This window comes from Natrinema sp. LJW11 (assembly GCF_056135975.1).
Window position 1 is genome coordinate 230,353 of sequence record NZ_JBWBDM010000005.1, and the last position, 57,671, is coordinate 288,023.

Below are 57,671 nucleotides of genomic sequence, written 5' to 3' on the forward strand. Positions count from 1 at the left end.
TCGTGTTTAGTTTGTAACATTGTGCCAGACGGCGAAGGCTTGGAGCCACGATTCGGCTGTTGACGGTTGTGCATGACTGAAACAGTTTGAGAGCGAAGAGGTACGTCGTTTTATCTCGCGAAAGACACGTTCGACAGCATTCCGATTTCCATGTTTTTCGTATCGAAATCGGAGCCCAGATCGACGGAGTACAGTGTGGAGATGTTTTGCTCCATCGACGAGAAACACGGCATCGTCGAGGTCATGTTTCTCAGAAAGTTCCTGCAGGAACCGTTCTGTCAAAGCGGTTGTAGTGGTCGAGTAGAGCCGTATGTGAAGAATTTTGTTCGTTTGTGGATCAACAGCAGTGGACAGCCAATAGCGGTGTTGGTCAAGTTGAATCACTGTCTCGTCAAGCGCGACGTGCTTCGGATTCTCATCAACTGCCGGCTGTAGATCATACTTGTGAACCCAGTCGTGAACTGCTTTCCGACTGCGTTCGACACCGAACTTCTCCAATTCTAGAACGGTATTTGAAAGCGATAATCCAGCAAGATGGAGTCGAATACCGAGCTCCATCAACTGACGCGGTGTCCGCTTTCGCTCCACGAAACTCAAATCGATCCAGTCGCTACAACCACAGAGACGGTCGATTTTTGGCATGGACACAACGAAATCGGTCCGCCTCGCTTTTCACGCGTAACGAAACAGCACCCCAGATACAGGATACACTGATTTCTACGCTCGCACGTGGGCTGACGATTAAGAAGCAATAATAGCGATTGGTTTGCTACTGGCTTGGTCGAAACCGTACTAGGATAATCATGATATGCGGACCCTCCTCTCAGAGGGGCGTCCGCTCAATCTGTGGCAGCGGATTCGCCTTGTTCACCTGTAACTCTTTGTGAAATCGAGACACAACGCCCGGTGAAGCGGGAGATTTTCGTCATGGACAAGGGAAGCCTCCCGCTTCAACTCCTTCGATTTACTGACCTTCCCCGACGCTGTCTAGTGATTCAGCATAGCCATAAGAACCGGTTACAGCGGTCGATAGCACTTGTCGACTGGATGCAGTTCCGGCGAATACGCTGGTGATATTATAAATAAGAGGTGATCAATAAAGTTACTATTAGAACTTTCTACTCAAATAGTGTTGCTAAGCGTAGTGGATTATTTTGGCGAGATTTTCGTGAGAAAATGAAAAATACCCTTGACAACGTGGAGGGAAAGAGCCCAATACATTGGGTTTTGGCGGCAATAGCGCATAAAAAAGGCGTTACACAGACCGAGCTAGCCGAGCAGGACGACGTTCAGCGACGCACGACCTATAGCTGGCTCACGCGACTCCACACCGACGAATCATTTGAGAAGGTTGTTACTTATGATCACAGATCTGGGAGAAAGCGGAAGCTCTCAGAAAAAGAGTAGCAAGAATTCGAAGAAGCTATCCACGACTCACCCAAAGAAGTCGGGGTTGACGTGCCGGCGTGGACGCTAGCGCTCGTCCAGCAGTATCTCAACGAGACCTACGATGTTGAGTACTCAATCCCGAGTTGCCGACGGTTGCTCAAAGAGGTGAGAATGAGTTAACAAAAACCATGTCGAACAGCCGCTGAAGCTGAGGCTGACGAACAAGAGATGTTCCACGAAGAACTCAAAAAAGCGGCGGGAGATGGACGCCACAGTAGTCTGTATCGATCAAACCAAGAAACCCATGCAAGTTGAGCCGCGTGCTGCGTGGTTTTCTCGCGGTACGCGGCCGATCGTCGAATTATCCGGGCAATGCGACTGGACGTGTCTCTTAGGCGCGATCACCGACGATGGCGATCGCTTATTCTCTCGATTCGAAGAGTCCGTGACCGCCGAACACGCGAAACATTTCATTCTCGCGTTATGCAACGAGTTCGAAGATAACTTGATCGTCGTGTTGGATGAAGCGCCGTATTTCCGGGCGTCGGCCGTCACGGACCTGGCGGCTGATGACGACCTCGCCTTCGTCACTTTACTAGTGTAGCCACCGGAACTCAATCCAGTCGAAGAGTACTGGAGACAGTTGCAATCAACACTTAGCAACCGATTCTTTGACTCACTTTCTGAGCTTACAACAGCAATCGATACCGCTCTTGATCAACTCTCCATTCCAAAAATGAGTGATTATTTCTAACTTCTACTATAGCAATAGTCTGTTCACGCAATGCGACATCGATGATCTGTGTGAGCCAGCTATAGATCATCCGTCGCTGAACGTCGTCCCACTCAGCTAGTTGAGTCTGCGTGACGCTGATTCATTCGCAATTGGATCTAAGAGCCGATTCATCGGCTAATTTCGGACTACACTTCGAGAATACCTTTCAATTCTTCGACGGAGATCTCGTTAGGATGATCCACTACAGTCATCACCACTATCCGTGCAGAAAGTTCTAACGGGATCTATCGGAGACGGATCCGTCGGTAGTTGATCGACTGAGACCGGCGTTTTGCCTCAGAGTATGGATGCACTCACAAGAGTGAAAAGCTGCAGAAGGTCGTCAGTCGCTAGTTTCGCTACTGGCTGCGGGTGGGTCGGAATCGCTAGGCTCATTTGTTGTCACGTCTGGATTTGGACCAGCGGAACGTGACGGGATATGCCCGTACTCATTGGAAAGACGATTGTACCTGTCTTTCGCTGTGACGTACGCACAATACATGAGTACTAGGAAGAAGATAGTGAACGGCAGGGAGAAAATTGCGGCGAACGTCTCCATGACATCGGAGCCGGGCAGTTCAAGCGTCATAATCCCGAGGAACGCCAGCATGACACCCCAGACGGCTCGGATACGAGCGTTCGGTTCCTCATTCCCGGTGTTAATCGCTGCTAGCATGTACACCGCAGAGTCCAGCGACGTGATGAGGTAGCCGATTAACACGGCCACGAATAGTATGGCGATTAGTGAACTTAGCGGTGTAATGTTGATGGCTTCGGCAAGCCCGTACGCGCTTCCAGATTCTAGCGCGCTACTGATGGGGCCAAAGTTGTCAGGGTGAAGAGCCCAACTACCGAGGATGGCATGTTGGAAGACGAGGAAGATTGCAGGTCCAAAGCCGGCACCGAGAATCATTTCACGTATCGTTCGCCCGCGCGAGACGCGGGCAACGAACGTGCCCACGAAGATTCCCCAGGCGGCAAACCAGGCCCACCAAAAGCTTGTGTACCCCTGTCCCCAGTCACTGCCGCCGACCGGGTCGGCATACGTCATCAGTCGAGGCAGATGGTTGAGCCAGACACCGACTGAGTCAACGAGCATATTCGAGGTGAACAGCGTCGGCCCAACAATCCACAGGATGCTCATCAGGATGACGATTAGGACGGTGGTGATACGGGCAGCGTTTCGGATCCCCTTCCGAAGCCCGAGGTACACGTCTCCCATGAAGATCAGGCCGACGAACACGAACAGCGCATAAATAAGCCATCCTTGACTAATTCCAAGCGATTCCTGAACAATCACCTGAATCTGTACGCCGATGAGGCCCAGCGAAGTTGCTAGCCCACCCAAGATTGCAACCATCGCACCGAGATCAGTTATCCAGTATACGACACCGTACGTTTCACGATCAAGGATCGGCGAGAGGATGGTACTCACCCGGAAGTCGTTCGATTGACCCAGAGAGATGATCCCCATCGCGATAGCGAACGGGAGGAACCACGCGAGTAATCCCGGAAGGACATCGTGTGTGTACATGAACGCGAGGCTCAGCACCTCCGGTGATCCGATATCGATCGGAACGGGATCCGGCGGATTGATCGTTGTCGCCACGGGCTGAGAGACACCTGAGAAGATGACAGAAGCAGCGAACCCAACCGTGAAAACCATCGAGAACCAGGAGAACAGCCCGAATTCCTTCTCTGCGTCTTGACCCCCGATTCGAAGGTTTCCATATCGTGATACTGCAAACGCCAGGACGGCGATTGTAAGGACGAGGCCCAGAAGCATGTACCACCACCCGAAGTAATGGAGCACGTTCCCGAACAGATCATCCATCGTTCCGGCGAACGCTTCGGGATACATGATCCCAAGGACGCCTAATGCGAGTGTGAATAGTATCGTCAGGGCGAAGAGCCCATCGTTGTATCTACTCGAGTCTCCTAGCCCGATTGTGCTTTTTAAACTCATGCCACACACCAACATTCGACAGGTGGGTAATAAGAGTTTATGATGTACAATCCTCTTCACCGATTATTTCATATACTATTATGAAAACACTATAACTAGTCTACGATTCCCTGTTGACTTACAGAAATCAGTTATCAGACCCACGTGAAGAGTGCCGCCTGTCAACTGGAGGCAAACCGAATTGTGAGTCAGTACAGTTCCGCTTGAGACGATCGACGCTGACTAACGAAAATAGTTCTTGAAAGATAGAATATATTTTGAAAACGTCTCGGGGACTGCTGGAACGCATGCTCGTTACAATAGCAGCGTTTGATCAGCAGGGGACGAACTCTCCATCTGTCGTCCATGCGGCCTACATTCCAACGACGATCGGCAGCAGTTTAGTGGGCACGCGAGTACGTGCAGATGGATGCGATACTACGAAGACATCGAACCCGGCCGATCCGAATCGTTCGGTAATATCTCCGTCACGAAAACCGAAATCGTCGACTTCGCCGAGCAGTTCGATCCCCAACCGATCCACGTGGACGAGCAGGTGGCGTCCGAGTCGATGTATGGCAGCATCATTGCAAGCGGGTTACACACCCTGTGTCTAGCGATCCGATGTTATAGTGACGAGTTCCTCTACGATGTGGCGCTGGTAGTCGGTCGTGGATTGAACGACGTCCGCTTTCTTGCTCCTGTGTTCCCTGGCGATCAGCTCTCCGTGCGCGTTGAAGTTCTCGACAAGTGGGACTCTACGTCGGATCCCGCCTGGGGTGAGGTCGAAATCGGACTCACGGTGACGAAGCAGGATGGAACCGATGTCCTCTCGCTGGTTGATCCGAGTATCGTTGAGCGTCGAGAACCGAGCAAGTCGGAGTGAGTGAACGAAAACGTTCAAAATTGTCGAACCTATCCGACTGGCACATCTGATCACAGTCGGAACGCACGACAGACGGTAGTAAGTGTATCGACGTGTGTCGTGTTACAGACGTATGATTGTAATTTTCCACGGGCACTAACAGTGAGGCCTGTTCAAGAACATCGAACGGTTTCCCAGCGATTGGATTCGATCGGCGACGCCTTTAAGGATGGGGCCGCTGTCTTCAGTTCGAACCACGTCAAGGCCGGGCCATTTCTTGGAGTAGCATGGGAGGGTTCGAATGCCCTATGTTACGATGGCCGTTCGATGTTGTTGAATTAGTTTTGACACCGACAACACGGCCAGAAACACGACACTTATGACCTAGCCACTCACTAGAAGTGGAATATGTGTCTGACAACAGAAGTTGTGGACGATGGCATTCGACGCATTACGCTTGACCGGCCCGCATCGCTTAATGCACTCAACATTGAGTTGCTGTCCTCGCTGGCGGAAACCATTGGCGCCTCTAATGACGAGTTTGATGTTCTCATTATCGAGGGCTCTGGCGACGCGTTCACAGCCGGTGCGGACTTGAACGAGGAGGAAGACGCTGGTGATCTGTTTCAGGATATCACGTATGCAGTGCGCGAATTCGATGGCATCGTGATCGGTAAACTTGACGGATGGGTCGTCGGTGGCGGGTTCGAGTGGACGCTTTCGTTCGATCTCTGTTATGCGACGCCGGAGACGACATTCAAGATGCCGGAATCCGAAATCGGCGTCACGATAACGAATGGAGCGTCGATTCTACTCCCGCTAGCGATAGGGAGCGGCAAAGCGAAAGAACTGATCTACACCAGCCGCGAGTTCGGCGCCGACGAAGCCGAAGAACTGGGGCTACTCGCCGGCGTGTACGACCGTGGACGACTTGAGGAGCGGGTCGTCGAGATAGCGCGGGACCTAATTGACTCGAAGTCCCAATCCGCGTTGCGACTCAACAAGCACGTGCTCAATCACGCCCTCGACATCGAGGACATCATGCAACACGAGGAGATTATCAACGAGTACGGCCACGCAATCGAAGAGGTCCGCTGGGAGTAGTGCAACGGCGGCGATTGAATTCGTTTCGACCGGCGGCCTAGTTCCACGGTCGATAACGTGTGTGAGTGGTCGGCGACTGCGTGTCGCACGGTGACAATACCAATACACATATTAGCTCCTGACCGAAATAATTAGCTGATGGCAGTACCTGAATCAGCAGCGGTCGTAGTCGTCGGTGGTGGCATCACCGGCATCAGTATCGCGAACAATCTTGCGAAACGTGGGCAAACAGATGTCGTCCTCCTCGAGAAGAAGCAGTTGGCGTCGGCGTCGACGGGTCGGTCGGCAGGTGTCATCGAGACGCAATTCATGACGGAATTCGACATCGAGATTCGGGCCCAAGCCGTCCAAGAGTTTGAACGACTGGCCAAAGAGACACGAGCGGAGTTCAACCAGGTTGGCTACGCTCGCCTACTAATGAACCCCGACGAAGAAGAGCAATACCGGGAGAGCATCCGCATCCAGCGCCGCCATGGGATCGACGACGCCCGGTATGTGGAAGGCGAGGAGCTTCAGGACTTGGTCCCGGACATGAACGTTAACGACATCTACGGCGCTATCTTTGGACCAAGTGACGGCTACGCCGACCCCTACACAATCACCCAGGTGTACGCCGAACGTGCCCGGGAACGAGGTGTCGAAATTCGAACTGGCGTTGAGGCGAAGACGGTACTCACGAAAGGTGGCGACATCGCGGCCGTCGAGACCAGCGAGGGCCAAATCAAGTGCGAGACCGTCGTTAACGCCGCGGGACCCTGGGCTCCACAGTTCGCCGAGGAAGTCGACCTCGAACTCCCGGCGGCTCCGTATCGGAGACAAGTGCTCGTGGCGGAGCCGCCGGCAGACTTCGAACTTGGTTACACCGTTCCGATGGTAATGGAGTATACACCGGCAGGCAGCAAACCAGGACTGTACTTTAGGGATGAAGGCGGCGAACAGCTCATGATGGGACTGCATCAGGAAGCGAGCGAGGACGAACCTATGGCTGATCCAGACGCGTACGAGAAGAACTATGATCAAGAATTCGCCCTTGACGTGTTCGATCTCCTGGATCACCGCGTCCCGTCATTCACTAAGTTCAAGGTGGCGAACGGCTGGGCAGGTGTTTATACAATCACTCCGGACACCGAACCGATCATTGATCATCATCCGGATATCCCCGACTACTACGTTGCCGCCGGGTTTAGCGGAAAAGGGTTCCAGATTGGTCCGATGGTCGGCGAACTCGTTGCCGAATTGATCCTTGACGGGACGACCGACATCGTTTCTTCCCTCGATCCGATCGCGCTTGATCGGTTCGACTGAGGCGCCAGCTGGTACCGGTCTAGTTGGGGAAGAGTGGAGTCGGTCGAATCAAAGAACAGATTTTCGTCGATTAGTTCAACGCGCTCAGTGTACGTTGAACGGTCCAGCCATCAATTCTCGTCGGTCGGCAGGGCATTGCGTTTGGTCTTGCCCGTCGCTGTCTGCGGTAGCGACTGAATAAACTCGAGTTGACGTGGGTACTGGTACTTTGCGAGGCGGTCTTTTACGTGAGATTGGATATCCGATCTTAAGTCATCCGACGGCTCGGCGGCATCCGTAAGGACAACGAACGCCTTTGGAACCTCGCCACGAACGTCGTCAGGGACGCCAACGACGCCGGCGTCTTGGACCGCTGGATGACTCATGACCGACTCCTCAACTTCCTCCGGACCTATTCGGTAGCCCGAACAGATGATCACGTCGTCCTTGCGGCTGTGGAAGGCCACGTAGCCGTCCTCATCCATCACGCCCAGGTCCTCGGTGTAGAGGCGGCCGTCGCGGACCTTCTTCTCCGTCTTCTCGGGTTTATTCCAGTATTTTTTGAAACAGACTGGTTGACTTGCCTCGACATCAACTGTAATCTCTCCAATCGTGCCTGGTTCGGTGATCAGATCACCGGACTCTGGGTCGACGAGATCTACGTCGACGCCGGGCGCCGGTCGTCCGATCTTGCCCTCCCGGAACTCCATGAGTGCGCGGGAACCAACCACGATCGGATCGGCCTCAGTTTGTCCGTACCAGTCGTTGAGCGCGGCGCCTTCAAAGGTATTGTCGACCCATTCGACAATATTTGAGCCGAGCGTCTCACCGCCGCTCGTGATCGCACGGACTGCGTCGACGTCGTAGCGGTCTGACGGTTCGTCGACTTGCATCATCATCCGAAGGGCAGTTGGTGGCGCGAAAAAGTTCGTTACGCCATAACTGTCGAGCAACTCGAAGGCCTTTTCGGCCTCGAAACTGCTGCCATTGTATCCGAGGATTGGACGGCCGTAGAACAGCGGCGGGATGACGACGAGGAACAGCGTCCCGATCCAAGCCCACTCGGTCGGCGACCAAAAGATATCCGACTCACGGATGTCGTTGTTCCCGACTGTCGTGACGATAGCCGGAAGGAACCCGAGTAGGATCTGGTGGGCGTGGACGACGCCCTTTGGATCGCCGGTCGTCCCGCTCGTATAGAGGATTAACGCCGGATCCTCAGCGGCCGTCTCGACGGTCTCGAAGTCGTTCGGTTGGTCCTCTATCGCTTCCCAAATGTCAACCTCGTCCCCCGCAGGCGTCGTCGCTCCCGTTGTAAGGATCGTTTCCAGTGCCTCGCAATCTGAAGCGGCCTCGCGCAACGAGCCAACGTTCTCCTCGTCGACCAGGCAGGCTTTTGCGTCAGCGTCGTCAAGGCGGTAGGTCAGCCCGTCCGGTCCGTACAGGGTACTGAGCGGAATCGAGACGGCACCGAGTTTCCAGACAGCCACGTGACCCATCACTGTTTCGGGGCGCTGTGGTAGGTTGATCCCCACGCGGTCCCCTCGTTCGACCCCCTGCTCGCGAAGGTAGTGGGCGAGACGATTCGTGATACGATCGAGTTGCCAGAACGTGTACGTCTCGGTGTTCCCCGCCTCGTCCTCGTAGAAGATGGCGACGCGGCCGGGGTCGTCGGACCACCGTTCACAGGCGTACGTCGCCATGTTGAATGTCTCGGGGATATCCCATTCGAAATTCTCTCGAAGGTCCTCGTAGCTATCCCACTTCTGACGGTAGAAGTGGTACGCGTCCAGCTCGCTTGACGAAACCATACAAGGTGTTTCGGAGAGGGTTACAAATAATTTTCGCGAGCGGAACTGTCGGCGACCGGAGCGCGCGGACGATTGTGTCTGAACCCGGAGATAGACACATCTATTACTGCGGTTGCATAAATGTTGGAAACATGAAGTTGACGTCAGTGGTCCGACTACGCGAGAATCCTGCGGTTGTCGGTAGTGTCGGCCCGCTGCTCGCGTCGGTAATGTGGGGCGGCATGTACGTCGTCTCCAAGTGGAGTTTCCCGGTGATCGCCCCGGTCACGCTCAGTTTTCTGCGCGTCTCGATCGGTGCGCTCGTTCTCGTCGCACTCGTGCGGGTCACCAAACCGTCGCGAACGATTCCGCGCCGCGACTGGGCAGGCTTCGGCGTACTCGGCCTGTTCGTGACGATCAACATCGTTGGCCAGTTCGTCGGGACGGAGGTCCTGAACGCTAGCCAGGGATCGGTCTTCACTATGGCGACGCCGATTTTCACGTTGTTTCTTGGCGTCTATTTTCTGAACGAGCCGATAACGGTGCGAAAACTCGGCGGCGTTGGTGTCGCGGTCGCCGGGGTCGCCTGCATCGTGATTGGACAGTACGGAACGTCGGCCATCGCTGTGTCGAACTATGTCGGGATCGCCCTGTTTTTCGTCTCTAGTCTGGGGTGGGCCGCGTTCACGGTCTTCGGCAAGCCCCTCGTGTCGCGGTACTCGCCACTCGAGGTGGCTGCATACGGGGCGCTCGCGTCCGTGCCGATGATCGCAGCATTTCTCCCGATCGACTGGCTGTTTTACGGGCGGCCATTCTCACTCGCGGACATCTCGGTCCCGGTTGTGCTGGCAGTTCTCTACCTCGGCATCGCGAGCACAGCTATCGCGTGGTACCTCTGGTACACCGGTGTGAAATACGCCTCAGCCGGAAATGTCTCGGTCTACCTCTTCGCGCAACCGGCAATCGGCGTCGGACTCGGCGCCGTAATCCTAGGCGAGGTCATCGGCCCGCTGTTCTTCCTCGGAGCCGTCGTTATGAGTGTCGGCATCTACGTGGTCAGCACTGAACCGAGTTGATGACTTCCGCGGACTACGACTGAATCGGTTGAACGCCCGTCGTCCGGATACCAAAAACGGTTCAATCGGGTATACTGTGCCGGAGTACCGATCCGGCCGCCGTCCGACCACGTCTGCGGATGCAAAAACCTAATAGTCCGCCCTGGCAACAGTATACATACGAGTTGCTGATCAACGTGTCCACACAGTACTACACAGACGATATCGAGCAGAATCACGCGCAGGCCCAAAAGGACGTCGCCGCCCTCGGTGAGTTCGACGCCTGGGTCGACGGCGAGTGGACGACTGCCGCCGACGGAGAGACGTTCGAAACGCGCGACCCGGTCGTCAACGCCCCCATCCTCTCGGTTCCCCGATGCAAAGCGGACGACGTGGACAACGCCGTCTACCGTGGGAAAGCGGCCTTCGAGTCCGACTGGAAGGGGACAGACGCCACAGATCGATCCGACCGACTTCTCGAGTGGGCCCGGACGCTGGCTGAAAACGTCGATGATCTGGCGCTGATCGAGAGTGTCGACGGCGGCAAGCCGATCACGCACGCCAAAGCCGAGATTGAGTACGCCATCGAGTTCCTGCGGTACTATGCGAAGGTGGCAGCGGCCGACGAGGGTACGACCCTCCCCACAGGGGCGGACAAGCACGTCTACACACGACACGAACCGTACGGCGTCGTCGGACTAATCGTCCCCTGGAACTTCCCCCTGATCATTGCGATGTGGAAGGTCGCACCGGCGCTCGCCGCAGGGAACTCGGTGGTCCTCAAACCCGCCGAGCAGACGCCGCTGTCGGCGCTCTACGCTGCATCACTCTCGAAGGAGGCGCTCCCTGACGGCGTACTCAACATCGTCACCGGCTTCGGGACGGAAGCCGGCGCGCCACTGACCGAACACCCCACGATCGGCAAGATTTCGTTCACCGGCGAGGACGCGACCGGCGAAGAGATCATGCGAGCCGCCTCCGAGAACATCACACCCGTTACGCTCGAGCTCGGCGGGAAGTCGCCGTACGTCGTGTTCCCCGACGCCGACCTCGACATCGCCGTGCGCGATATCGCCCACGGAATTTTCTACAACGCCGGCCAGTCGTGTGACGCCTGTTCGCGCGTAATCGTCCACGAGGACATCGCCGAGGAGTTCACTGACAGACTCGTCGAGCGCGCCCAGTCACTTTCGACTGGCGATACGCTCCAGGAGGGGACGAGAGTCGGCCCGGTCGTCTCAAGAGCACAGTACGAGAAGGTCACGAAGTACATCGACATCGGGAAAGAGGAAGGGGCGACGCTCGAGAGTGGCGGCGGCGTCGACGACGAGGACTTAGTGGACGGGTGGTACGTCGAACCGACAATCTTCACGGACGTCGACAACGACATGCGAATAGCTCAGGAGGAGATTTTCGGACCGGTGGAGACGATCATCACGTTCGACTCCTACGAGGAAGCGATCGACCTTGCGAACGATGTCGAGTTCGGCCTTGCGGCGGGCGTCGCGACGGCGGACACATCGGTCGCTCACCGGGCGGCAGCGGACATCGAGGCTGGCTCCGTCTGGATCAACGGCGGCTACGCGACGCCGATTCCCGGGGCGCCGTTCGGCGGCTTCAAGCGCTCGGGTATCGGCCGAGAACTGAGCAAGGACGCATTGCGCCATTACACCCAGGAGAAAGCAGTCTACCTCTCGACGGACGAACCGACCCTCTAGGCGAAGCCGGGCATTGCTTGGGGACGCACCGTCCGCCGAACCGCCATCGCTTCTCGGCAGAGCCACGATTCCGGCGGCCACGAACCCGGAGGTGACCGAAGCACCCCGACGCTCGATTCATCGTCCAAGTAAATATAAGCCAAATTTCTGTATCCGACGCTAACCATATTTCCGACATATAAGTTTGATTGTGTGGACTCTGTCGCCGCTACGATCCTCCAGTGACTCGACGCGCGCTGGCCAGCGACGTGGTCAATCGTAGTCCAGTTTCAGGCTAATCGTATTTCCCGCCGCGAGAACCGATTCTCGGATAAGGTTCTTCTTTTCGTTCTGCTCCAGGCGGTTCTTGGGGCCAGAGACGCTCACTGCCCCCACGATTTTCTCGTCGGACAGGATCGGGGCCGCGACGGCGTAGACCCCCGCTATCTCTTCGCCGTCGTTGATCGCGTACCCCTGTTTACGAATCTCCTCGAGCTCTTCGAACAGACGGCGTTCGTCGGTGATCGTGTTCTCTGTCTTCGACGTTAAGCCATATGTGTCTATAATCTTTGATACTTTCTCATCAGACATATATGCGAGCTGTGCTTTTCCGCCAGCAACGTAATGCATATCCTCTCGTTTGCCGACCCGACCGCGGGCGTGGATCGCCTTATCGCTTGTGTGAATGTCCAGGTACACGCACTGACCCTGTTCTTCAGTGAACAACCAGACTGTCTCTCCCGTCTTCTCCGCCAGCGACTCGAGTTCGAGACGCGATGCCCCTACGATGGGAAGGCGTTCTCTGGTTTGGATGCCAATATCGAGGAACTTCAGGCCGGCGTAGTAGATGGACTCTTCCTTCAGGAGGAACCCCTGGTCGAGCAGGGACTGGAGGTGAATATGGACGGTGCTTTTAGCCATGTCCAGGTCGGCTGCAACCTCCGAAACCCGCGCGCCGTCCCGTTCTACAATAACCTCCAGTATGTTAAACATTTTCGTTATTGATTTTAAATTTCTGCTCACGTCGTCGTCGGGAGGCATGATACCGTGTAGCCAAAGGAGTCGTAAATACCTTTGTTACCAGCCGTCGCGGCCGAACGACAGAACTAATGTGATAGTCGTATGTCCGCCACATCGGGACTGATTTGTCTACTAATCAACTATTCATGGTATCTGTTATCTGCCAAATTTGTATAGTAGCTTCAGCTGTTGACTGAACGAAGAGGTGGTCGATCTCGTTCGTAGGTCATTGACACCTCAATTCTCGTCGTCTTGAACAGCACGATTTCCTCGTTGTTGACCAGCCGACAGTCAATCGATCCATGACAAGGAATGTCTTGCTCCGGTCATGCATCCTTCGGTCAGCACGTGATTGTTCACGATCTGCTGGTTGAAGATGTCGAGGCGGGACCTGATACAGGTGACCTTTGCCCATCGCCCCGTTCAACTCCACGATCGCGTCCTGCCAGTCGCCGACCGTCGCCAAGCCCGAGAGGCCGCAGTAGGGCACGAGCGTATCGTCGTCGCCCGGATCCACGGGGCCGATGTGTTTGACACGGTAGTTACCCTCTTTTGGGCCAGTTCGGGAAACTCGATATCACCAATATCGGCACCTATCGTCGTTTCGATAGCGAGTGCTGTGTTCGTCCGTTACGGTTTCAGCGAGGGTCCTTTGGTATGTCGAGCTCTGTTGCGATCAGATCCTCACTTCTGTCCATATCCCACCCGTGATACACGGTAGTCAACAGCGCCTCCGGGGATCCACCGCCGTGTAATGACGAGAGTTCCTGCCACCCTGCGAAGTCGCTTGCGGTTAGATCTCGAATGTAGTGTACGAGCTTGAGCCGGTTCTCCCCATCGGTGGCGGCGCGGAAAAATTTTCGGACATCGTCGCCAGTCACCGGGTTATCGAGTTCGGCAGCTGATGGAGCAGTCGCAATGATTCCGCCGGCAATGTCCTGTACGTGTTCTTCCATACGATGATATCCTGTTGCAAAATCGTATTTCCCGAAATCACAGAATTCTGGGTTCGGGATGGCGATGTTGTTCGAAACTTCACAGTCCACTGCTGCAGCGCGTGCAAATGCCCGAATTCTGAGGACATAGCCCATCATATCGGCCAGCTTGTTCTGGATGTGTGTGGCATCGTCGATGCCGTTGTACTTTGCAGCGAGATTCGCGGCACCAATCATATGCTCGCCCATCGATGCTTTGTGGCCCAGTGCAGAATATCGACAGTATGTCGAAAACGTGCTGACGAGATCAGCGGAATAATCGTACTCTCCCTTCAGGAAGACACGCTCGTTGGGGACGAAGACATCGTCGAAGATCGTGAGACTCTCGACCTCGTTATGTCGAGATGATACTGGTGTGTCTCTCACGTCGGTATCGCTCTGTGGTTGTAGCCGACAGATCATCCGAACGCCGTCCGTCTCCGGTCGAACTGCACCGGCGAATGCATACTCCGAATCGTCTGGACCGAGTGCTCTCGTGGGTAATACGAGTATCTCGTCGCTAATTGGGGCTGGGTTGTGCATCTTTGCACCGCGGATCGTTACCCCATCCTCGTTTTCATCGATGATTCGGAGGTAGAGATCTGGATCCAGCTGTTCATGTGGTTTCTTCGACCGATCCCCTTTCGGGTCGGTGATCGCGCACGCCATCGAGAGATTACCATCACGACAGTTCTCATAGAACTCCCACGCTCGTTCAGCGTAATTCGTACCATACTCCGCATCAATGTCCGGGCACACCGCCAAAAGTGAGAAGAGAACGTCCGTCCCGAGCGCCTGAAGCATATTGTAGACACCCGTATGCTCGTCTGTACACTGTTCGATAAGCGTGTGCCTAGTACACAACTCGTTCTTACCACGAGGGATTTGGAAGTAGGTGGAATAGCGCTCACCGTCTTTTTCGTACGTATAAATATCCGACTGCTCGTGCTGTAATTTCCAAATTCCTGCGGTGTGTTCGACCGATGACTGCGTGACGGGATGCGTCGTCACGTCATCGATCTGTTCACCTCGAGCATAGACCTCTCGATCGTCTCGAAGACTATGTACATACTCCTCCGTGGTTCGTGTCGCCATTGTACACGATACCAACGGCGGAGCATTAAATGTAACATATTATATTTTATAAATTGCGGCAGAAGGTACTGTCTAGTTGGCACCGTCTAGTTAGCGCAGTTTGAGGAATGAGCAGGTCGTAGAGGAAGTTGGAACTATGCTCGCAGACCTGCTCAGCAAGAGCTACGCGGTGGAATTTGATGAATGCAGGGAGCGTGAGCGGACGGCGACACCCGTCAGGGCGTTCGCCGTCCGCCTCCACGCAACCGGATGTTCGCTTCGATAGACACAAGCGATTGTTGATTCATTCGGCGTTAAACGCTCTCATCAAGCGATCTGGAACTGGGTACATCGGCTGGCTGACAGCGTGCCAGACCCGCGACGGTTTCTCCGTCGGCGGGTCGCGGTTGATGAAACCGCTGTCAAAATCAACGGTGATCGGTCTTGAGTGTACGCTGCAATAGACCTCGACACGAAACTCATTCTCCACGTCGAACTTTTTGGACGACGAGGCACCGATCCAGCAGCTGTGTTTCTGCATGGACTCACCGAGAAACATGATCTCTCCGACACTAATTATCTCGTCGATGGTGCTGGTTATCTGACTGTCGTCTCTCGGTTTGGGTTGAGCGCTCACCTCGACTATTTTGATCCAAACCACATCGAAAAGTGGTTTCACACTCTCAAAATGCGGATCGACCTCTTCCATAACTCGTGGGTTGGCGGTTGGGCCAGCGCCAGAGAATGGCTTGAACAGTTTGTCCACTACTATACCACACAGCGACCGCACCAGTCACTCAATAAACAACCCCCAGCGGAGGTGCTAAACTAGACAGTGCCTCGGGATCGAGTGGGTCGACGGCGGACCCTGTCCGAAGGCGTACTTCGCGCTGAGGGCACGCCCCGATGTACGCCTTCGTGTCTTCCTCGCACTCCCTTCTTAGGCGACGTCGTCGTTTCCGAGAGCGATCCGTGTAACGTAGTCCTGAGAGCCGTCGTTATCGATCATTGTTGTGGAATGTGAGCGGAGTCACCCCTTCCTAATAAGAATCTGTCCGGTGCTCTGCACGAGAACGGTGTAACCGTAGTAGGAGAAGGTGAGACACCCGGCCTTCCCGGCGCTTCCGTCGACGGATTTGAACGCCGTATCGAGTGCCTCGGGATTGATACTGTCGCTCAGCGGTGGGAGATCCTCCGGACGCTCATTTTCGTCCTCCGCAATCGCCTGCACGATACGATCACTCGCCCGCTCCATCCCGGTCCAATCGTGGTGTAAGTGATGCGTCGGTCGGTCGGCCGCCGAGTCTACGGCACTACTCATGGGTCAGTCATTGACAAGCATTCAGATGGTATTTGATGAGTAATATTCCCCCTATTTAAATACCCCGTACATGACGGAGTCCGTTACGGATACCGTGATATACGGGTGATTCGTGAGTCGCTCGAATTCCGTCGAACGTCAAGGATACGTAATATTATACGGCCGCCTGTTGATTATCGTGTGAGTAAGTATCAGTTATATAAGTAATATTAGAATTTTATTAAGTTAGTAATTCGAGCTATCTAACCCACTACGGAGCGGTTTCACTTTCCTCTCTACCAAAGGAACATCACCACAGTTATTTCATATTTAGGTCCGTCTATAGAGAATTAACAAAACGTGAATAGTATCGAGCCGTCAGTCGGTATCTTCGTCCATCAACGCCGCAGAAATCAAGTTTCTCATCCCGCGTCGAAGCCGACCACTCATCGCAGTCGAGGAGACGCCGACCTCGTCTGCAACGCCGCTGAGGGCCATGTCTCGCGGTTCGTTGAAGTACCCGCACCTGTATGCTGTTTGCAGCGCTTCGATCTGTTCGTCCGTCAGTCCGAACGAAATGTCCTCTTTTGCTCCCGTACTCCCGTGTACTTCGATGAGTTCGAACTTCATCCCGCACCCCTCGGCGTACTGCCAGATCGCATTGAGCGCCTCTCGATCCGGGAGCTGTAACTGGACGAACCAACCGCGACGTCTGGTTTCCGTACGTAACATGAATCCGTTCACTTCCGTGAGGATCGGACTCAGTAATATGGTCTCGTTCGGATGTTCGATATAGTATATGAACATATCGTCGTTCGCGTCGACGAGTTCGTAACCGTCAACTGTCGGATCTGAATCGAGGTGACGCTCCAACTCGTCGCGGTCGTCGTACTTGATGAGGAACGGAAAAACGTCCGAATTCGGATCGGTGTTCGCCTGCGTTATCACTTCGATCTCGATACCATCTACGCTCCGTAACGTCGGGGTCAGAGCGAGTTCGTCGTGTTCGGCGTAGGCTTTTACGGTGATAGGCATCTCTTCGACAGTGGCTCCGTCTTGGTTACCGAGCGGTCTCGATCGGTGGTTCGATATCGCCTCGCCGATCGTGTGTCTTCCGTCTGCACTGTACTCTTCGTTGCTCCGGGAAGCATCATAAGAGTATGCTCGAGTCAGTCGGGGCACGGGTAGCGGTGGCGACACACCGAGAAGAACATAAATGGTGTACCACACACGCTACGTATACGATGGCGAACGAAACCGGGGGCTGTAAGATCGATCGGATCGTCCGAGAGCGAGAACTCGACGACCTCGATCAGCGACTCCTCGAGCGTCGGGGCGCGGGAGCCAGTCTCCGCGACCTCGAAACGTATCTCAACCGGCAGGTACTCGAGGCGGCGGTGAACGAGGCGGACCTGGAGACGCTGGAGGGTGAAGTCGAGAATCTCTACCGGCTGCTTACCGACGATGACGTGAGTAGTGGAACGCGAGTCGAAGCGCGGTCTCGACTCGAACGGAGCGGGATCGATCCGGACGCAGTCACGGACGACTTCGTCAGTTATCAGACCGTTCGGACGCATTTCAACGACTGCCTCGATATCGATACCGAGCGATCGACGCAAATCGATCGGACCAGCGCAAAGAACGTCGTCTTCAAATTACTGTCTCGAACCGAGTCGATCACCGTGCGAACGATCGATCGACTCCGCTCGAGCGGTCACCTGACGATCGGCGATCCGGAGGTCACGCTGAGTTTGCGCGTGGCATGTACGGAATGCGGTGAGGAGTACACGTTCGCCCGCCTCGTGGATCGGGGACGCTGTTCGTGCCGAGCGGACGGTCGAACCGCTGCTCGAGACGATGAGACCGACGCGTGATCGACGGGCGGCGTCACGAATACGGGGCAGGTTTCGAAATCGGCAGTCGGCCGACGAGACCGGACTCTCGTATTTATGCACCTCCGCTATCGTGAAAGTATTATTCGGCCAAACGATTATATAGGATACGGCCATCATCAACCGTTACGCCGCTTAATTGATCCGCCGCACCGCTACCATGCACCGGTCGTTCTCCCATCCATGTTTGTAAACAGCCCTGAGTCAGAACCCGAAAGCGAGTTCGAGGAATTACACGTTGCCGTCCGGAACGTCGGTGGAATCACCGACGGCGAACTGACGCTCTCACCCGGAGTGACGCTGCTCTCGGGGGAGAACGCATCGAACAAGTCGTCGTTCCTTCGCGGACTGGCCGGCGTACTCGGCGGACCCACACCGCCGATAAAGAGCGACGCCGATCGCGGCCGGGTGACGCTTCGAACAGGCGGGAACGAGTACTTCTTGGAGTTGTCGAACGAAAACGGCGATCCGATCGTCACCGACGCGGAGCGGTTCTCCGATCGGACCGACCGCTGTGAACTGTTCGCAGCACTCGGAGAAACGAATCCGATCAGGCAGTGTCTTCTCGCGGACGGGGACCTGTACGAGTTACTGATGCGGCCGGTCGATACCGCGGAAATCGAGACCGAGATGGAGCGGCTGAAAGCGCGAAAGGATCGGCTCGACGAGCGACTCGCGGCGCTCGATCGATCCGAGGACCGACTCCCGACGCTGCGGACGCGAGCGACGACCTTGCGCGAGGACCGGGAGGAGATCGAGACGACGCTCCGCGACAAGCGCGCGGAGATCGGGGAGCGGGAAGCGGAGACCGACGGCAACGACGTCCTCGACGATCTCAAGGAGAAGCGATCGGAGCGCGAGTCCGTTCGCAATCGAATGGAAACGCAACGAGAGGCGATCCGCTCGCTGGAGGACGAGCTCGAGGCCGTCCGCGAGCAGCGCAACGAACTCGGAACGGCGGAGTCGGAACGGGACGTCGACGCGATCGAGAGCGAAATCGAGGGCTTCCACCATCAGAAACAGCAACTGACGAGTACGATCAACGCGCTGAGCCCCATCGTCGAGATGAACGACCAGCTGCTGGACGATGAGCGAGAGGTCCCCGAGGAGATGAAATCGGACGAGATCGTCGCCGAACTCGATCCCGCGTCGCGGGCGATCACCTGTTGGACGTGTGGCTCCACCGTCGAACGGGAAGAGATCGCCGAGCAAGTCCGGGTAGTCCGGGAGATCATCCGAGAAAAGCGCCAGCAGCGCGAAACGATCACTGAGCGGATACGCTCGCTCGAGGAGGAAAAGCGCCAGCTCGAACGCCAGCGCGACGAACACGAGCGGCTCGCCGAGAAAACGCAATCAACCGAAGCCGAGATCGACCAGCGAGAAGAAACGCTGAGCGAGCTACGGGACGAGAAAGCGGCGCTCGACGACGAAATCAAATCGCTTCAAGCGGACGCCGAAGCGCTCGACGAACGAGACGACGAGCTGCTCGAACTCCACGGCGAGGTGAGTGCTCTCGAATACGAACGCGGGCAGCTCGAGAACGAGTTGACCGAGCTCGAACGAGAGATCGAGGAGATCGAGGCGGAACTCGAAACCCGCAACGACCTCGAAGCGGAGCGCGAGTCGGTCGCGACGCGGCTGCGAGAGCAGCGAGAGCGGATCGAGACGCTCGAGCGGGACCTCGTCACGACGTTCAACGAATCGATGCAGCAGGTCCTCGACGTGTTGGACTACGAGAACGTCGAGCGCGTCTGGCTCGAACGGCGCGTCGGAGACGGCGACGCACCGTCGGCGACCGGCTTCGAGCTGCACGTCGTTCGCTCGAGCGAGAACGGCGCCGCCTACGAGGACACGGTCGACAGCCTGAGTAAGAGCGAGCGAGAGGTGATCGGTCTCGTCGTCGCCTTCGCAGGCTATCTCGTCCACGACGTCGCGAGCGAACTGCCGTTCATCGTCATCGACGCCGTCGAAATGCTCGACGCGGATCGGATTCGTGGACTGCTGGATTACTTCGAGGATCACACCGAGTACGTCGTCGCCGCCGTCCTTCCCGAGGAAGCGAGGGAACTCGAGGAAACGTATCCGACGGTATCGACCGCTTCGTTCGCCGCCCGTTCGTAACCGTGGTCGCTTCGTTTTCGGTTCCGCTTCTGCAAGGGTCAGTATCGGGTGTCCGCCGTGCGCACCGTCCGAACCGCAGCGGCGTTTTCCGGGACGTCGTGAACTCTTATGATGTCGGCGCCGCGTTCGGCCGCCATAGTCGTCACAGCGAGCGTCGGCGGTAATCGCTTCCCGGGTTCACAGTCGACGCGGTCGAACATCGACTTCTGAGAATGGCCGATCATGACCGGACACCCCAGCGCGCGCAACTCGTCGATCCTGGCGGCCAGTTCGAAGCTCTCGGCAGGGTCCTTTCCGAAGCCCAGCCCGGGGTCGACGATGATCTGCTCCCGATCGAGTCCCGCGCGTTCCGCGAGCAACACCGTCTCCGTGAGTTCGTGGAGGACGTCTTCAACGACGTCATCGTAGGTGGCGGTCCGATCGGGATCCACGGGCGTCTCGAGGCTGTGCATGACGACGAGCGAGGCGTCGTGGTCGGCCGCGACGAAGCGCATCTCCGGGTCCTCGAGTCCGGAGACGTCGTTGACGATGTCGGCGCCCGCCTCGAGGGCGGCGTCGGCGACCGCCGCTTTCCGCGTGTCGACCGAGATCGGAACATCCAGGTCCAGATCCGCGACGCGTTCGATGACTGGAATGACGCGGTCGATCTCCTCGGCGACCGAAACCGGCTCTGCGCCGGGACGGGTGCTCTCGCCGCCGACGTCGATGAGATCCGCGCCGTTGGCGGCCATCTCGCGGGCTCGGCGGACCGCGTCAGGCACGCGATCGTACTCGCCCCCGTCGTGGAAACTGTCCGGCGTCACGTTCAGGATACCCATAACCGCGGGGGTGCGATCCCACGGATACCGATCGTGATCGGCTCGGTCGTCGATCGCCTTCCGGAGCTGGGCGGCGACGTGGGCGAGGCCGTGGTCGGCGTCGGGCAATTCAGCAAGCAGGTCCCGAAATTGAGATGTCGTCCCGGAGAGGACCTTCGCGACGCGCCGATCGGCCGTCTCGGTGTCCGAACGGACGCACGTTCCGCCGATCGCCTTGAACGCCTGTTCGACGCGCTCGGCCTGTGGACCGCGCAGATAGGTCTTGATCGTTCGATGGACGGTCTCGTCGGCGACGGACTCGGCGGTCTCCGCGTCGACGGCCGCGCTCGTGAGCACGTTCCGCGCCTGCTCCGCGGTGTCCGTCCGCTTCGGGATCTGGAGCCGCGTCCACCGGTCGCGCGCTTCGGCGACCGCGTACAACGAACCGGTGACGAGGACGCAATCGTCTTCGTCGGCCGCCGATAGCGCCCGTTCGGTCGCCTCGAGAACGGACCCGGCGCGATCGATCGTCGCCGTGCGGTCGTCGAACGCGGCCGCCAGGGTTGCCGTGTTCTCGGCTCGGGGCACGTCCGGCTCACAGAGATAGAGCGCGTCGGGGGACGGCAAGGCCGTCGCCATGCCCCGGTGGTCCTTCTCCCGCATCGCGCCGAAGACGAGGTGAAGATCGTCGAACGAGTATCGGTCGACGAGCGAGGCGAGTGTCTCGCAGGCGCCCGGATTGTGCGCGCCGTCGAGGATCGCGAGCGGCGTCGTCGACATGACTTCGAACCGGCCCGGCCAGTGGGCGTCGCGGAGACCGCGTGCGATCGACTCCGGATCGACGCCAGCGACCTGATCGGCCAGCGTCGCCGCGACGCCGGCATTGGTCGCCTGATGGGGACCTACGAGGGGCAGTCTCGTCTCGAGCGACCACTTCGGTCCCGCGATAGAAATCTCGCTCTCGATCGGCGATGCCAGCCCGTGCTCGCGGGCGACCACGTCCGCGTCGTCGCTTCCGACGGTAATCACGTCCGTCTCCGAGCGGATCGCCTCGAGGGCCGCTCCCGACGCGCCGGTCACCAGCGGCGCACCGGTCGGCGCGACCTGTGCTTTGTCGCGGGCGATCTCCTCGATCGTGTCGCCGAGGAGGTCGGTGTGCTCCAGCGAGACGCTGGTCACGGCGCTCGCGACGGGATCGACGGCGCTCGTCGCGTCGTATCGACCGCCGATGCCGACCTCGAGGACGGCGACATCCACGTTCTCGGCGGCGAAGTGGTGGAGCGCGAGCGCCGTGAGAACCTCGAAGTAGGTCGGCGTATCGTCCACCTCGCGGAGCCGTTCGACGCAGTCGTCGATTTCGGCGACGAACTCGCGGACCCGCCGTTTCGGAATTTTCCGGCCGTTGACCTGGACTCGCTCGCGCGGATCGTTTAGATCAGGCGACGTATAGAGGCCGACGTCGAGTCCGGCGTCGCGAAGAATCCGTTCGAGCATACATGCAGTGCTTCCCTTCCCGTTCGACCCGGCGATCTGGACGCAGTCGAGGTTCTCCTGAGGCCGATCGAGATGCGTGAGCAACGCGGCGGTCGTTTCCGTTCCGAGCTTGGGTCGACGCCGCTGTAGCGACTCGAGGTAGTCGACCGACTCGTGATACTCCATACCACAGGTGCCACCGGCGACTTCATTAATGTGTCGCCGCACCGGACCCTCCGTACGGTTTATGACGGCACGTGCCAACAGTCGGTACGATGGCTTCCGAATCGAGAGACAATCGCGCACCGGACGAGCCGTACGTGACGGAGTTCGAGTCGACGGTACGGTCCGTCGACGGGACCGACGTTCGGCTCGAGGAGACGTACTTCTACGCCGAAGGCGGCGGCCAACCGGCCGATCGCGGGACGCTGGGCGAAATCGACGTCGTCGACGTGCAGACGCGCGACGGCGAGACCGTTCACACGCTGGCGACAGCGCCCGACTTCGCGGCCGATGACGACGTGACCGGCTCGATCGACGAGGAGTTCCGGACATACTGTATGCGGGCGCACACCGCCAGTCACGTACTGTACGGCGCCGCTCGCGAACTGTTCGACGACCACGGCTACGGCGGGTTCGACATCGACGCGGAGAAGGGCCGCATCGACTTCGAAATCGACCGCGACCCGGACGAGGTGAACGCGCTCACCCTCCAGCGGATGGTCAACGAGGTCGTCTGGGAGTCGAGAGATATCTCCTGGCGGGAGATGGACCCAGCGCAGGCACGGGATCGCGACGAGATCGTCTTCAACGAGACCGGCGCGGCCGAGACGAGCGAGACCGTCCGCGTCGTCGAGATCGACGGCTGGGACGTCGCCGCCTGCGGCGGAACGCACGTCGAAAACACCGTCGAGATCGGGCCCGTGGAGATCCTCGAGGTGTCGAATCCGGGATCGGGTCTCGTGCGCGTCGAGTACGCGGTCGGCCCGGCCGCCGTTCGCGCACGGATCGACGAGACGCGGGCCGCGACCCGAGCCGCCCGAACGCTGGAGACGAGCGTCGAGGAACTCCCGGAGCGAGCGGCCAGCGTCGTCGAAGAGAACGCAGCTCTCGAGGCGGAGCTCGACTCCCTGCGCGATCGACTCCTCGAGAGCCGCCTCGAGTCGCTGGGCAACGACACCGTCTCGAAGGGCGGCGAGGAGTGGGTCGTCGGCGAGCTCGATATCGACGGCATCGGCCCCAACGACGTGTCGGAGCGCGTGCGAGCGCTCGCGGGCGATATCGGCGACGTGATCGCGCTGACCGGCGTGAACGGAAGCGCGTTCGTGGTCGTCGGCACGACCGGCGAGACGGACGCCAGCGAACTCGTCGACGACGTCACGGCGACGTTCGGCGGCGGTGGCGGCGGCGGACCGACGTTCGCACAGGGTGGCGGTCTCGAAGACGAGCCGATCGCCGTCGTCGACTACCTCCGAACGGAGGCCTGATCTTCCTCGACCCGATCGGAAACGGTCGCCGCCCCATCCGAACGCAGCTTTTCAGAGCGTCGGATTTCTGACTGGAAGAGCCGGTCGGCAAACACGTCGTATCCTCCCGATATCAGGAGAGCCAAGGTTCATTAACGGCGATCGGGAACGGGAGAGTGGATGTCACTAGCACAGTATGCGTCGCTCGCTGCGGCGACGGACCGGGTAGACCGATCAGTACGCGCCACCGGGATCGACCGAGCGCAGCCGACGACCGCGACCGAGGACGGGTCTCGGAGGTGGGAGCGATGACCCGTGAGCGGACCGAGATCACGATCGTCGGCGACGATGACTCGGAGATCATCGCCGACGTGACGTCGCTGCTGTTCGAACGTGACGTAGACATCGTCGACCTGGATCAGGCCGTCCGGGACGGGACGTTCCGGATGACCATGCAAGTCGACGCGTCCGAGATGGCAGTCTCACAGGAACAACTTCGCGAGGACCTCGACGCGCTCGGTGACGAGTTCGACGTCGATGTCCAGGTACTGTTCCCGTCGAATTGCGAGGACCGCTCCATCGCCGTCCTCGTCACCAAGGAGAGCCACTGTCTGGAGGCCCTGCTCCAGCGCTGGGAGAACGACGAACTCGGCGCGGACATCGGGGTCGTCATCGGGAACCACGACACGCTCCGCCCGCTCGCGGCGGAATACGACGTTCCCTTCCACGACATCGGTAACGAGAACGGAACGCCGGACGAGGGCGAACTCATCGACCTCCTCGAGGAGTACGAGATCGACCTCATCGCGCTGGCCCGCTACATTCGGATCCTCTCGCCAGAGGTCGTCTTCCGCTACGAGGACCGCATCATCAACGTCCATCCCTCGCTCCTGCCGGCGTTCCCCGGCGCGGCCGCCTACCGGCAGGCTCTCGAGGAGGGAGTCCGGATCGCCGGCGTCACCGCCCACTACGTGACGACGGACCTCGATCAGGGACCGGTCATCACGCAACGGGCGTTCAACGTCCCCGCTGACGCGACCGAAGCGGACCTCAAGGAGCGCGGCCAGCCGCTCGAGGCCGACGCTCTCGTGGAGGCGATCCAGTTGCACCTCGAGGACGAGATCACGACCGAGGGCGGACAGACGAGACTCGTCGATCCGAACGCGACCGACGCGCAACTCGGAGCCGCGACGGAACTGGACCAAGCGAATCCCAGCGAGCCGGTCGACAGCCGCGAGGAACTCACCGCCGATGGCGATGACACGACGGCCGTTGCGGACGACTGATGGGGTCCGTCCTGCGATAGCGTTCTCTTCGGTTCCATCGAACTCGCGTGAGCTGCGTGATCGGATGCACTGTCTCCGAGACGAACCACCGTCGGATACCGTTTCGACAGTGATGACCTGAGCCTCGAGACGCGCTCGACGGCAAGCCGATAACACTGATATCGTTGTGAAGTGCGATCACGATGCGACGCGCAATTCGCGGAGTAGTTCGTTCCGCCGAGAAATCGCACTGGCGTCTGTGAGGATCGCCAGTCAGTAGACGGGGCAGCCTCGGCGAACGATCCCGATACCGGCTACCGCCTCGAGCGGTCGTGTTCCCCGCTCTCGCTGCGCTGATCGTGATCGACGGAACAAAACGGTGGGACAGACGGATCGATTTCGGACCGGTGCTCGCCGTGATCGCCTATTCGGCGGCCGCGATCGCTTCGATTTCGATCGCCGCACCCTTGGGGACGCGGCCGACTTCGACCGCACTCCGAGCGGGCGGCTCCTCGCTGAAGAACTCGCTGTAGACCTCGTTGAACTCCTCGAAGTCGTCGATGTCGTCGAGGAAGACGGTCGTCTTGAGGACGTCGTCCATCGACAGGCCCTCCGCCTCGAGGATCGCCGCGACGTTTTCCAGACACTGTCTCGTCTGGTCGCCGACTGATTCGTCGTCCAGCAGGTCGCCGTCCGCCGTCAGCGGGAGCTGGCCAGCGGTGATGAGGACGTCGTCGGTTCTGGTCGCCTGACTGTACGCGCCAACGGCTGCCGGTGCGTCGTCGGTGCTAACGGTTCGCATCACACTGGGGTACCAGTTCGCGTCTCTTAAATGTCGGTTCCGTTCCACGTCCGGTTAGCGGGGTTACAGTTCGTGGGTGTGTTGCACACAAGCAAATTGCTTACTCGCATCCGTTTCATTTGGCGTACGGCGTTCGAACAGTCACTCGACCGGATAGCGCCGAGCGTGTTCGAGTCCGTCTCGCTCGAACGCGAGCGGCAGGAATCGACCTCGAGATGATCGCTTCGGAGAACCACGTCTCGGAAGCCGTCCTCGAGGCGCAGGGAAACGTGTGACGAACAAGTACGCGAAGGGGTACCCCGGCAGCCGATACTACGGCGGGTGCCAGCACGTCGATACGGGGGACGAACTCGCTATCGAGCACGTGAAAACGCACTTCGAGATGGGCCACGCCAACGTCCAACCGCACAGCGGGACGCAGTCGAATACGAGGGGCTACTTCGCGGTCCTCGAGCCGGGAGACACGATCCTCTCGCTGTCGCTGTCACACGGCGGGCACCTCTCGCACGATCACAACGTGAACAGCACAGGCCCGCGAACTCGAGCCTGATATGATCGTCAGCGGCCCGTCGGCCTACTCGCGCGAGTTCGAATACGATCATCTCGGCGGATCGCCGACGAGGTCGACGCGTACCACCTCACGGACATCGCTCACGCGACCGGCCTCATCGCGGGTCGACGACCGCTGCGAGGAGTTACCGATCTACGGTAGTGCCGACGTTCGCGGCTGTGTGACCGGCTTTCAGTGGCCATCACGCTACAGTTTCAGTTCCGTTCGAACCCTTCTATAACCGCGGTTCGCACTGTTCCATGAGTGTTCCCGAGCGGTCGGTTCGATCTCCGTATCCGGTACTGCCGACTTCGAGAGTACGGCGTTAGCGGATCGGTTGCGGTACAGGGCGGAGGAAGAACTAGTTCGACCGTTCCGCTGGTTCGGCTCGGACGGCCACTGACGCCTCGAGCGGACGCTCCGAACCAACTCGGAGCCGACTGCAAGGGTGACAGTGACCGTGACCGCGGGAACGGTCAGTCGTCGGACGGATCAGCGGCCTCCTGCTCGGTCCGCTTGAGTTCTGGGTTCGGAAGCGAGACGTCGTCCTCTTCGCGGAGGAACAGCGGCCGGCGATCGCCGAAGGAGACGATCATCGCGACGACGGCAAGGATGGCGATAACCGAGAACGGGCCCCCGGTGATGATCGCGGCCTGCTGGAGCGCGTCGACGCCGCCGGTGACCATCAGCAGCGACGCGAGCGCGCCGATGAGGAACCCCCAGATGACGCGGTTGATCGTCGACGGGCTCTCGGCGCCGCCGGTCGTCAGCATGCCCAGCGCCAGCGTCGAGGAGTCGGCGGACGTGACGAGGAACGTCGTCACGAGGACGAGGAACAGCACCGTCAGTAGGCCCCCGAGCGGCAGCGCCTCGAACAGCGGGTAGCCGGACCCTGCCTCGCCGAGTTCGCCGATGACGGAGAGAATGTCGGCTCGACCGTTCTCCTGAAGGAAGATGGCGGTTCCGCCCATCGTCGCGAACCACGGGATCGTGACGCCAGTCGAGGCGATCACGCCCGTGACAGCGACCTGTCTGACCGTCCGGCCGCGGGAGATGCGGGCGATGAACAGGCCGACGAACGGCGTCCAGGAGAACCACCACGCCCAGTAGAAGACGGTCCAGCCGCCGACCCACTCGGCGACGCCGCCGCTGATGCTGGTCTCGGCGCCGGTGTAGAAGCTCATCGTGACGAACTGGTTCGCGTACGCGCCGAGCGCCTCGGTCCCGACCGACATGATGTACGCCGTCGGGCCGAGGATGAACGTCGCGACGGTCACCACGCCGAACAGGATCATGTTGAAGTACGAGAGCCGACGGATGCCCTTCTTGACGCCGAGTGCGACCGAGATCGTGAACGCGACGGTCAGGCCGGTGATCACGACCACCGTTCCGACGTCGCCGACGCTCGCGCCGGTCATCCACTCGACGCCGACGAGGAACTGGCTCCCGACCAGCCCCAGCGTCGTCGCGACGCCGCCGATCGTGGCGAACACCGCGAGGATGTCGATGGCCTTCGCGATCGGACTATCGAGGTTGTCGAACCCGATCCACGGACCGATCACCGTCGAAATGCGCAGCGGCGCATCGTACGTGTACGCGAAGTACGCGATCGGCAGCGCCATGACGACGTACGCGGTCCACGCGGACAGTCCCCAGTGGAAGAACGTGTACTGGATCGCGCCGACGGCCGCTCCCGATGACTGGGCCTCCGCGCCGATGAACGGCGAGACGGCGTCGTAATGGAAGATCGCCTCGGCCGGTCCCCAGAATACGATTCCGGCGGCGATCCCCGCGGAGTACAGCATCGCGAAGTACGCGGGGAACGAAAACTCCGGTTTCTCGTCCGCGGCGCCGAGCTTGATGTTCCCCCAGGGGCCGAATATCAGGAACCCGACGAACGCGACGAGCAGGAACATCGCGACGAGGTACCACCAGCCCGCCACGGTCCACAGGACGTCGTTCACCCTGGTCATGTACCCCGTCGTGGCATCCGGACTGACGAGGAACGCGAGCACAGCGGCTACCGCGGCGACGAAGCCGACCGCGAACACCGGCGTATCGAGCTCGTCGACGAACCGTCCGAACGGCCCCTTCTGATCTGATTGTGCCATTCTCGATCACCCCGTTACGTGTTCGGTCACCCGTGCGGGCGTCTCCAGTCCGGTACCGGGCGGATCGCTTCTCGGTTCCGGGCTCTCGGTACGTCTCGGATTCGACTGCTCCCTAATTCCGGTCATCGGTTGTCACTGTCTCGCATGAGTTGTCTGTATCGTTCGTTATAAGCCTGGGCTTCTGTCCGCTACCGAACATGTTGTGCGCGACTAATTGCCTCTCCGGGCGGAATCGCGCACTATATATTTGATCGTTTATCATTTGCGGTTGACGTCCTCGACGACGTACCCTTCCGCTTCGATCGCATCGATGATCGTCGCGGCGTGCTCGGCACCGCTGGTCTCGATCTGAAACACCAGGTACGCTTCGCCGACGGTGAGGTCCTCGACCGCGCGGTCGTGCCGAACCGTCTGAATGTTCGCCCCGTGGTCGGCGATGACTCCCGAGATGTCGTCCATCTTTCCGGGCGTGTCGTCGATCCGGACGCGAAGCCGCAGGATCTGTCCCCGCTCCGTGAGAGCGTGGATGAGGATCGTCTGCAGCATCGTCATGTCCAGGTTCCCGCCGCCGAGGACGGGCATGACGGTCTCACCGCTGACGTCCAACTGGTCGCTCAGGACGGCCGCGACCGACGCGGCGGCCGCACCCTCGACGACCTGTTTCGCGCGCTCGAGCAACAGCAGGATCGCGTTGGCGATCTCCGCGTCGGAGACGGTGACGACCTCGTCGACGTGCTCCTCGATGAGTCGCAGCGTCAGGTCGGAGATCCCGCCGGTCGCGATCCCGTCGGCGATGGTATCGACTTCGTCGAGCGTGACCGGGATTCCCTTATTGAGGCTCTCGTGGACGGTCGCGGCCCCCTCGGCCTGGACGCCGACGACGCGCGTCTCGGGAGAGAGATGGTTGAGAGCGGTGGCGACGCCGCTGATGAGCCCCCCGCCCCCGATGGGGACGACGACGGTGTCGACGTCGGGGCAGTCCTCGTGGACCTCGATACCGAGCGTCCCCTGTCCGGCGACGATGTGCGGATCGTCGTACGCGTGGACGAACTCGACGTCGTTGTCGGCGGCGTACTCCTGGGCGTACGTCATCGCCTCCTGGAAGTCCTGCCCGACCAGTTCGACCGTCGCGCCGTAGCTCCGCGTCGCGTCGATCTTCGCCTGCGGGGCGTGGGTCGGCATCACGATCGTCGAGTCCGCGCCGCACTTCGTCGCCGCAAGGGCGACGCCCTGCGCGTGGTTGCCCGCGCTCGCGGCGACGAACTCGTCGGCTCCGTCGTCGACCGCCCGGCTGATCTTGTTGTACGCCCCGCGGGTCTTGAACGAGCCGGTCCACTGGAGGTGCTCCATCTTCAGGTACACCTCCGCGTCGACCATTTCACCGAGCGACGTGCTCCGCTCGACCGGCGTCCGCTTGACGACCGTCTCGTCGTCGAGGCGGTCGCGCGCTCGTTCGATGTCCGCATACTGAACTAACGGTTCTCGCTCCTGAAATTCACTCATGATTGAATCTGTGGGTGTTGGTCGTCGAACGTTACCGGATGATCTTGTCGCGGCCGGGATCGAACAGCGGCTCGTCGCGGACCGTCGCGTCGTAGGTCTCCCCTTCGCACTCGATCTGGACCGACGTCCCGGCGTCGGCGTACTCGCTGGGCAGGTAGGTGTAGGCGATCGATTCGCCGATGCTGTAGCCGTAGTCGCCGGCCTGAACGTAGCCGACGGCCTCGCCGCCGGCGAGCACCGGGCGGCCGCCGAGCATCGCGTCCGTCGAATCGTCCAGCGTCAGACAGGCGACCTCGGTGTTGATTCCCGCCTCTTTGGCCTCGACGAGCGCCTCCTTCCCGATGAACTCGGTGTCGAGGTCGACGGCGAAGGGAAGGCCGGCCTCGAGCGGGTTGACGTCCGTGTCGATGTCGGTCCCCCACAGGCGGAACCCTTTCTCGAGGCGCATCGACTCGAGGGCGCCGCCGCCCATGGGCCTGACGTCTAAGTCCTGCCCGGCCTCCCAGAGGGAGGTCCAGAGCTTCCGGCCGTACTCGGAGGGTGCCCACAGCTCCCAGCCGAGTTCGCCGACGTACGAGACCCGCAGCGCGATCACGGGGACGTCACCGACGTAGAGCCGCTTGCAACTGAAGTACGGGAACTCGTCGTTAGAGACGTCGGTATCGGTGACTCGCTGGAGCAGCAGTCGAGACTTCGGCCCCCACAGTCCGACGGTGCACTTCGCGGATTCCTCGACCGTCACGGAGACGGTGTCGGGCGCGTGATCCTCGATCCAGGAGCCGTGGATACCCGGCGAGTTGCCGCCGCCCGTCGTCACCATGTACTCGTCCTCGCCGAGTCGGGCGACGGTGATGTCGGCGAGAATGGTTCCGCCCTCGTTCAGCATCGTCGAGTAGCGGACCCGACCGGTATCGATGTCCATGTCGTTGCTACAGATCCGCTGGAGAAAGTCGCCGGCGTCCTCGCCCTCAACCATGATCGAACTGAACGTCGTCATATCGAACATCGAGACGTTCTCGCGGGTGTGGAGGTGCTCGGCACCCTCGATCGGGGAGCGGTTGATCCCCTGCCAGCCGTCCCGTTCGGGGATCTGCTCGTCGTACTTCTCGACGAGGTCCGCGTTAGACTCGTACCACTGGGGCGTCTCCCAACCGCCGCTCTGGTAGAACTCGGCCTCGAGGTCCCGCTGGTGGTCGTAGAACGGACTGACGCGCAGTCCGCGGCGGTCGTCGGGTTGCCACCGCGGTTCGACGATGCTGTACACCTGCTCGTAGCGCTTTCCGCCGCGGTCCGTGAAGTAGTCCTTGCTCCCGGCGTGGGGCTCGAACCGATTGACGTGGATGCCGCTCGTGTCGACGGGTCCGGACGGGAGCCGCGGGACGCCGTTCTCCATCCACTCGGCGAGGATCTTCCCGTAGCCGCCGGAGTGGGTCCACCAGATCGCCAACCCGGTCCAGAGCCCGTCGACCGCCGCCGTTTCGCCGAGCACCGGCATCCCGTCGGGCGTGTAGACGAAGATCCCGTTCTCCGTGACGCGGAAATCTTTCCCCTCGGTCGCGGGCAGCAGTTCGTCGAACGCCTGCTGGGGCGACTTCTCGCGGTTCGGGTGCGTCGCCTTCGTCCAGTGCTTCTCGGTGAAGCTGTGGACCGACGCCTGGCTCTCCTCGTCGTTTTTCCCCATCTCGTCCGGGTCGACGACCAGCGGCTCGTGGTTGTACGAACCCAGCCCGTAGCCGTCGCCGTGAGTTCGGAAGTACAGCGAGTTGTCCTGGTCCCGACCGACCGGCCGATCCGGCGGCTGGCTCATGAACTCCGTGATCTGGCTATCGCCGGGGACCTCAAGGCCGACGGTGGCGTCGCCGATCACGTCGCCGGAACCGTCGTCGAGTTCCGCGAGCGGGTCCGTCACGACGTACTGGTGCTCGACGGGAGCGATCGGCAGGTCGAGGCCCGCCATCTGACCGGTCTGGTACGCCCAGTTGTTCGTCGCGAGGACGCACCGATCGCACTCGATACGGCCGTTGTCGGTGACGACCGCCCGGATCTCGCCACCGCTGGTCTCGATGTCCGTCACCTCGGTATCGCCGAAGAACCGCGCCGACGACGTCTCGATGTACCACTGTAACGCGTCGGTTCCGGCGACCTGACCGTCGGTCGGCGAGTAGTACCCGCCGAGGATCTCGTCCTCGTCGACGAGCGGGAGACGCTCCGTGACTTCCTCGGGCACGAGGAGTTCCGGCTCCGGCAGCCCGTACGAGGAGGCCCACTCGACGCGTCGCTGGAGGAAGTCCATCCGTTCCTCGGAGCGGGCGAGTTCGATACCGCCGACCTCGGTGTAGACGCCCGCGTCCTTCAGCAGTCGGCTCGTGTAGTGGGCCGTCTTGGTCTGGATCTTCGACGGCGACGTCTGGAACATGATTCCCGGCGCGTGCGTCGACGAACCGCCGGTCACCGGAAGCGGTCCCTGATCGACGACGACCACGTCGTCTGCGCCGAGTTCCGTCAGGTGGTAGGCGATACTACACCCGACGGCCCCGGCGCCGATGATCACCGTCTTCGCTCTCGATGGCAAGCTCTCTGTACTCATGTGATACTCACACATGCCACAGTCCCGCTCATAAATATACCGTTGCCTTAAGTGAAACGGGCGAGCGAGGCCGTTTCACGGGGCAAATCGCGAATTCCACAACAAAAAAGGTAGTTGATACGTTTTTGCGAACGCGGCATCGTCACCGGTTCGACCGGGCCACCGCGTCTCCGACGCCGGTCACGGGAGCGAAACGTCGACGTCAGCTTGCAGACTCGCCGCCTTGATCGTATTGTAGAGGAGCATCGTGATCGTGAGCGGCCCGACGCCGCCGGGGACCGGCGTGATCGCGTCGGCCGTTTCCTTCGCGCTCTCGAACTCGACGTCGCCGACGAGTTCGTACCCCTTCTCCGTATCCGCGTCGACGCGGTTGACGCCGACGTCGATTACGGTCGTTCCCGGCGAGAGCATCGAGCCATCGATCAGTTCCGGAACGCCGGCGGCCGCGACGACGACGTCCGCGTCTCGCGTCTTCGCCGCGAGATCGTCCGTGCGCGAGTGACAGACCGTCACCGTCGCGTCCCCGGTATCGGACTTCTGGACGAGGAGATTCGCCATCGGTTTCCCGACGATGTTCGATCGGCCGACGACGACGACGTCCGCACCCTCGGTCTCGACGCCCTCCGCCTCGAGCAGTTTCTGGATGCCGTGGGGCGTACACGGCTTGAACCGGGGCGTCCCGGTGACCAATCGACCGACGTTCTCCGGATGAAACCCGTCGACGTCCTTTCGCGGATCGACCCGCTCGAGGACGGCTTGCCGGTCGACGTGGTCCGGGAGCGGTAACTGCACGAGGATACCGTGGACCGCCGGATCGCCGTTCAGTTTGTCGATCCGATCGAACAGCGCGTCGGCGGGCGCGTCCGGATCGAGTTCGTGGTGGATGCTCTCGATCCCGAGGTCGTTGCAGGCCCGTCGCTTCATCGAGACGTACGTCTCGCTCGCGCCGTCGTCGCTCATCAGGACCGTCGCCAGTCCCGGCGTCACGCCGGCGTCCGCGAGCGTCTCGAGGCACGGTTCCAGGTCTGCAGTGATACGATCCGCGATCTCGTTCCCGTCGATGATGCGTGTCATAGCTGATTTCGTTTCGATCGCTACGGGCCGCGTCCGCTCGAGGAGACGGGGCACTCGGCCCAAGCCTCGCTCGGGTGTCGGTGCCATCGCTCGTCGAAACGGACCACATCGACCCGCAGTGATGCCGACTGAATGGATTTCAGGGAGGATAATTAATCCACGTGTTGATTGCTACTCCGTTCCAAATCGGATCGTCTGAGCGGGTGTCCGCCGCTCGAATCGATCGTTACGATCGGTCTCACGGTCGGATTCGGCGAACTGATTTGTACACCAGTAGTATTTGCGGTGGAACCTTATCCGTCTCTCCGCGTTCTCTCCGAACGGCACCTGACGGTGGTGCCGAAACCGGGACAGTGGAGTCCGCAACCGTGACCAGCGGCACCGTCCCATCCCCCCAGGTCCTCATCCTTACCAGATCTCGTCTTCCCTCGTACCTCGGCCACTGGACGGTGACAGCGTGACCTCGAACTGTCAGCAGTAGCTGATAATGAGTGACGCTCACGCAGATCCGATCGCCAACAGCGGATCGGCGTGCTAACGGATGGAGTTTCGCGACCGACGCCGAGGAACCGCGATCAGTCGGGAAATAACAGTGATATCAGTGTGAAGAAATAGGCGCTCGAGACGACGGTATCGTGGCGACACCAACGACGAACGACCGTCTCGTCGGGAATCGGGGATCGGCCGCACCATCGCGGGATCCGGTCACCGGTGGGCGGGACGGTCGAGATCGCGGTCAGCGACGGTCGTCAGTAACGCGATCAGCGCGTCGGCCGCCGCGTCGAGCAACTCTTCGCCCAGTTCTGCGCCCGCCTCGCGCGGATCGCCGACGACGCCGTTCTCGGTGAACTCGGCCGAGTCGAACGCGAGATTGACCCGGCCCTGCCAGTCGCCCCAGCGGTCGCTCCCGTTCTCGGCGGCCTCCTCGAGGCGGTCCTCGCGGACGGCGTCGGGATTCGCGTGCCGTACCAGCGCCGTCTCGAGGGGCCCGCCGTGGCCCATGCGGGAACTGTGTTCGCCGACCTCGTCGAACCACGTGAACGGCACGGCGTAAGCGTCGTCGGATCGCACGATCCTCCCGGCGACCTCCCGGAGGGCGCTCGTATTCCCGCCGTGTCCGTTGACGAGAACGATTCGATCGAACCCGTGGTGGGCGAGGCTTCCAACGATATCCCGGACGTACGCCTTGAACGTCGACTCCGAGGTCCAGAGGGTGCCGGTGAACTGCCGGTGTTCCTCGGCGATGCCGACGGGAACCGCGGGTGCGACCGCGACCGACCCCTCGTACCGCTCCGCGGCCGCGTCCGCGACCGCCTCGGCGTTGAGCGTATCGGTTCCCAGCGGTGCGTGCGGACCGTGTTGCTCCGTGCTCCCGACCGGGAGCAGTGCGAGGTCCGTTTCGACCGCGTCTATCTCCGTCCACGTCGATCGCTCGAGATGCATACGGCCGAACGCTGCACGCGTAGTCGCATAAAACACACTTCCTCGAGAGACGTGCAAACTTACAAGTTCGAACGAGGGGTTGAACGAGTATGGAGTACGAGACCGTCACCCACACGACTGCCGAGCGCCGTCTCGCTCGCTTGCCGTCCGGGACGGACGTCGCAGTGACCGTCCATCGGTACGACGGCGGAGCCGGACCGACCGCCTACGTCCAGGCCGCACAGCACGGCATCGAACTCAACGGAACGGCCGCGATGCGTCGGCTGCACCGTCACCTGCTGACCGCGGACCTCGCCGGGACGGTGATCGCCGTGCCGGTCGTCAATTCGCTCGCGTTCGATCACGGATCGTACGTCACGCCACAGGCGGTCGACGCGGTCAACCCCAACTGTAATCGCGTCTGGCCGGGCGACGATGCGGGAACCCTCCAGGAGCGGATCGTCGCCCAACTGTGGGAGCTGATCGAGTCGACCGACGTCGTGATCGATCTGCACACCGGGACCCCGGACATGCTCGAGCACGTCAGATTCCAGCCCGGAAACCGGAAGTCACGGACCCTCGCGGCGACGTTCGGGGCCGACTATCTTCTGACCGACGTGCCGTCCAACGGTGAACCGGACGACGGCACAGGGGACGGCGACGCAGCGAACGACGACGCGGTCGACGACGAGCCGTATCAGGGCAAGCTCAGAACGGCCGCCGCGAAGGCCGGAATTCCGGCGATCGTCCCGGAGCTCTCGAACAGCCGCCAGATCGATCACGACGCGGCACGCCGCGGGGTCCGCGGGGTCCGGAACGTCCTCGGGGAACTGGGGATGCTCCGCGAGGAACCGGCGCCGACGCCGTCGCAGACGATCCTCCGAGACGACGAGGGACGGATCGGCACCGACGCTTCGGGGCTCTTCGAACCGAATCCGGCGGTCACCGTCGGTGATCGCGTGTCCGCGGGTACCGAACTGGGGACGGTGTACTGTCCCTCGACGTTCGAGGAACGCCAGCGCGTGACGACGACCGACGACGGCGTGATCTACTCGCTCACCCGCGAGTCCGTCGTGACCGCCGGCGAGAAGGTCGCCTGTATCGCGGAGCGAGCGTGATCGGCCGTCGATCGGTCCGGTTCAGCCGCGAGCGATCGAGGTACAGAAGTTCTCGACGATGCGTTTCCCCGACTCGGTGAGGATGCTCTCCGGGTGAAACTGGACGCCGACGTGGGGCAACTCGGCGTGGCGAACGCCCATGACGATCCCCCGACCGTCCTCGGTGTGGGCGGTTTCGATCAGTTCCGCCGGCAGGTCGTCGCGATCGACCGCTAGCGAGTGATAGCGACCAACCTCGAAGGGATTCGGCACGCCGTCGTACAGCCCCGTTCCGTCGTGGTTCACCGTGGACGTCTTGCCGTGGACGACGTCGGGCGCGCGTCCGACGGACACCCCGTGAGCGGCACAGAGGGCCTGATGACCGAGACAGACGCCGAGTGTCGGGTACTCGGTCTCGGCGAAGATATCGACGGAGACGCCGGCCTCGGCGGGCGTTCCGGGACCCGGGGAGACGACGATCCCGTCGGGATCGAGGTCGCGGATGACTTCGAGGTTGATCTCGTCGTTGCGTCGGACGATCACGTCGTCGAACTCGCCGACGTCCCGCGGCGTCGCCGCGGGGCCTGTCGGAGCGATCACTTCGGCGACGTACTGAACGAGGTTGTACGCGAACGAATCGTAGTTGTCGATCACCAGCAACCTTTTGCTGCGGTCACTCGCTAACGCTCGTTCCCTGGCAAAACGTTGATGAAAACCCTGCCTCCCACCTTCCAGTCGGTCGTTAGGCCGCTCGCTCGTATCCACTCGCTCCCGGGTACCACGTCCGTCACTCATACTGTTCACCTCCGCTTTCAGCCTCGAGTGCCATCCCGGCCCGCTCGCCGAGCGCCTCGTCGACGGCCGCGATCAGCGCCCGCGCCTTATCGAGCGTCTCGTCGTACTCCCGATCGGGGACGGAATCGTGGACGACGCCGGCGCCGACGCGCAGGTGGTACTCGTCGGCGTAGCGGACCAGCGTCCGGATGACGATGTTCAGCGTCGCCCGATCGTCGAAGCCGAAGATGCCGATACTCCCGGTGTAGGGGCCGCGACGGGTCGTCTCGAGGTCGTCGATGATCTCCATCGTCCGCGGCTTCGGCGCGCCCGTGATCGTCCCTCCCGGAAACACCGCCGCGACGGCGTCGGCGATGCTCGCATCGTCTCGCAGGGTGCCCTCGACGAGGGAGACGAGGTGCATCACTTCCGAGTACCGGTCCACGCGGCGGTAGTCCGTTACCGACACGGAACCGTACTCGCTGACCTTCCCGAGGTCGTTGCGCTCCAGGTCGACGAGCATCGCGTGTTCGGCGCGCTCCTTCTCGTCGTCGCGGAGATCGGCCTCCAACCGCTCGTCTTCGGCCGGCGTCCGCCCGCGGGGCCTGGTTCCAGCGATCGGTTCGGTGACGAGCGAGTCGTCGCGGACCTCGAGCAGCAGTTCCGGACTCGCGCTGACGAGGTCGACGCCCGGAAACTCGAGCAGTCCCGAGTAGGGAGCCGGATTCACGCGTCGGACCGCGTCGAAAACGTCGACCGGATGGGCGGCCGCCGGGGCGGTGAGTCGGTGGGAGACGTTCGCCTGAAACGTGTCGCCGTCGCGAATGTACCGCTTGGCTCGCCCAACGCGGTCGGCGAACGCTGCCCGTCCGCACTCGCTTTCGAACGCGGCCCGAGTCGCGTTGACCGGCGGATTTCGGTCTGCTTCGCTGCCCCCGATTGCCGCCTGCGCCAGGGATCGAGCCCTCGCTCGACCGGTCTCGTAGGCGTCGGCGGGATCGCCGTCGACCACGGGACAGGCGGTCACTCGGAGTTCCGTTTCGCCGTTGCCGTCGCGCGGTTCGCTCCACGCGGCGACCCGATCGAAGACGCCCAGTTGAAGCCGCGGCAACCCGCGTTCGTCGGTCGTCGTCGACGGCAACGACTCGAGTTCCCTGGCGACGTCGTAGGAGAGCCAGCCGAACGCACCGCAGGGATACGGCACCGAGCAGTCTCCGCGTACCAACTGCTCGCGCTCGAGGAGCGCGTCGATCGTTCGGATCGTTGGACTCTCGTCGTCCCGATCGACCGCGTTCGCAGTTACTCGAATTCGTTCGACGGGATCGACACCGAAGTAGCCCCAGCCAGACTGACCGCCGGTCGTCTCGAAGTAGAAGCCGTCAGCCTCGCCGGTCCGGGCCCTGCAGTACGCGTCGAACGGATCGCCGACGGAGACGCGTACCTCGACCGGGACGCGAGCGCCGTCCGGTGCGCTCTCGGCGGTCTCTGCGAACGATTCGCTGTCGGTTATAACCGTAATCGTGTTCATGACGGATACCCGCTACCGGGGCCGGTCGCCCGCCGTCCCGGAAGCATTCGTCTCAGGAGCGCAAGGGGAGAGGATAAAAACATTGTGGCGCGAGTGGCCACACCACCATATAACGGGTGCCACGATGATTGGAGCGTATCAGCGTTCTCGGGCAGGCTCTCCGGATGACATATGAAGGGGTGAACTATTCCTCATGTACCCTTATCCCAAATGGACGTGTGATCACGAGTATCATGGGAGTCAGTGCCTCGATTGAGAAGCTCTCTCGGACGATCGAACGGTACGAGGCGGACGGGGGCGAAATCCATCGCGTCGACGCGACGGTTCGAGGTGACGGTGACGAACCGAGCATCGCGATCGACGTCGTCGTTCCGCTGTGTTCGGCCGCAGGAGTGCCGGCCAGCGAGACCGAAGCGACACCGCAAGCGGCGGCGGTCGGGGAGAACGGCGGTCTCTGCCTCGAGTTTCCGCCATCGGCCGTGCCGGAGATCGACGAGTTCGCGCCCGCAGACGCGTCGTGCGTCACGGAGGAAGCGACCGTCACCTCGGAGGGAACCGTCGTCGTCACGTTCGCCCTCAGTCTCGGGGCGAACGCGGAGCCGAGCAGTGAGACGGCAAACGGGCACACCGAGTCCGACGAGAGCGAAAGCGAATCGACCGACCCCATCGAGTGCGATTACCCGGATCGGGAGGCACCGGTCGATTCGCTCGAGGGGACGGTAGCGATCGGCGAGTCGAAGTCGGCGACCGAAAGCGAGGACGAACCCGCGCCCGATTCCCGCGATCGATCCGCCTCGGATCCGGCTCCGAACGCGGTGACGTGTGACGTCACGATCGACGACGAGACCGAGCGCGCAATCGCGGCCGCGCGGAACGAAGACCTGCCGCCGTACGACGACATCGAGTACCTCGCGTGTCTGTACGACTCGTTCGATACGTTCACCGCGATGGCGGAGGTGCTCGAGATGGGCGTCGCGTCCGAGACCGTTCGGCGATACATGATCGACGCCGGCATCCACGAGCCGACGTCCTACGAGACGTCCGCGTCGGACGAGGACGACGCGACGACCGACGGCGAACTCGATCGACCGGCGACGGTCGACGATTCGGCCGCGTCCGTCCCGGAGAAACAGCTCGTCGCCGACGGGATCGGTCTTCCCGAAGACGTCGAAATCGACGAACTGATGGACGCGATCGAGTCGTCCATGACGTTACACGACGTCACCCGGAAGCTCAGCCTCGAGCGCGGTCGAACTCGCGAACTGCTCGAGCAGCTGAACCTGCTCGACCTCGTCATGAAACGCGTCTACGACTCGGACGAACCCGCGCGACACCCCTCGCGAAACGAGATCGCCGATCGGATCCGCGAGAGCGTCACCGACGGCCAGTAACGCGAGCCGCTGCTGGACGACTCCCGAAGCGCTAACAGCGCGCATCACCCCCTTTCCCACTGCTCCCTCCCTTAGACGCCCAGTACGGCCATGGCTCACCGAGATGGACGTGCTGCCCGTGACCGGAACGCGCTACAGGACGCTGGCCGACTCGTCTCGACGTGCCGCAATCGCCGTCCTCGACCGCGACGCGATCGAACGGATAGAACTCTCGTTCCGGCACGTTCGGCTGCCGATGCTCGAGGACGCGGGAATCGTCGGCGACGTCCCCGAAACGGATCGAACCGCGTTATCGGAAAACGAACGGAGAAATGGGCCCGCTCCCCAGGCCGGTTGTCCACTTATATTCATGTTCAATATCACTGGTCAACCGTTTTTAAGTCCCATTGTGTTATCGGTATCGTATGACACAGTGGAACGACTCACAGACGAAAGCAGTGAGCGAGGACATCACTGACGATGCAAACGCGCTGCCGGCCCGGTACTTCACCGACGACGATGTCTTCGAGATGGAGAAAGAGAAGGTATTCGGCCAGTACTGGGTGTACGCCGGCCACGCCAACTGCATCAGCGATCCCGGTCAGTTCTTCACGCGAACTATCGGCGATCGCCAACTGATCGTCGTCCGCGGTCACGACGGCGATATCAAGGCGTTCGACAACGTCTGCGCCCACCGCGGCTCGAAGATGGTCGAGGATACGCCGATGACCGACCCCAGCGAGGGGAACCGAATCCGGTGCCCGTACCACCTCTGGACGTACGACCTGGACGGAAATCTCCAGAGTACGCCCAAGAGCTTCGATGAAGCCGGTCTGAACCCCGATCTCGAGGACGACGAAGTTCAGGAGTTCGATTGCGAGTCCAACGGACTCAACGACGTCCACGTCGATACCATCGGGCCGCTAATCTTCCTGAACCTCAGCGAGGATCCGATGCCGCTGGCCGAGCAGGCCGGCGTCATGAAGGATCGGCTCGAGGCCCTTCCGCTGGAAGAGTACGAACACGCAACTCGGATCGTCTCGGAGGTCGAGTGCAACTGGAAGGTGTTCTCGAGCAACTACTCGGAGTGCGACCACTGTCAGGCCAACCACCAGGACTGGATCAAGGGGATCTCGCTCAACGAGTCCGAACTCGAGGTCAACGACTACCACTGGGTGCTTCACTACACGCACGCCGAAGACGTTGAGGACGAGATGCGGATCCACGACGAACACGAAGCCCAGTTCCACTACCTCTGGCCCAACTTCACGGTCAACATGTACGGCACCGCCGACGGTTACGGCACCTACATCATCGATCCGATCGACACCGACCGGTTCCAGCTCATCGCGGACTACTACTTCCGCGACAGCGAACTCTCCGACGAGGAACGCGAGTTCGTCCGCACCAGCCGTCAGCTCCAGGAGGAGGACTTCGAACTGGTCGAGCGCCAGTGGCAAGGCCTCAAAACCGGGGCGCTCGCGCAGGCTCAACTCGGCCCGAACGAACACACCGTCCACCGCTTCCACCAGCTCGCGCAGGAAGCCTACGACTCGTGATCGTATCGCCTCTGCGTAACCGATCGACACTGAAACACGACAATCAGAATCAGAACCCATGAGTACCCAAGATCAGGCACCGTACGTCGCGTCCTGTCCGGAGTGCGACGTCGATCTGCGAACCGAGACGCCGAACGAGATCGTCGAGTTTTACCGCCGTCACTACCGCGTGACGGGCCACGACGTGGAGTTCGAACGCGCACAGATTGATCTCGCCGAGGACGTCGCGAGCGACGATCTCAAGGACGTCATCTGGCAGCTACAAGAGCAGTACGAGAACGGCGTCCCGATCGGCGTCGTCGCGGGGGTGATGTCCGACCGCGGACTCTCGATCGGGGAGACGCTAGACGAGATCCACGAAGTGCGGATGACCGGCGGCCTGTACGAACCGCAGGACGATCACCTCGGCGCGTTCTGACCGACCGTTTTCGTTCGTCGCCCGGCTCGCTGACTCGCGTTCGATTCGAAACGCCGGACGGCTCCCCCTCACCGCCGTCGCTCGGTCGTGACGATTACTCCTCGCGATCGGTCTCGTCCGTCTCGGGCCACTTCTCGTCGGGATCGATCGGTTCCACCGCGCGAACGAGTTCGTCTTCGGTGTAGTCGCGGTCCTCGAGTTGCATGCTCCGGATCCGCCACTGGCGGCTCAGTTCCGGTTCGCCCTCGGGCCCGACTCGCCCGCCGTGAGTTCTGAAGAACGCTCCGTCGCGGCCGAGTCGCTTCCCCTCGTAGGTGTGCTGGTCGAAGACGGCGTCGTACGTCCCGCCGGGCTCGAGTTCGTCGACGGGATGATCGTAGCGGGGCTCGCGGCCCTCCTCGCGTGCGGCAGCGCGTTCTTCGGAGAGTTCGCCGAAGTAATCGTCGGCGTGTGCGGCCTCGCGAGACGACGGCGCTCGAGCGGCCGCCAGGGCCGCGTGGACCGCACAGAGCCGCCCGCGCCAGGACTCTTCCGACCAGCGTTCGCGGGCCAGTTCCTCGTAGCGGGCCACCGTGAGCGCGACCTCGTGTCCGGCGCGCAAGTCCTCGACGACGTAGAGGTTGATCCGATCCCAGAAGTTCCAGGCGTAGCCCGAACGGACCAGTTCCCAGGCGGCCCACGCCGCGACCTCCTCGTCGGATCGCCGAACCGCCTTCTGAAGGAGACTCGAGATGACGTACCGGTTCGCCCCGGACTTGGTCTCGTTCTCACCGAGTTCGTTGCCGAAGTCGTCGCGCGCGGGTCTGGAGTCGGAATCGTCGTCCGTCGCGTCCGTCTCGTCGGTCCGGAGCTCGCCCTCGGTGCCGAACGTGGCTTGTTTCCGGTCGTCCATACTCGATTCTCTCGCCCCTCGACGGAAATAGCTGACTGCTCCGACCGACGAGCGGGCGACGTACGCCGGCCGTCTGTCTCCGACGTCCGGCCATCCCGCTCTTCCGCGTTACAGGTGGCTTTGATTTGCTTATAACTGGTAGTATAGACCTACGCGAGATCATCAAATAGAGCCAAACTATCGAGTAATTAAGACGATACTGAGACATGCGAACGCGATTCCAGTAAATCTCGTTATCGTAACATCGTCTCCGAGAACGACGATACCGAGGATGGCGGCTACAACGAAGTACATTGCACCGAGAGTAGAGACCACTGTCGTTGACGCTTGGGAGAATCCGATATACATCGAAATGAGGCCGATTCCAGCGAACAATCCAGCCGCGCTAGCAAGTAGTCCCCCTCTCGCGGTAACGGCGATCGATGCATCTGAAACGACGATAGATCCGAGTGCGAGAAGACCTGCTATGAGATACGTAATCGCAGCGGCAGTCCTCGGATCAATGGACTCCGATGCACCGTTGCCTAAGAGTATCCAAATCCCCCATGATGTCATCGTAATTAAGCCGAACAAAATTCCTGAATCCATCTCAATAAATTCCATCAATGAGGATTTCGTGTCGTTATTCAAAGAAGGATTATGTTCAATATGACGGGTGTTTAAATATGCGATGCTAACGGTCGTTGTTCCGCGTCTAAACGAGGCCCCGAAAAGTTATTCCGAGGCGGTCACGCGATGGTGAGTATGTCTTCCAGGGCGCCTTCGTTGAGAACCATGCTTTCCAGGAGTTTCGTCCGGAGCTCGTCTTTCGAATCGGCGTATGCGGGATCGTCCCACAGGTTCTACAACTCCTTGGATCATCCTGGGGATCGAACAGTTCTCCGTACTCCCGTCCGAGATAACTGTTAGCTTGTACCGATCTATGACTATCGTTCGCACCCCGAATCGAGATACTCTTCGTCGTTCTCGATGACGACAGTACAGAAATGCGGTCTGTTTCCCCCTCGCACAACGGTTTGAGTGACTTTCCAGGGGGGCAGTATCGGGATCGTCCGCAGAGAACTCCTGCAGTGGGCGATCGCCGATTCAAAGAGGACAGCAATGTCGAACCATCGCGGGACGTGAGGCCTCTCGAGTTCGTGGACGAGTGGATTGTGCGCTCCCGTGGAGAACCCATCCTGCTAGATATCTGAGTCTCTGTGTTCTCCGAGTCGAGGGATGTGTCGAAGAGCGGGCCGAGTAATCGGCGGGCGACACTACCCTCTTTTTGCGGGTTCGGTTTTTCGATCCGTTAATCGGTCTCCTATTCGGTCGTCTTTCCCATCCGACTACGGTACGTCAGTTCACCCCCAATACATTACACACGTACGTTTGTAATTAGGCGCGTTTACGCGCGCCGTCTCAGCGTCGAGACCGAATACACACGGGCCGGCCGAAATCCGATCGGTAACTCGACGGTCGAACGACTTGCCCGATCTCATCGGCCAGCGGACCTGCTCCCTCCCGTTGGCTTGATTGGCTATTCTCACGGCGAACTGCGATCCCACCGGCCACTTTCACGCATTCGAAAAGTGCAGGCGATATTACATCGTTAATCCGTGATCGTACGTATCCGGAAGCAGTTCTATTTCCGCCTCTTTCGCACCGAAGTCGGAGTTCCGTTCGAAAGCGTAGACCAGAGATACCGTTCCCCATCAACAAAAGATTCGATTTCTAAGGTATTGTGTTTCGCGTTTCGCGAGAATCTCGCGTAAAGACGGCGGGGTTCCGATGGCGAGATAACTATAAGTATTATTATAGTAGGGCTCCTATCATGTTCGACTTCTCATTGCCGGCATCGTAGCGCTTCAAGCGTGTGAAGCGGGGAGTCGCTGGCTCGAGACGGTCGAACTGCTGTCGCAGAGTCATCTGCTATCCGGATGCGGAAACCGGCCATATAATGGGATTCCATATAACTGGTGAACGCTTTTTCGGAATGCCCTCAAATGTGCTACTGCATGACGCAATGGAAACAGAGCCAGACCGAGGCGGTGAGCGCAGACATCACGGAGAAGACGAACGCGCTGCCGGCCCGGTACTTCACCGACGACGACGTCTTCGAGATGGAAAAAGAGAAGATTTTCGGCCAGTACTGGGTGTACGCCGGCCACGCCAACAGCATCAGCGATCCCGGCCAGTACTTCACGCGAACCCTCGGCGGCCGCGATCTGATCGTCGCTCGAGACGACGACGGTGACGTCCGCGCCGTGACAAACTTCTCCGCTCGCGACGGCGACGCGCTCCTCGAGGACGCGCCGATGACCGATCCCGGACGCGCCGATCCGGACGAGCTCGCCGATGCGGAGTCGGTGCACGTCGACAGCATCGGGCCGCTGCTGTTCGTCAACCTCAGCGAGGATCCGATGCCGCTGGCCGAGCAGGCCGGCGTCATGAAGGATCGACTCGAGGCCCTTCCGCTGGAAGAGTACGAACTCGCCACCCGGATCAGTTCGGAGGTCGAGTGCAACTGGAAGGTATTCTCGAGCAACTACTCGGAATGTGACCACTGTCAGGCCAACCACCAGGACTGGATCAAGGGGATCTCGCTCAACGAGTCCGAACTCGAGGTCAACGACTACCACTGGGTGCTTCACTACACGCACGCCGAAGACGTCGAGGACGAGATGCGAATCCACGACGAGCACGAGGCACAGTTCCACTACCTCTGGCCCAACTTCACGGTCAACATGTACGGCACCGCCGACGGCTACGGTACCTACATCATCGATCCGATCGACACCGATCGCTTCAGGCTGATCGCGGACTACTACTTCCGCGACAGCGAACTCTCCGATGAAGAACGCGAGTTCGTCCGCACCAGCCGTCAGCTTCAGGAGGAAGACTTCGAACTGGTCGAGCGCCAGTGGCAAGGCCTTAAAACCGGGGCGCTCGCGCAGGCTCAACTCGGCCCGAACGAACACACCGTCCACCGCTTCCACCAGCTCGCACAAGAGGCCTACAACTCGTAACTGATCGAAACGTCAGAGAGGGACTCGTCCGATCGAGTACGTCGTTTCGTTTTTTGGAGCACCGCGATTCGTTATCTGGGGGTTGTTGCGACGACGCTCATCGATCCGGAGTTGCGTTTCGCACCGCCTCTCTTCCACGATAGTGGCGACGGGACGGAGACTCCCGACGAAGAAGGACTTCTCGACCAGTGTACCGAGTACGACATCGACCTGAGCGCGCTGGCCGAAACGGCACGTGTTCCGTTCTCCTCAAAACATCACGTAGATCATCTGTTGTGGACGGTTCGAGCGAATCTATCGCCGCTGTGCTCCCGTTCCGACCGCGATGCCAGCCACGAATCAGAATGGGATAACAGCCTCCGTATCGCCGATAGTGGCGCGGACGACGAACGATCACTCTCGGCGGGGACGGGAGATTCATTATCCGTCGACACGAGATGTGAGACGGAATGGTCACGTCTCCATCGGAGATTCCGATTACCGTTATCAGTGGACCGCTGGGTGCGGGTAAAACGACGCTAGTTAACCGACTGCTGAACGATCCCGGCGAGAGGCGAATCGCCGTCATCGTCAACGACATGGGCGAGATCAACGTCGACGCGGAGTTGATCGCCGACGAGACGGAGGAGGGCGTCGTCGACCTCTCGAACGGGTGTATCTGCTGTCGGCTCCAGGGCGACCTCGTCGATCAAGCGACGCGGTTGGCCGAGGAGCGCTCGTTCGACTACCTCGTCGTCGAGGCGTCGGGAATCAGCGAACCCATTCCCATTGCTCGAGCGCTCACGGAGGGGACGGAAGCGGCCAGCCTTCCGGACCGGTTCCGCCTCGATACGACAGTTTCAGTCGTCGACGCCTACGGGTTCTGGAAGGCGTTCGATCCCGAGGAATCACTCCCGGATGCCGCCCCGGACCCGGAGCGCCCGCTGACAGAGGTGTTAGTCGATCAGATCGAGTTCTGTGACGTGTTGCTGCTGAACAAGTGCGATATGGTACCCGACGATGCCCGGGAGTCTATCGAGGCCGCCGTCCGCGAACTCCAGCCGCGTGCGACGCTTCATCGAACGACGTACAGCGATGTCGAACCGAGTGCCGTTCTCGACACCGGATCGTTCGACTTCGACGCGGCACGGCGCCAGCAAGGCTGGAAGCGAGCCCTATCCGGGGACGCAGCAGACGAGGATTCGGGTCACGACCACGGTGACGATGCCGTTTCGGCGGCCGAGGCCCACGGCGTCGAGTCGTTCGTCTATCGGCGAGAGCGTCCCTTCCACCCCGAGCGGTTCGACGCGTGGCTCGACGATTGGGACGGCGAGATCATCCGCGCGAAAGGGTTCGCGTGGGTAGCGAGTCGCCCGGAGACGGTTCTCGGAGTGAGTCAGGCCGGTCCGTCCGTCCAGGCTGGCCCGATCGGCGAATGGGGAGACGACGACCCGTCGACGCGGTTAGTGTTCATCGGCAGCGACCTCGACGAAGCGACCGTGACCACCGAACTCGACGACTGTCTAGCGGTGACTGACGAACGGACCGATGAGTACGCTACTGATCCCTTCCCCCGCGGATCCGCTTGATCTCCGCTCGGGCCCGGTTTCGTTGGTAATCGTCCCAACGCCCATCGAATCCCCGCAGTCGCCGTTGGCCACCGCGGTGACTATCGATTGCGCCGTCTGTATCCGCGTCTCGTGCTGGTTCCCTTGCGTGTGTACGAAGAACGCTGTGCAGTGATTTGCTACCTCCCCCACGGGATGACGTACTGATGCGAAAAACGGAGGTGTCTGATCGCGCGAGGGTTACGGTTCCAGCAGTACCTTCGTGACGCCTTCCTCGCGATTGTCGAATTTCTCGTACATCTCCGGCGCCTCCTCCAGGTCGACGCGGTGCGAGACGACCCAGCTGGGATCGGCGCGCCCTGAGATGATCATGTCGCGGAGCTCACGGTTGTACTCCTTGACGTTGCACTGGCCGGTACCGAGCGCCTGCCCCTTCTCGAAGAGGAGACCGAAGTCGATGCCGAGACGGCCCTGTGCGGCCATTTCGTCCGGTGCGCCGGGATCGTCGGGGACGTACAATCCCGGAATCCCGAGTTCACCGGTCGGTCGGACCGTTCGGATGAGATTGTTGATGACGACGGCCGGGTTCTCGCGAGCGGGGTCGTACGCGTCGTCGCCCTCCTTCTCCGGGTCGATCGCCTGGTATCCGACGGCGTCGACGCCCTTGTCCACGCCGCCGCCGTGGATGTCCTTGATCTGTTCGACCGGGTCGCCCTCCTCGAAGTTGATCGGCGTCGCGTCGCAGTGTTCCTCGGCCAGTTCGAGGCGGCTGGGAACGCGGTCGACGACGTAAATCTCCGCGGCACCTTTGAGCTTGGCGCTGTAGGCTGCCATCAGGCCCACCGGGCCGGCGCCGTAGATAGCGACGGAGTCACCGGACTCGAGGTTGGCGAGTTCGGTGCCGTGCCAGCCGGTCGGGAAGATGTCCGCGAGCAGTGCGAACGAGTCCTCGTGTTCGTCTCCGTCGGGCAGTTTGAGCGCGTTGAAGTCCGCGTACGGAATGCGGAGTTCCTCGGCCTGACCGCCCTGGTACGGTCCCATCGCGACGTACCCGTACGCGCCCCCGGCGAATCCGGGATTGACGTTCGTACAGAAGCCCGTGTAGCCGTTCTCGCAGTTCTCACAGAAGCCACAGGCGACGTTGAACGGCGCGACGACGCGGTCGCCCACCTCGAGGGAACTCACCGCGTCGCCGACTTCGGTCACGATCCCCATGTTCTCGTGCCCGAACACGATCCCCGGCTCTGCGGCCGTCCGTCCTTCGTACATGTGGAGGTCGGAGCCGCAGATACACGTCGTCGTGATGTCGATTACGACGTCGTTCGGGTGCTCGATCTGGGGTTGTTCGACTTCTTCGACTGCTACCTCGCGTTCGCCTTTGTAAACGACGGCATTCATGGACATTGATCAGTATCTCCACTGGTATCTACGAGCGGACCATATTTATATTCAGGCCCCAGTACCGCGGTTAAAGCTCAACATATAACAATCACAACCGTTAGTGTCGGGGGTTCGTTCCACATGTCTATAGATCACCATTTCGTGGGTTCCCCGTCGAAGTCGCTAGCCACTGGTGGTCGCGGCGTCGGCACTACAACAACGTATCATGCCCCCGATTGCAGCAGCCCTCGAGCGATAGCGACGACTCCAGCGGCGATGATGGCCGTTTCCGCTACTGGACCGGAGAGATCGGCGTTGGCAGAGGAATTCGTTCGACTCGTCCGAGCATCCTCGAAGGGTATTTCAGCCGGTATTTTTCATCCCAGCAGCGATTCCTTTGACCGTCAATCGAAGCGTCCGCTCCTCGAGATCCGTGCGATGGGTCTGCTCGAGCAAATGGACCTGCAGGACGTTTAGCGGATCGACGTACGGATTCCGGCGTTCGAGGTTCTCGCCGAGCCAGTCGCGGGGATGGAGTTCGTCGCGTCGGCCGATCTCGGTGATCAGTTCGAGCGCGCGTTCGTACTCAGCGGTGATGCGCGAGAAGAATCGCTCGCGGAGGTCGGGATCCGCGATGTCCGCGTACTGCGCAGCGATCTCGAGATCGGTCCGGGACAGCGAGAGGGCGGCGTTGTCCAGCGTCGTCCGGAAGAACGGCCACTCGTCGTACATCTCCCGGAGCGTTTCCATCGACCCACCGTCTTCAAGGTGGGCATCGATCCCGGACGCCAGCGCGTACCAGCCCGGCAGGATGCATCGCGACTGCGTCCAGGAGAACACCCACGGGATCGCCCGGAGATCCTCGACGCTTCGCTCGCCCGACCGCGAGGCCGGTCGCGAGCCGAGGTTGAGGTCCTCGATCACCGTAATCGGCGTCGCTTGCTCGAAGTAGCTGACGAACCCCTCGCTCTCGAGGAGGTCGCGGTACTCCTGCCGGGCGGCGTCGGCCATGATCTCCATGGCGTCGATCCACTCCTCGCGGATCGGTTCTTCGGGTTTTTCCAGAGCAGAGAGGCGGGCGCGGAGTTGGGCGTTGAGCATCTGCTCGATATTGCGCTCGGCGATGCGCGGATTGCCGTACTTCTCGGCGATCGCTTCACCCTGTTCGGTGAACTTGACTTGGCCCGTGATCGTATTGTTCGGCAGTGCGAGCAGCGCCTCGTTCATCGGGCCACCGCCCCGCGAAATCGAGCCGCCGCGGCCGTGGAACAGTCGCATCTGGACGTCGTAGTCGTCGCAGATCTCGCCCAATCGGCGCTGATTCTTATATAACGACCAGTTGGCCGCGAGGAACCCGTTCTCTTTGTTCGAATCCGAGTAGCCCAGCATGATCTCCTGCGTCCGGCCGCGGACCTCGAGGGCCTGACTGTAGGCCTCGTTTTCGAACAGCGCGCTCATGATCCGGCGGGCGCCCGAGAGGGCGTACTCAGTTTCCAGCAGCGGAACGATGTCGATCCCCGCGTGTTCAGGAAGCGCGACCACGCCGGCCTGATCCGCCAGAAACAGCACCTCGAGGACGTGGCTCGGTTCGTCGGTCATCGAGATGGCGTAGGTGTCGATGGCGTCGACGCCGTACTCCGTCTGCCAGTCGCCGAGGCTGTCAAACAGTTCGAGGACCCGCGCCGAGTCCTCCGAGAGCCCGTCGGTTTCGCTCAGGTCGATCACGGGCTCGTCCTGTAACACGGCGTCGGTCAGGAACGTGACGCGCTCTTCCTCCGAGAGATCGTCGTAATCGGTCCCCACTCCCTCGAGGGCCTCGGCAATAGCGTCGGTATGCTTCTGCTGGTGTTCGCGCAGGTCAAGACTGGCCAGCGAGAAGCCGAAGGTGGCGACCTGTCGGCGGATCGGGTCGACGTGGGCCTCGACGACGTTTTCGGCCACATTATCACGGAGGCTCCGTGCGATGACCTCGAGGTCGTCGAGGAGTTCGTCGGCGTCGTCGTAGCCGCCCGGACGGACGTCGCCGACGCGTTCGAGGCGCTCCCGCATGAGTTTGAGCTTCTGGCGGTACGGTTCGTCAGGGTAGCGCTCTTCGGCCGTGCGGGCGCTGCCGGGCAGTCGCTCGCGGTCGTCCTCGAGGGCGGCCTCGAACTCGCCGCCGGTGTCGATGCGGCTGCCGTCTTGGCTCAGGACGCCCGAGAGGCGCTTGAGTTCGTCGCGGTACTTCTCGAGGACGACCTCGCGCTGGCGCTCGAGGGTGTTGGCGGTCACCTCGGGCGTCACGTAGGGATTGCCGTCGCGGTCGCTGCCCGCCCACGAGCGGAACTCGAACTGCTTCGGAACCTCGAGGTCGCCGTCAACCTCGGCGTCGATGGCGTCGGCGAGTTCGCCGTAGACTTCGCCGACCACGTCGAACAGGGTGTTCTCGAGATACCACTGAACGTTGCGCGCCTCGTCTTCGGGTTCGGGCTGGCGGTTGCGCACCTGCGGCGTCTGCCAGAGGCTCGTCACCTCCGCGTCGATGTCCCGCCACACCCGCTCTTGCTCCTTCTCGGTCAGCAACTGCTCGTCCAGCGTCTCGAGATGCGTGGAGATCTCTCGGAGTTTGAATTTGACCGTTTTCCGTCGCGCTTCGGTCGGGTGAGCGGTGAACGTCGGTTCGATTAGCACGTCGTCCAACACCTGAGAGACGGTATCGACGTCCTCTTCGCCCAACTCTGCGGCCGCAGCGTCGAGACCGTCCTCGAGGGTTTCCTCGTGGGATTCGGTGCGGATCGTCCGCACTCGCTCGCGTTCCTCCGCGAGATTGATCAGTTCGAAGTAGGTCGTAAACGCACGCACGACGATTCGCTGCTGGTGGGCCGATAGCCCCTCGAGTTCCGACACTAACGGGTCACGGGACTCGCGTTCCCCTGTGCGGTATTCGATCGCGGTCTGGCGACACGACTCGACCGTTTCGAACGCCTGTCGCGACGTCTGGTCCTTCAGTACCTCGCCCAGCAGTTCGCCGAGTTCTCTGACGTCTCGCTGGATCTCTCTGTTATGAGTCGGCATGATCTACCTATGCGGGGTACATAGAATTCCCACATAAAGTCGCCGATTACTGACAATATTTTAATCTATACTGACAGAAACCGATATCCCTCGCATCCTGCTCCCGGGCTCTCGAACGCCGGAATCGGGATTGCGGAGTTCGTTGACAGAGACCGGCCGGACCCTGTCGCCCGTCCTGGCGTCGTCGGTGGTCAGATGACCGATCGCACGGTCGGAGTCGCCATCGACGACGAAATGAGGCTGTATATCCATTCTCCGTGCACTCGAGGTACGTGTTGGCGGTACGTACATGGAGGAACGGGAGGATCGTGCACGACGTGTAATCTGTAATCCTGAACCGCAATATAACCCAGTGAGAAGGGCGCTTCAACGGAGACACAGACGCGCAACTGAGAGACGTCGGGAGTTCAGTTGCTTCGCGGATGAGTGTCTCCGAGTCTCTCGCCGATCAGTCGTTCGCCGTGATGGCTTCCTCGTTGATGAGTTCGTTCCACCGTTCGACGCCAGCTTCCGCGACTTCGCGGTCCTGGCTCACCGCGCCGCCGGAGACGCCGATCGAGCCGATGACCTCGCCGTCTCGCTCGAGCGGATAGCCGCCACCGAAGATGACGATCTTGTCGTCGTCGGTCGTCTGGAGGCCGTACAGGGAGTTGCCCGGTTCGGAAGGCTCCGCCAGTTCGTGCGTCGGCATCTCCAGGGCAGCCGACGTGTACGCCTTGTTACGCGAAATGCTCACGGAGGCCAGCCACCCGCCGTCCATGCGATGCTGGGCGATGAGATTCCCTTCGCTGTTTGCGACCGTGATCACCATCGGGTTGTCGATCTCGTCCGCTTTCTCTTCTGTCGCTTCTATCAGCTGTTTCGCTGTCTCCAGCGGAATGGACTCTACCATGCAAGAAGAAGATGAAGAGGTTCCATGAAATAAGTTGCCGTTATTTCCCCGACGCGACATATAATTTCTCCCATGTTGCAGCAGATTATAGTCTTCTGGGGCCACTATATGCGTATACGACGGGTTTTGCTTGCTTGGCTCGGGTAGCTACAAAGAGAAGCCGTCACTCCGTGATTCACCGTCGCTATCGCCATACGTCATCGAGAACTGTTACTTTGTGCTTCTCCGTAGCCTGGCCGATGTCTCGGCTGACGTGTCCAGACACGGGATCAGCACCGTCGTTCGGCGATGGTGCCATTGGATAACAGTGATATCACTGTTATTCGCGGCTCCCTCGAAACTCTACGTGTAATTCTTCGACCACGTTTTGGGGGAGATCCGAGTGGGCGATAATTATATTTGTACTCGACTGGCACCACGAAGTGTACGATTATGAACGCAGACGATAGCTTACCGGACCAAGCAGACACTGTTATCGTCGGTGCCGGTATCGTCGGGTGCAACTTGGCGTACCAGCTCACCGAACTCGGCCGAGACGACGTCGTCGTCGTCGATCAGGGCCCGATGCCAACCACCGGTGGGTCTTCCAGCCACGCACCGGGGATCATGTTCCAGACCTCCGAGTCGAAGATCCTCTCGAAGTTCGCCAAGCACAGCCGGAAGGTGTACTCGGACTTGGAGGACGACGACGGGGTCCAGGCCTACAAGGAAGTCGGCGGTATCGAGGTCGCGCGCAGCGACGACCGGATGGACTTCCTCCAGCGCCGCGTCGAGTGGGCCGAGTCCTGGGGCCTCCCGAATCCGGAGATCCTTTCGCCCGAAGAAGTGGAAGAAAAGCTACCGCTCGTCGACAGCGACGTGATTCAGGGAGGGTACTACTCGCCGACCGACGGCCAGGTGTCCGGCGTCGTCGCCTGCGCTGCCCTCGCCAGGGAAGCCATGGACCGGGGAGCGAAGTTCGTTCCGCACACCCGCACCGAAGACGTCGAGACCGAGAGCGGGTCGGTCAGCTCGGTCATCACCGAAAACGGGACTATCGAGTGTAACGAAGTCGTCATCGCGACGAACATCTGGGCGCGTCAGCTGGGCGAGAAACTCGACGTTCACCTCCCGGTGACGCCGGTCGAGCACCAGTACACGATGACCGAGCCGCTCGAGGAGCTCGCCGACAACCGGATCGACGTCAGCGACCACCCGCTGTACGAGAGCTACAAGGGCGTCTCCGGAGAGAAAACCGACCGCCTGCTCGCGAGTCCCGACCGACCGATCCTCCGCGATCAGGACAATGCGATGTACTTCCGGACGCACGGGGACTCCTACGGGATCGGGTCGTACAACCACGAACCCATCGTGCCCGATCCGCAGGACCTCGGCGGCAACGAGGAAGACGCCGAACAGGGCTCGGTCCACGAGTTCACCGAGTACCACATGAACAACGCGACGCACCCGGATCGGCCGGACAAGGCGCCCCGCCAGGCCAGCGACGAACTGCTGCCGTCCACGGAGGGCACGGAACTCGAACACAAGTACAACGGCATGTTCGCGGAGTCCCCCAACGGCCTGCCGGTGATGGGGCCGGTCCAGAAGTACGACGGTCTCTGGACCGCGGCCGCCATCTGGGTCACTCACGCCGGCGGCGCCGGCAAGGCGCTCGCCGAGTGGATGGAGAACGGCGTCCCCCGCCTCTCCGACGGACCGATCGACCTGCGGCACTGCAACGTCAATCGGTTCGACGCCCACGAAGGCAGCTGGGACTTCGCGCGAGACATCGGCGGCGAGGAGTACCGCATCGTCTACAACATCATGCACCCGAAATGGGTGTGGACGGATCATCAGCGCGACATCCGCCGCACGCCGATGTACCACAGTCACAAGGAACTCGACGCCGAGCTGTGGGCCGAAGCCGGTTGGGAGGAGCCGCAGTGGTTCGAGTCCAACGCCGACCTGCTCGCCGAGTACGGCGATCAGATCCCCGACCGTGAGGGCTGGGAGGGCAAGTACTGGTCGCCCATCGAGGGCGCGGAGGCGCTCCACGTTCGTAACAAGGTCGGCCTCCACGACATGACGTCGTTCAACAAGATGGAGGTCGTCGGGAACGATGCCGGAGACTTCGTTCAGCGCCTCTGTACGAACGACATGAGCCTCGACGTCGGCGACGTCCGGTACACCTTGATGTGTAACGAAGAGGGCGGCATCCGTGCGGACATCACCGTCACGCGCGTCGACGACGACCGCTACCTCATTCTGACGACCGGTCGCGAGGTCGGAAACAACCACGTCGCGTGGGTTCGCGAGCAGTCCCCCGAGGACGTGGTCGTCAACGACGTTACCTCCAGTCTGGCGGCGATGGTCTGTACCGGTCCGAACGCGCGGAAGGTGCTCTCGAAGGTGACGGACGTGGACCTCTCCGATGAGGCGTTCCCGTTCTTCACGAGTCAGCAGTTCTTCGTCAAGAACGTGCCAGTCACCGCGCTCCGGGTGTCCTACGCCGGCGAACTCGGCTGGGAGCTGTACACGCCTTCCGAGTACGCTGAGCGGCTCTGGGAGCATCTCATGGAGGCCGGCGAAGAATACGACCTTCGCCCGTACGGTAACGGTGCGCTGAACGCGCTGCGCATCGAGAAGGGCTTCCGGCTGTGGGGCGAGGACCTCCATACCGAGCACAACCCCTACGAGACGGATCTCGGGTGGGCCGTCGACTTGGAGACTGATTTCATCGGGAAAGAGGCGGTCATCGAAGCAGCCGAGGGAGATAACATCGACCACAAGGTCGCCTGTTTGACCCTCGACAATGAAGAGGCGACGATCCTCCCCCACCGGCCAATCCTCGACGGTGACGATCCGATCGGCTACGTCCACAGCGCCGAGTACGGATACACGGTCGGTGCCTGTGTCGTCTACACGTACCTCCCACCCGAGTACGCCGAGCCCGGGACCGAACTCGAGATCCAGTACGAGGGCGAACGGTACGACGCCACCGTTCGCGAGGAACCGCTGCTCGACTAGAAAGAGCGCACTCGGCGGCGCAATGCGATCTTGCGTTTGACGTGGGAGTCCGATCCGCGACGCGACGTATCAGGGGCGTCCCCGGCGCAGTCGGAGACCGTCTCGTCCAGCTCGTTGAAGCGTCGGACGACTGCCGGCGATGAGGGGGCCCACGTGCAGACACGACCTCCGCGCGGTGCTGGAAATTCGGAGACGAGGAACCTTTTTACACCGCAAGGGGATACGTTCTACCGATGCACCTTTGCGCGCCCGATCGACTCCTCCGCGTGGATCTCTCGACGGAGTCGGTGGAACGCGTTTCCGTCCCGGACGAGTGGCGACGACGCTACGTCGGCGGCAAGGGGCTCGGAGCGCGGTACCTCTACGAGGAACTGGATGCCGATACCGATCCGCTCGGGCCGAACAACGCCCTGCTGTTCATGAGTGGCCCACTCACAGGACTCCTTCCGGGAGAGAGTCGCTACGCGGCTATCACGAAGTCCCCGCTAACCGGGGGCTTCCTCGACTCGTACGCCGGAGGGTCGTTCCCGGCAGTGCTCGCGGGTGCGTTACGCGACGCCGGGGGCATCCTCGTCACCGGCCGGGCGTCAGAGCCAGTCCGACTCGTCGTGGCGGACGGAGACGTGAATATCGAATCGGCCGAGACCTGGGGAGCAGATACCGTCACCACTGACGAGCATTTTTCCGACGCCGCGGTCGCCTGTGTCGGTCCGGCCGGAGAGAACCAGGTCGCCTACGCGACCATTTCGTCCGACGCCGGCGACCACCACGCCGGTCGGGGCGGCGCGGGCGCCGTGATGGGTGCCAAGCGGCTCAAGGCCGTCGTCGCCCGGGGCGACCCCCCGTCGGGCCTCGAGGGCCTGCGCGAACGGTACGCGGAACGCTATCGGGAATCGGAAACCGGAGCGTGGCTGCGAGCGAGCGGCACCGTCGAGACGGTCGACTTCGCCAACGAGACTGGCGTCCTCCCGACGCACGGATGGCAAGACGGGCAGTTCGAAGGCGCGGGCGACATCGGCATCGCGGCCGTCCGCGAACTGGCGCGAGATCGGGAGTACCCGGACGGCGAAGACCCCCGAGGATACCGGGTCGAGACCGACGCGGGCGAGAGCGTCCCCCGCGGTGCGACGGCGATGACGCTCGGCGCGGGTCTGGGCATCGACGATTTCGACGCCGTGGCGGAACTCGGGGCGACGTGTGACCGACTCGGTCTCGATCTGATCAGCGCCGGAAACACCGTCGCGTGGGCCATCCGCGCCAGCGAGGCGAGCCTGCTCGATCGCTCGTTTACGTTCGGTGATCCCGACGACGCACGATCGCTGCTCCGCGACATCGCGACCCGGGAGACGACGCTCGGCGACGCACTGGCGGAGGGGGTCGACGCCGCGGCCGAGCGGTTCGGCGGCGACGACCTCGTGCCGACGGTCAAGGCGATGGAACTGCCCGCGTACGATCCCCGGGGCGCCGAAAGCATGGCGCTGGCCTACGCCACGAGCGATCGTGGCGCCTGCCACCGGCGAGCGCTCCCGATCGAGCGGGAGATTTTCGAGAACTGGAGTTCAGGGCGAGCCGCCCGCGCCGTCGCAACCGAACAAGATCAGCGGTCGATCCTCTGGAGCCTGATCGTCGACGACTTCGTCGGCGACGTCTTCGAGGATCTCGGCGCCGAGTGGCTAGACGCCGTGGGGCTGGACACCGATGGAGACCTGCAGACGATCGGCGAGCGCATCTGGACACTTACCCGGCTGTTCAACGTTCGCGAGGGGGTCTCTCGAGCGGACGACGAGCTACCGCCCGCACTCCGAAAACCC

38 protein-coding genes and 4 pseudogenes (1 of these 42 running past the window's edge) are annotated in these 57,671 nt (G+C 61.0%); 20 read left to right on the forward strand and 22 right to left on the reverse strand.

Annotated features, from left to right (window positions below; translation table 11 throughout):
• Positions 1-6: 6 nt before the first annotated feature.
• Together AC0QDI_RS15255 and AC0QDI_RS15260 are read right to left on the reverse strand one after the other, a co-directional pair.
• Positions 7-642: an IS6 family transposase gene (locus AC0QDI_RS15255; RefSeq protein ID WP_474669621.1), complete on the reverse strand. Its 636-nt coding sequence runs from the start codon at positions 640-642 to the stop codon at positions 7-9.
• A gap of 206 nt (positions 643-848) precedes the next feature.
• Positions 849-935 (reverse strand): annotated as a pseudogene (locus AC0QDI_RS15260) (IS5/IS1182 family transposase); the annotation flags it as partial.
• 241 nt (positions 936-1,176) lie between these two features.
• Between AC0QDI_RS15260 and AC0QDI_RS15265 the strand changes: the two are divergent.
• Positions 1,177-2,143, forward strand: a pseudogene (locus tag AC0QDI_RS15265) (IS630 family transposase).
• A 364-nt stretch (positions 2,144-2,507) separates the two neighbouring features.
• On the opposite strand, the gene AC0QDI_RS15270 reads toward AC0QDI_RS15265, so the two are convergent.
• Positions 2,508-4,130, reverse strand: coding sequence for a BCCT family transporter (locus AC0QDI_RS15270; protein WP_474669623.1), 1,623 nt, complete (start codon positions 4,128-4,130; stop codon positions 2,508-2,510).
• A gap of 409 nt (positions 4,131-4,539) precedes the next feature.
• Between AC0QDI_RS15270 and AC0QDI_RS15275 the strand changes: the two genes are divergently transcribed.
• From AC0QDI_RS15275 to AC0QDI_RS15285, 3 genes are all read left to right on the forward strand, one after another.
• Positions 4,540-4,995 (forward strand): MaoC/PaaZ C-terminal domain-containing protein, encoded by a 456-nt coding sequence (locus AC0QDI_RS15275; RefSeq protein WP_474669625.1) that lies wholly within the window; start codon positions 4,540-4,542, stop codon positions 4,993-4,995.
• A gap of 387 nt (positions 4,996-5,382) precedes the next feature.
• A complete protein-coding gene (locus AC0QDI_RS15280; protein WP_474669627.1) occupies positions 5,383-6,078 on the forward strand; it encodes an enoyl-CoA hydratase/isomerase family protein in 696 nt (231 codons plus the stop codon).
• Between the two features lie 138 nt (positions 6,079-6,216).
• Positions 6,217-7,383, forward strand: coding sequence for an NAD(P)/FAD-dependent oxidoreductase (locus tag AC0QDI_RS15285; protein ID WP_474669629.1), 1,167 nt, complete (start codon positions 6,217-6,219; stop codon positions 7,381-7,383).
• Between the two features lie 110 nt (positions 7,384-7,493).
• Here the strand turns inward: AC0QDI_RS15285 and AC0QDI_RS15290 are convergent, their stop codons facing one another.
• Positions 7,494-9,173, reverse strand: a complete 1,680-nt coding sequence (locus tag AC0QDI_RS15290) for an acetate--CoA ligase (protein WP_474669631.1) — start codon at positions 9,171-9,173, stop codon at positions 7,494-7,496.
• A gap of 131 nt (positions 9,174-9,304) precedes the next feature.
• Here AC0QDI_RS15290 and AC0QDI_RS15295 point away from each other — a divergent pair, with 131 nt between their 5' ends.
• Both AC0QDI_RS15295 and AC0QDI_RS15300 read left to right on the forward strand, forming a co-directional pair.
• Complete coding sequence (locus tag AC0QDI_RS15295; RefSeq protein ID WP_474669633.1) at positions 9,305-10,228, forward strand: DMT family transporter; 924 nt, start codon at positions 9,305-9,307, stop codon at positions 10,226-10,228.
• Positions 10,229-10,404: 176 nt separating this feature from the next.
• Positions 10,405-11,925, forward strand: a complete 1,521-nt coding sequence (locus AC0QDI_RS15300) for an aldehyde dehydrogenase family protein (protein ID WP_474669635.1) — start codon at positions 10,405-10,407, stop codon at positions 11,923-11,925.
• A 252-nt stretch (positions 11,926-12,177) separates the two neighbouring features.
• On the opposite strand, the gene AC0QDI_RS15305 is transcribed toward AC0QDI_RS15300, so the two are convergent.
• Together AC0QDI_RS15305 and AC0QDI_RS15310 are read right to left on the reverse strand one after the other, a co-directional pair.
• Positions 12,178-12,945: an IclR family transcriptional regulator gene (locus AC0QDI_RS15305; protein ID WP_474669637.1), complete on the reverse strand. Its 768-nt coding sequence runs from the start codon at positions 12,943-12,945 to the stop codon at positions 12,178-12,180.
• Between the two features lie 617 nt (positions 12,946-13,562).
• Entirely contained in the window at positions 13,563-14,993 is a 1,431-nt protein-coding gene (locus AC0QDI_RS15310; protein ID WP_474669639.1) for a 4-hydroxyphenylacetate 3-hydroxylase N-terminal domain-containing protein, read from the reverse strand.
• A 136-nt stretch (positions 14,994-15,129) separates the two neighbouring features.
• Here AC0QDI_RS15310 and AC0QDI_RS15315 point away from each other — a divergent pair.
• Positions 15,130-15,804, forward strand: a pseudogene (locus AC0QDI_RS15315) (IS6 family transposase).
• A gap of 198 nt (positions 15,805-16,002) precedes the next feature.
• Here the strand turns inward: AC0QDI_RS15315 and AC0QDI_RS15320 are convergent.
• Positions 16,003-16,293 carry a HalOD1 output domain-containing protein gene (locus AC0QDI_RS15320; RefSeq protein WP_474669641.1) on the reverse strand — a complete coding sequence of 97 codons (291 nt, stop codon included), beginning with the start codon at positions 16,291-16,293 and terminating at the stop codon, positions 16,003-16,005.
• 357 nt (positions 16,294-16,650) lie between these two features.
• The gene (locus tag AC0QDI_RS15325) at positions 16,651-17,307 is read right to left on the reverse strand and encodes a helix-turn-helix domain-containing protein (protein ID WP_474669643.1); all 657 of its coding nucleotides are present in this window, start codon (positions 17,305-17,307) and stop codon (positions 16,651-16,653) included.
• A 209-nt stretch (positions 17,308-17,516) separates the two neighbouring features.
• Between AC0QDI_RS15325 and rdfA the strand changes: the two genes are divergently transcribed.
• Together rdfA and AC0QDI_RS15335 are read left to right on the forward strand one after the other, a co-directional pair.
• A complete protein-coding gene (gene rdfA / locus AC0QDI_RS15330; RefSeq protein WP_474669645.1) occupies positions 17,517-18,146 on the forward strand; it encodes a rod-determining factor RdfA in 630 nt (209 codons plus the stop codon).
• A gap of 201 nt (positions 18,147-18,347) precedes the next feature.
• Positions 18,348-20,285 carry an archaea-specific SMC-related protein gene (locus AC0QDI_RS15335; protein ID WP_474669647.1) on the forward strand — a complete coding sequence of 646 codons (1,938 nt, stop codon included), beginning with the start codon at positions 18,348-18,350 and terminating at the stop codon, positions 20,283-20,285.
• Between the two features lie 38 nt (positions 20,286-20,323).
• Here the strand turns inward: AC0QDI_RS15335 and folP are convergent, their stop codons facing one another.
• Positions 20,324-22,741 carry a dihydropteroate synthase gene (gene folP / locus AC0QDI_RS15340; RefSeq protein ID WP_474669649.1) on the reverse strand — a complete coding sequence of 806 codons (2,418 nt, stop codon included), beginning with the start codon at positions 22,739-22,741 and terminating at the stop codon, positions 20,324-20,326.
• Between the two features lie 89 nt (positions 22,742-22,830).
• On the opposite strand from folP, the gene AC0QDI_RS15345 reads away from it, so the two are divergent.
• Together AC0QDI_RS15345 and AC0QDI_RS15350 are read left to right on the forward strand one after the other, a co-directional pair.
• Positions 22,831-24,042 (forward strand): alanine--tRNA ligase-related protein, encoded by a 1,212-nt coding sequence (locus tag AC0QDI_RS15345; protein ID WP_474669651.1) that lies wholly within the window; start codon positions 22,831-22,833, stop codon positions 24,040-24,042.
• Positions 24,043-24,329: 287 nt separating this feature from the next.
• Complete coding sequence (locus tag AC0QDI_RS15350; RefSeq protein ID WP_474669653.1) at positions 24,330-25,307, forward strand: formyltetrahydrofolate deformylase; 978 nt, start codon at positions 24,330-24,332, stop codon at positions 25,305-25,307.
• Between the two features lie 403 nt (positions 25,308-25,710).
• On the opposite strand, the gene AC0QDI_RS15355 is transcribed toward AC0QDI_RS15350, so the two are convergent.
• A complete protein-coding gene (locus AC0QDI_RS15355) occupies positions 25,711-26,091 on the reverse strand; it encodes a Rid family detoxifying hydrolase (protein WP_474669655.1) in 381 nt (126 codons plus the stop codon).
• Positions 26,092-26,241: 150 nt separating this feature from the next.
• Here AC0QDI_RS15355 and AC0QDI_RS15360 point away from each other — a divergent pair.
• Positions 26,242-26,761, forward strand: a pseudogene (locus AC0QDI_RS15360) (PLP-dependent aminotransferase family protein); the annotation flags it as partial.
• A 353-nt stretch (positions 26,762-27,114) separates the two neighbouring features.
• On the opposite strand, the gene AC0QDI_RS15365 reads toward AC0QDI_RS15360, so the two are convergent.
• The 5 genes from AC0QDI_RS15365 to AC0QDI_RS15385 all read right to left on the reverse strand — a co-directional run bounded on the left by AC0QDI_RS15365 (position 27,115) and on the right by AC0QDI_RS15385 (position 35,356).
• Positions 27,115-28,749 carry a BCCT family transporter gene (locus AC0QDI_RS15365; RefSeq protein WP_474669657.1) on the reverse strand — a complete coding sequence of 545 codons (1,635 nt, stop codon included), beginning with the start codon at positions 28,747-28,749 and terminating at the stop codon, positions 27,115-27,117.
• A gap of 258 nt (positions 28,750-29,007) precedes the next feature.
• The gene (gene ilvA / locus AC0QDI_RS15370; protein WP_474669659.1) at positions 29,008-30,252 is read right to left on the reverse strand and encodes a threonine ammonia-lyase; all 1,245 of its coding nucleotides are present in this window, start codon (positions 30,250-30,252) and stop codon (positions 29,008-29,010) included.
• Between the two features lie 31 nt (positions 30,253-30,283).
• Positions 30,284-32,839, reverse strand: a complete 2,556-nt coding sequence (locus AC0QDI_RS15375) for a GcvT family protein (RefSeq protein ID WP_474669661.1) — start codon at positions 32,837-32,839, stop codon at positions 30,284-30,286.
• 180 nt (positions 32,840-33,019) lie between these two features.
• Complete coding sequence (locus tag AC0QDI_RS15380) at positions 33,020-33,913, reverse strand: bifunctional methylenetetrahydrofolate dehydrogenase/methenyltetrahydrofolate cyclohydrolase (RefSeq protein WP_474669663.1); 894 nt, start codon at positions 33,911-33,913, stop codon at positions 33,020-33,022.
• Between the two features lie 705 nt (positions 33,914-34,618).
• The gene (locus AC0QDI_RS15385; protein WP_474669665.1) at positions 34,619-35,356 is read right to left on the reverse strand and encodes a creatininase family protein; all 738 of its coding nucleotides are present in this window, start codon (positions 35,354-35,356) and stop codon (positions 34,619-34,621) included.
• A gap of 89 nt (positions 35,357-35,445) precedes the next feature.
• On the opposite strand from AC0QDI_RS15385, the gene AC0QDI_RS15390 reads away from it, so the two are divergent.
• Complete coding sequence (locus AC0QDI_RS15390; protein ID WP_474669667.1) at positions 35,446-36,453, forward strand: succinylglutamate desuccinylase/aspartoacylase family protein; 1,008 nt, start codon at positions 35,446-35,448, stop codon at positions 36,451-36,453.
• Between the two features lie 21 nt (positions 36,454-36,474).
• Here AC0QDI_RS15390 and AC0QDI_RS15395 read toward each other — a convergent pair whose 3' ends face one another.
• Positions 36,475-37,092: an anthranilate synthase component II gene (locus AC0QDI_RS15395; protein WP_474669669.1), complete on the reverse strand. Its 618-nt coding sequence runs from the start codon at positions 37,090-37,092 to the stop codon at positions 36,475-36,477.
• 127 nt (positions 37,093-37,219) lie between these two features.
• A complete protein-coding gene (gene pabB, locus AC0QDI_RS15400; RefSeq protein WP_474669671.1) occupies positions 37,220-38,734 on the reverse strand; it encodes an aminodeoxychorismate synthase, component I in 1,515 nt (504 codons plus the stop codon).
• A 233-nt stretch (positions 38,735-38,967) separates the two neighbouring features.
• Here pabB and AC0QDI_RS15405 point away from each other — a divergent pair, with 233 nt between their 5' ends.
• From AC0QDI_RS15405 to AC0QDI_RS15415, 3 genes are all read left to right on the forward strand, one after another.
• Entirely contained in the window at positions 38,968-40,125 is a 1,158-nt protein-coding gene (locus AC0QDI_RS15405; RefSeq protein ID WP_474669673.1) for a DUF8073 domain-containing protein, read from the forward strand.
• 404 nt (positions 40,126-40,529) lie between these two features.
• A complete protein-coding gene (locus tag AC0QDI_RS15410) occupies positions 40,530-41,663 on the forward strand; it encodes an aromatic ring-hydroxylating oxygenase subunit alpha (RefSeq protein WP_474669675.1) in 1,134 nt (377 codons plus the stop codon).
• Positions 41,664-41,721: 58 nt separating this feature from the next.
• Positions 41,722-42,081 carry a hypothetical protein gene (locus AC0QDI_RS15415; RefSeq protein ID WP_474669677.1) on the forward strand — a complete coding sequence of 120 codons (360 nt, stop codon included), beginning with the start codon at positions 41,722-41,724 and terminating at the stop codon, positions 42,079-42,081.
• Positions 42,082-42,175: 94 nt separating this feature from the next.
• Here the strand turns inward: AC0QDI_RS15415 and AC0QDI_RS15420 are convergent, their stop codons facing one another.
• Together AC0QDI_RS15420 and AC0QDI_RS15425 are read right to left on the reverse strand one after the other, a co-directional pair.
• Positions 42,176-42,973, reverse strand: a complete 798-nt coding sequence (locus AC0QDI_RS15420; protein ID WP_474669679.1) for a hypothetical protein — start codon at positions 42,971-42,973, stop codon at positions 42,176-42,178.
• Between the two features lie 177 nt (positions 42,974-43,150).
• Positions 43,151-43,576 carry an EamA family transporter gene (locus AC0QDI_RS15425; protein ID WP_474669681.1) on the reverse strand — a complete coding sequence of 142 codons (426 nt, stop codon included), beginning with the start codon at positions 43,574-43,576 and terminating at the stop codon, positions 43,151-43,153.
• Positions 43,577-44,970: 1,394 nt separating this feature from the next.
• On the opposite strand from AC0QDI_RS15425, the gene AC0QDI_RS15430 reads away from it, so the two are divergent.
• Both AC0QDI_RS15430 and AC0QDI_RS15435 read left to right on the forward strand, forming a co-directional pair.
• Positions 44,971-45,981, forward strand: coding sequence for an aromatic ring-hydroxylating oxygenase subunit alpha (locus AC0QDI_RS15430; protein ID WP_474669683.1), 1,011 nt, complete (start codon positions 44,971-44,973; stop codon positions 45,979-45,981).
• A gap of 449 nt (positions 45,982-46,430) precedes the next feature.
• On the forward strand, positions 46,431-47,549 hold the full coding sequence (locus AC0QDI_RS15435) for a CobW family GTP-binding protein (RefSeq protein WP_474669685.1): 1,119 nt from the start codon (positions 46,431-46,433) through the stop codon (positions 47,547-47,549).
• A gap of 219 nt (positions 47,550-47,768) precedes the next feature.
• Here the strand turns inward: AC0QDI_RS15435 and AC0QDI_RS15440 are convergent, their stop codons facing one another.
• The 3 genes from AC0QDI_RS15440 to AC0QDI_RS15450 form a co-directional block, all read right to left on the reverse strand.
• Positions 47,769-48,926 carry a glutathione-independent formaldehyde dehydrogenase gene (locus AC0QDI_RS15440; protein WP_474669901.1) on the reverse strand — a complete coding sequence of 386 codons (1,158 nt, stop codon included), beginning with the start codon at positions 48,924-48,926 and terminating at the stop codon, positions 47,769-47,771.
• 345 nt (positions 48,927-49,271) lie between these two features.
• On the reverse strand, positions 49,272-51,962 hold the full coding sequence (ppc, locus tag AC0QDI_RS15445) for a phosphoenolpyruvate carboxylase (protein WP_474669687.1): 2,691 nt from the start codon (positions 51,960-51,962) through the stop codon (positions 49,272-49,274).
• Between the two features lie 448 nt (positions 51,963-52,410).
• Positions 52,411-52,854, reverse strand: a complete 444-nt coding sequence (locus AC0QDI_RS15450; protein ID WP_474669689.1) for a GlcG/HbpS family heme-binding protein — start codon at positions 52,852-52,854, stop codon at positions 52,411-52,413.
• A gap of 432 nt (positions 52,855-53,286) precedes the next feature.
• On the opposite strand from AC0QDI_RS15450, the gene AC0QDI_RS15455 reads away from it, so the two are divergent.
• Both AC0QDI_RS15455 and AC0QDI_RS15460 read left to right on the forward strand, forming a co-directional pair.
• A complete protein-coding gene (locus tag AC0QDI_RS15455) occupies positions 53,287-55,860 on the forward strand; it encodes a GcvT family protein (protein WP_474669691.1) in 2,574 nt (857 codons plus the stop codon).
• 233 nt (positions 55,861-56,093) lie between these two features.
• Positions 56,094-57,671, forward strand: the 5' portion of a protein-coding gene (locus AC0QDI_RS15460) for an aldehyde ferredoxin oxidoreductase family protein (RefSeq protein WP_474669693.1). It continues 192 nt past the right edge of the window; 1,578 of the gene's 1,770 nt are visible here — the first part of the coding sequence; its start codon is at positions 56,094-56,096; its stop codon lies off the right edge, out of view.

Coding starts and splice junctions, on each gene's coding strand:
- AC0QDI_RS15255 (WP_474669621.1), bottom strand. CDS start 642: ATGCCAAAAATCGACCGTCTCTGTGGTTGTAGCGACTGGATCGATTTG.
- AC0QDI_RS15270 (WP_474669623.1), bottom strand. CDS start 4,130: ATGAGTTTAAAAAGCACAATCGGGCTAGGAGACTCGAGTAGATACAAC.
- AC0QDI_RS15275 (WP_474669625.1), top strand. CDS start 4,540: ATGCGATACTACGAAGACATCGAACCCGGCCGATCCGAATCGTTCGGT.
- AC0QDI_RS15280 (WP_474669627.1), top strand. CDS start 5,383: ATGTGTCTGACAACAGAAGTTGTGGACGATGGCATTCGACGCATTACG.
- AC0QDI_RS15285 (WP_474669629.1), top strand. CDS start 6,217: ATGGCAGTACCTGAATCAGCAGCGGTCGTAGTCGTCGGTGGTGGCATC.
- AC0QDI_RS15290 (WP_474669631.1), bottom strand. CDS start 9,173: ATGGTTTCGTCAAGCGAGCTGGACGCGTACCACTTCTACCGTCAGAAG.
- AC0QDI_RS15295 (WP_474669633.1), top strand. CDS start 9,305: ATGAAGTTGACGTCAGTGGTCCGACTACGCGAGAATCCTGCGGTTGTC.
- AC0QDI_RS15305 (WP_474669637.1), bottom strand. CDS start 12,945: ATGCCTCCCGACGACGACGTGAGCAGAAATTTAAAATCAATAACGAAA.
- AC0QDI_RS15310 (WP_474669639.1), bottom strand. CDS start 14,993: ATGGCGACACGAACCACGGAGGAGTATGTACATAGTCTTCGAGACGAT.
- AC0QDI_RS15320 (WP_474669641.1), bottom strand. CDS start 16,293: ATGAGTAGTGCCGTAGACTCGGCGGCCGACCGACCGACGCATCACTTA.
- AC0QDI_RS15325 (WP_474669643.1), bottom strand. CDS start 17,307: ATGCCTATCACCGTAAAAGCCTACGCCGAACACGACGAACTCGCTCTG.
- rdfA (WP_474669645.1), top strand. CDS start 17,517: ATGGCGAACGAAACCGGGGGCTGTAAGATCGATCGGATCGTCCGAGAG.
- AC0QDI_RS15335 (WP_474669647.1), top strand. CDS start 18,348: ATGTTTGTAAACAGCCCTGAGTCAGAACCCGAAAGCGAGTTCGAGGAA.
- folP (WP_474669649.1), bottom strand. CDS start 22,741: ATGGAGTATCACGAGTCGGTCGACTACCTCGAGTCGCTACAGCGGCGT.
- AC0QDI_RS15345 (WP_474669651.1), top strand. CDS start 22,831: ATGGCTTCCGAATCGAGAGACAATCGCGCACCGGACGAGCCGTACGTG.
- AC0QDI_RS15350 (WP_474669653.1), top strand. CDS start 24,330: ATGACCCGTGAGCGGACCGAGATCACGATCGTCGGCGACGATGACTCG.
- AC0QDI_RS15365 (WP_474669657.1), bottom strand. CDS start 28,749: ATGGCACAATCAGATCAGAAGGGGCCGTTCGGACGGTTCGTCGACGAG.
- ilvA (WP_474669659.1), bottom strand. CDS start 30,252: ATGAGTGAATTTCAGGAGCGAGAACCGTTAGTTCAGTATGCGGACATC.
- AC0QDI_RS15375 (WP_474669661.1), bottom strand. CDS start 32,839: ATGAGTACAGAGAGCTTGCCATCGAGAGCGAAGACGGTGATCATCGGC.
- AC0QDI_RS15380 (WP_474669663.1), bottom strand. CDS start 33,913: ATGACACGCATCATCGACGGGAACGAGATCGCGGATCGTATCACTGCA.
- AC0QDI_RS15385 (WP_474669665.1), bottom strand. CDS start 35,356: ATGCATCTCGAGCGATCGACGTGGACGGAGATAGACGCGGTCGAAACG.
- AC0QDI_RS15390 (WP_474669667.1), top strand. CDS start 35,446: ATGGAGTACGAGACCGTCACCCACACGACTGCCGAGCGCCGTCTCGCT.
- pabB (WP_474669671.1), bottom strand. CDS start 38,734: ATGAACACGATTACGGTTATAACCGACAGCGAATCGTTCGCAGAGACC.
- AC0QDI_RS15405 (WP_474669673.1), top strand. CDS start 38,968: ATGGGAGTCAGTGCCTCGATTGAGAAGCTCTCTCGGACGATCGAACGG.
- AC0QDI_RS15410 (WP_474669675.1), top strand. CDS start 40,530: ATGACACAGTGGAACGACTCACAGACGAAAGCAGTGAGCGAGGACATC.
- AC0QDI_RS15415 (WP_474669677.1), top strand. CDS start 41,722: ATGAGTACCCAAGATCAGGCACCGTACGTCGCGTCCTGTCCGGAGTGC.
- AC0QDI_RS15420 (WP_474669679.1), bottom strand. CDS start 42,973: ATGGACGACCGGAAACAAGCCACGTTCGGCACCGAGGGCGAGCTCCGG.
- AC0QDI_RS15425 (WP_474669681.1), bottom strand. CDS start 43,576: ATGGAATTTATTGAGATGGATTCAGGAATTTTGTTCGGCTTAATTACG.
- AC0QDI_RS15430 (WP_474669683.1), top strand. CDS start 44,971: ATGACGCAATGGAAACAGAGCCAGACCGAGGCGGTGAGCGCAGACATC.
- AC0QDI_RS15435 (WP_474669685.1), top strand. CDS start 46,431: ATGGTCACGTCTCCATCGGAGATTCCGATTACCGTTATCAGTGGACCG.
- AC0QDI_RS15440 (WP_474669901.1), bottom strand. CDS start 48,926: ATGAATGCCGTCGTTTACAAAGGCGAACGCGAGGTAGCAGTCGAAGAA.
- ppc (WP_474669687.1), bottom strand. CDS start 51,962: ATGCCGACTCATAACAGAGAGATCCAGCGAGACGTCAGAGAACTCGGC.
- AC0QDI_RS15450 (WP_474669689.1), bottom strand. CDS start 52,854: ATGGTAGAGTCCATTCCGCTGGAGACAGCGAAACAGCTGATAGAAGCG.
- AC0QDI_RS15455 (WP_474669691.1), top strand. CDS start 53,287: ATGAACGCAGACGATAGCTTACCGGACCAAGCAGACACTGTTATCGTC.